45 protein-coding genes and 2 pseudogenes (2 of these 47 only partly in view) are annotated in these 57671 nt (G+C 60.8%); 24 read left to right on the forward strand and 23 right to left on the reverse strand.

Annotated elements, in window-relative coordinates; genetic code table 11:
- The 9 genes in view from KVG87_RS13400 to KVG87_RS13440 are tightly spaced (at most 9 nt apart) and all read right to left on the reverse strand, a layout consistent with a single transcriptional unit that may run on beyond the window.
- Positions 1-533: the start of an HAL/PAL/TAL family ammonia-lyase gene (locus tag KVG87_RS13400; protein WP_217851091.1), read on the reverse strand. Its footprint begins 1012 nt before the window's first position; 533 of the gene's 1545 nt are visible here — the first part of the coding sequence; its start codon is at positions 531-533; its stop codon lies off the left edge, out of view.
- Entirely contained in the window at positions 514-1461 is a 948-nt protein-coding gene (locus tag KVG87_RS13405; RefSeq protein ID WP_110644852.1) for a lysophospholipid acyltransferase family protein, read from the reverse strand. The genes KVG87_RS13400 and KVG87_RS13405 overlap by 20 nt, the downstream gene beginning before the upstream one ends.
- Complete coding sequence (locus tag KVG87_RS13410) at positions 1458-2192, reverse strand: glycosyltransferase family 2 protein (RefSeq protein WP_217851093.1); 735 nt, start codon at positions 2190-2192, stop codon at positions 1458-1460. The genes KVG87_RS13405 and KVG87_RS13410 overlap by 4 nt, the downstream gene beginning before the upstream one ends.
- Positions 2185-3864 (reverse strand): acyl-CoA synthetase family protein, encoded by a 1680-nt coding sequence (locus KVG87_RS13415; protein WP_217851095.1) that lies wholly within the window; start codon positions 3862-3864, stop codon positions 2185-2187. The genes KVG87_RS13410 and KVG87_RS13415 overlap by 8 nt, the downstream gene beginning before the upstream one ends.
- On the reverse strand, positions 3861-4406 hold the full coding sequence (locus tag KVG87_RS13420; RefSeq protein ID WP_041477595.1) for a COG4648 family protein: 546 nt from the start codon (positions 4404-4406) through the stop codon (positions 3861-3863). Before KVG87_RS13420 ends, KVG87_RS13415 begins: the two co-directional genes overlap by 4 nt.
- The gene (locus KVG87_RS13425) at positions 4403-4657 is read right to left on the reverse strand and encodes an acyl carrier protein (RefSeq protein ID WP_016772026.1); all 255 of its coding nucleotides are present in this window, start codon (positions 4655-4657) and stop codon (positions 4403-4405) included. Before KVG87_RS13425 ends, KVG87_RS13420 begins: the two co-directional genes overlap by 4 nt.
- Before the next feature lie 9 nt (positions 4658-4666).
- On the reverse strand, positions 4667-4942 hold the full coding sequence (locus tag KVG87_RS13430) for a phosphopantetheine-binding protein (protein WP_024011294.1): 276 nt from the start codon (positions 4940-4942) through the stop codon (positions 4667-4669).
- Positions 4920-5732 (reverse strand): lysophospholipid acyltransferase family protein, encoded by an 813-nt coding sequence (locus tag KVG87_RS13435; RefSeq protein ID WP_217851097.1) that lies wholly within the window; start codon positions 5730-5732, stop codon positions 4920-4922. Before KVG87_RS13435 ends, KVG87_RS13430 begins: the two co-directional genes overlap by 23 nt.
- Entirely contained in the window at positions 5708-6433 is a 726-nt protein-coding gene (locus KVG87_RS13440) for a beta-ketoacyl synthase chain length factor (RefSeq protein WP_217851099.1), read from the reverse strand. Before KVG87_RS13440 ends, KVG87_RS13435 begins: the two co-directional genes overlap by 25 nt.
- Before the next feature lie 356 nt (positions 6434-6789).
- On the opposite strand from KVG87_RS13440, the gene KVG87_RS13445 reads away from it, so the two are divergent.
- Positions 6790-7560 carry a ParA family protein gene (locus KVG87_RS13445; protein ID WP_024011296.1) on the forward strand — a complete coding sequence of 257 codons (771 nt, stop codon included), beginning with the start codon at positions 6790-6792 and terminating at the stop codon, positions 7558-7560.
- Positions 7561-7690: 130 nt separating this feature from the next.
- Here the strand turns inward: KVG87_RS13445 and trxC are convergent, their stop codons facing one another.
- Complete coding sequence (trxC, locus tag KVG87_RS13450) at positions 7691-8125, reverse strand: thioredoxin TrxC (RefSeq protein ID WP_217851100.1); 435 nt, start codon at positions 8123-8125, stop codon at positions 7691-7693.
- A 236-nt stretch (positions 8126-8361) separates the two neighbouring features.
- Between trxC and mazE the strand changes: the two genes are divergently transcribed.
- Positions 8362-8631, forward strand: coding sequence for a type II toxin-antitoxin system antitoxin MazE (mazE, locus tag KVG87_RS13455; protein ID WP_008077592.1), 270 nt, complete (start codon positions 8362-8364; stop codon positions 8629-8631).
- Entirely contained in the window at positions 8631-8993 is a 363-nt protein-coding gene (gene mazF / locus KVG87_RS13460; RefSeq protein WP_041477600.1) for a type II toxin-antitoxin system toxin MazF, read from the forward strand. Before mazE ends, mazF begins: the two co-directional genes overlap by 1 nt.
- A 5-nt stretch (positions 8994-8998) precedes the next feature.
- Here the strand turns inward: mazF and selO are convergent, their stop codons facing one another.
- The 5 genes and pseudogenes from selO to KVG87_RS26230 all read right to left on the reverse strand — a co-directional run.
- A complete protein-coding gene (gene selO / locus KVG87_RS13465) occupies positions 8999-10462 on the reverse strand; it encodes a protein adenylyltransferase SelO (RefSeq protein WP_217851101.1) in 1464 nt (487 codons plus the stop codon).
- Between the two features lie 48 nt (positions 10463-10510).
- Entirely contained in the window at positions 10511-13864 is a 3354-nt protein-coding gene (gene mscK / locus KVG87_RS13470; protein ID WP_217851102.1) for a mechanosensitive channel MscK, read from the reverse strand.
- A 34-nt stretch (positions 13865-13898) separates the two neighbouring features.
- Positions 13899-15641: a potassium/proton antiporter gene (locus KVG87_RS13475; protein WP_217851103.1), complete on the reverse strand. Its 1743-nt coding sequence runs from the start codon at positions 15639-15641 to the stop codon at positions 13899-13901.
- 314 nt (positions 15642-15955) lie between these two features.
- Positions 15956-16828 (reverse strand): methyl-accepting chemotaxis protein, encoded by an 873-nt coding sequence (locus tag KVG87_RS26225; RefSeq protein WP_370695130.1) that lies wholly within the window; start codon positions 16826-16828, stop codon positions 15956-15958.
- Between the two features lie 30 nt (positions 16829-16858).
- Positions 16859-17581: pseudogene (locus tag KVG87_RS26230) on the reverse strand (MCP four helix bundle domain-containing protein); the annotation flags it as partial.
- A 277-nt stretch (positions 17582-17858) separates the two neighbouring features.
- Here KVG87_RS26230 and KVG87_RS13485 point away from each other — a divergent pair.
- From KVG87_RS13485 to KVG87_RS26240, 4 genes and pseudogenes are all read left to right on the forward strand, one after another.
- Complete coding sequence (locus tag KVG87_RS13485; RefSeq protein WP_016772015.1) at positions 17859-18089, forward strand: hypothetical protein; 231 nt, start codon at positions 17859-17861, stop codon at positions 18087-18089.
- Positions 18086-18388 (forward strand): cell division protein ZapA, encoded by a 303-nt coding sequence (locus KVG87_RS13490; RefSeq protein ID WP_039756738.1) that lies wholly within the window; start codon positions 18086-18088, stop codon positions 18386-18388. The genes KVG87_RS13485 and KVG87_RS13490 overlap by 4 nt, the downstream gene beginning before the upstream one ends.
- 144 nt (positions 18389-18532) lie before the next feature.
- A pseudogene (locus KVG87_RS26235) lies at positions 18533-19558 on the forward strand (cache domain-containing protein); the annotation flags it as partial.
- A gap of 135 nt (positions 19559-19693) precedes the next feature.
- Positions 19694-20425, forward strand: coding sequence for a methyl-accepting chemotaxis protein (locus KVG87_RS26240; protein WP_375123750.1), 732 nt, complete (start codon positions 19694-19696; stop codon positions 20423-20425).
- A gap of 201 nt (positions 20426-20626) precedes the next feature.
- On the opposite strand, the gene KVG87_RS13500 is transcribed toward KVG87_RS26240, so the two are convergent.
- Positions 20627-22429 (reverse strand): acyl-CoA dehydrogenase, encoded by a 1803-nt coding sequence (locus KVG87_RS13500; protein WP_217851108.1) that lies wholly within the window; start codon positions 22427-22429, stop codon positions 20627-20629.
- 312 nt (positions 22430-22741) lie between these two features.
- On the reverse strand, positions 22742-26695 hold the full coding sequence (gene putA / locus KVG87_RS13505; RefSeq protein ID WP_217851110.1) for a trifunctional transcriptional regulator/proline dehydrogenase/L-glutamate gamma-semialdehyde dehydrogenase: 3954 nt from the start codon (positions 26693-26695) through the stop codon (positions 22742-22744).
- 458 nt (positions 26696-27153) lie between these two features.
- Between putA and putP the strand changes: the two genes are divergently transcribed.
- The 4 genes from putP to KVG87_RS13525 all read left to right on the forward strand — a co-directional run bounded on the left by putP (position 27154) and on the right by KVG87_RS13525 (position 32356).
- Positions 27154-28638: a sodium/proline symporter PutP gene (gene putP, locus KVG87_RS13510; protein ID WP_217851111.1), complete on the forward strand. Its 1485-nt coding sequence runs from the start codon at positions 27154-27156 to the stop codon at positions 28636-28638.
- 347 nt (positions 28639-28985) lie between these two features.
- Positions 28986-31001, forward strand: coding sequence for a type VI secretion system Vgr family protein (locus KVG87_RS13515; protein ID WP_217851112.1), 2016 nt, complete (start codon positions 28986-28988; stop codon positions 30999-31001).
- The gene (locus KVG87_RS13520) at positions 30982-31704 is read left to right on the forward strand and encodes a DUF4123 domain-containing protein (protein WP_225930886.1); all 723 of its coding nucleotides are present in this window, start codon (positions 30982-30984) and stop codon (positions 31702-31704) included. Before KVG87_RS13515 ends, KVG87_RS13520 begins: the two co-directional genes overlap by 20 nt.
- 331 nt (positions 31705-32035) lie before the next feature.
- On the forward strand, positions 32036-32356 hold the full coding sequence (locus tag KVG87_RS13525; RefSeq protein WP_217851114.1) for a hypothetical protein: 321 nt from the start codon (positions 32036-32038) through the stop codon (positions 32354-32356).
- Between the two features lie 17 nt (positions 32357-32373).
- Here KVG87_RS13525 and KVG87_RS13530 read toward each other — a convergent pair whose 3' ends face one another.
- Positions 32374-32805 (reverse strand): T6SS amidase immunity protein Tai4 family protein, encoded by a 432-nt coding sequence (locus KVG87_RS13530; protein WP_217851115.1) that lies wholly within the window; start codon positions 32803-32805, stop codon positions 32374-32376.
- A 331-nt stretch (positions 32806-33136) separates the two neighbouring features.
- Here KVG87_RS13530 and KVG87_RS13535 point away from each other — a divergent pair, with 331 nt between their 5' ends.
- Positions 33137-33976, forward strand: a complete 840-nt coding sequence (locus KVG87_RS13535) for a 23S rRNA (adenine(2030)-N(6))-methyltransferase RlmJ (RefSeq protein ID WP_217851116.1) — start codon at positions 33137-33139, stop codon at positions 33974-33976.
- 124 nt (positions 33977-34100) lie between these two features.
- Here the strand turns inward: KVG87_RS13535 and msrA are convergent, their stop codons facing one another.
- The 5 genes from msrA to aceE form a co-directional block, all read right to left on the reverse strand.
- Positions 34101-34766, reverse strand: coding sequence for a peptide-methionine (S)-S-oxide reductase MsrA (msrA, locus tag KVG87_RS13540; RefSeq protein WP_076565295.1), 666 nt, complete (start codon positions 34764-34766; stop codon positions 34101-34103).
- 195 nt (positions 34767-34961) lie between these two features.
- Positions 34962-37658 (reverse strand): putative bifunctional diguanylate cyclase/phosphodiesterase, encoded by a 2697-nt coding sequence (locus KVG87_RS13545; RefSeq protein WP_217851118.1) that lies wholly within the window; start codon positions 37656-37658, stop codon positions 34962-34964.
- A 254-nt stretch (positions 37659-37912) separates the two neighbouring features.
- Positions 37913-39310 carry an alkaline phosphatase D family protein gene (locus KVG87_RS13550; RefSeq protein WP_217851120.1) on the reverse strand — a complete coding sequence of 466 codons (1398 nt, stop codon included), beginning with the start codon at positions 39308-39310 and terminating at the stop codon, positions 37913-37915.
- A 276-nt stretch (positions 39311-39586) separates the two neighbouring features.
- Positions 39587-41545 (reverse strand): dihydrolipoyllysine-residue acetyltransferase, encoded by a 1959-nt coding sequence (aceF, locus tag KVG87_RS13555; protein ID WP_217851122.1) that lies wholly within the window; start codon positions 41543-41545, stop codon positions 39587-39589.
- An 11-nt stretch (positions 41546-41556) separates the two neighbouring features.
- Positions 41557-44202, reverse strand: a complete 2646-nt coding sequence (gene aceE / locus KVG87_RS13560; protein ID WP_041477616.1) for a pyruvate dehydrogenase (acetyl-transferring), homodimeric type — start codon at positions 44200-44202, stop codon at positions 41557-41559.
- A 262-nt stretch (positions 44203-44464) separates the two neighbouring features.
- Between aceE and KVG87_RS26040 the strand changes: the two genes are divergently transcribed.
- The 12 genes from KVG87_RS26040 to KVG87_RS13615 form a co-directional block, all read left to right on the forward strand.
- Positions 44465-44590 (forward strand): hypothetical protein, encoded by a 126-nt coding sequence (locus KVG87_RS26040; RefSeq protein ID WP_256205860.1) that lies wholly within the window; start codon positions 44465-44467, stop codon positions 44588-44590.
- Positions 44587-47526 carry a bifunctional [glutamate--ammonia ligase]-adenylyl-L-tyrosine phosphorylase/[glutamate--ammonia-ligase] adenylyltransferase gene (gene glnE, locus KVG87_RS13565; protein WP_217851124.1) on the forward strand — a complete coding sequence of 980 codons (2940 nt, stop codon included), beginning with the start codon at positions 44587-44589 and terminating at the stop codon, positions 47524-47526. The genes KVG87_RS26040 and glnE overlap by 4 nt, the downstream gene beginning before the upstream one ends.
- A gap of 232 nt (positions 47527-47758) precedes the next feature.
- Entirely contained in the window at positions 47759-48793 is a 1035-nt protein-coding gene (waaF, locus tag KVG87_RS13570; protein ID WP_122601451.1) for a lipopolysaccharide heptosyltransferase II, read from the forward strand.
- 1 nt (position 48794) lies between these two features.
- A complete protein-coding gene (rfaC, locus tag KVG87_RS13575) occupies positions 48795-49856 on the forward strand; it encodes a lipopolysaccharide heptosyltransferase RfaC (protein WP_217851126.1) in 1062 nt (353 codons plus the stop codon).
- Positions 49856-50977: a glycosyltransferase family 4 protein gene (locus tag KVG87_RS13580; RefSeq protein ID WP_217851127.1), complete on the forward strand. Its 1122-nt coding sequence runs from the start codon at positions 49856-49858 to the stop codon at positions 50975-50977. Before rfaC ends, KVG87_RS13580 begins: the two co-directional genes overlap by 1 nt.
- Positions 50977-51783, forward strand: coding sequence for a lipopolysaccharide core heptose(I) kinase RfaP (gene rfaP / locus KVG87_RS13585; RefSeq protein WP_217851128.1), 807 nt, complete (start codon positions 50977-50979; stop codon positions 51781-51783). The genes KVG87_RS13580 and rfaP overlap by 1 nt, the downstream gene beginning before the upstream one ends.
- Complete coding sequence (locus KVG87_RS13590; RefSeq protein ID WP_041477623.1) at positions 51783-52517, forward strand: lipopolysaccharide kinase InaA family protein; 735 nt, start codon at positions 51783-51785, stop codon at positions 52515-52517. Before rfaP ends, KVG87_RS13590 begins: the two co-directional genes overlap by 1 nt.
- Positions 52514-53266, forward strand: a complete 753-nt coding sequence (locus tag KVG87_RS13595; RefSeq protein WP_150741687.1) for a lipopolysaccharide kinase InaA family protein — start codon at positions 52514-52516, stop codon at positions 53264-53266. Before KVG87_RS13590 ends, KVG87_RS13595 begins: the two co-directional genes overlap by 4 nt.
- Positions 53266-54717, forward strand: a complete 1452-nt coding sequence (locus tag KVG87_RS13600; protein ID WP_217851129.1) for a lipopolysaccharide kinase InaA family protein — start codon at positions 53266-53268, stop codon at positions 54715-54717. The genes KVG87_RS13595 and KVG87_RS13600 overlap by 1 nt, the downstream gene beginning before the upstream one ends.
- 180 nt (positions 54718-54897) lie before the next feature.
- Positions 54898-55227, forward strand: coding sequence for a YceK/YidQ family lipoprotein (locus KVG87_RS13605; protein ID WP_435896495.1), 330 nt, complete (start codon positions 54898-54900; stop codon positions 55225-55227).
- 172 nt (positions 55228-55399) lie between these two features.
- The gene (locus KVG87_RS13610; protein WP_217851131.1) at positions 55400-57157 is read left to right on the forward strand and encodes a carbamoyltransferase family protein; all 1758 of its coding nucleotides are present in this window, start codon (positions 55400-55402) and stop codon (positions 57155-57157) included.
- A protein-coding gene (locus tag KVG87_RS13615; protein WP_217851133.1) for a glycosyltransferase crosses the window boundary here: on the forward strand, positions 57141-57671 show its 5' portion. 600 nt of this gene lie beyond the right edge of the window; only the first 531 of its 1131 coding nucleotides appear in the window; its start codon is at positions 57141-57143; its stop codon lies off the right edge, out of view. The genes KVG87_RS13610 and KVG87_RS13615 overlap by 17 nt, the downstream gene beginning before the upstream one ends.

A 57671-nucleotide genomic window follows, 5' to 3' on the forward strand; every position in this document is an offset into this window, starting at 1 on the left:
TGACGACGTTCGCCACGGAACAGCACTTCGCGCTCGCCGGACAGGGTTGCGGCGACATAGGACAGCGGCGTCAGATCGCCGCTGGCACCCACCGAACCTTCTTCGGGAATCAGTGGCAGGATGTCGTATTCGAGAAACGCATGCAGACGCTCCAGCAGTTCGACTCGGACCCCGGAAACGCCGTGACACAACGACTGCAAGCGCGCCGCCAGCACTGCGCGGGTCGCCTGCGCGTCGAGCAGTTTGCCCAGGCCGCAGCCGTGAAAAGTGTAGAGATGACGCGGCAGCGCCTCGACGTGATGCAGCGGCACCGCGACCACGCAGGAATCGCCGTAGCCGGTGGTGACGCCGTAGATCACGCCTTCCTTGTCCAGCAGCGAATCGAGAAACCGCGCGCCCTTGGCGATGCGCTCGCGATAGTCGGCGTCAGCCTGCAACTGCACGGGCGCCTGACGGTTGGCCAGGGCCAGCACGTCTTCGATGCGCAAAGGGCGTTCGCCGAAGGTTACCGGCTCATGGGTTGGCGTCGTCATCGGTCTTCCAGAAAGGGTAAAAGTTGAACCATTGCTGCGGGGCTTCGAGGCAATAGTGACTCAGGCGCTGCGCGTAGCGAGTGGCCCACTGATGAATGACCTGCTCGCGCTCGCGGCGTGTCCACACCACCGCGTCGGCGAACGGTTCGAGGGTCAGGCGATAGTGGCCGTCGGGTTGCTTGAGACACATCAGCAGGTTGACCGGGCACTTGAGCAGGCCGGCCAGCAACCACGGGCCTTGCGGAAATGGCGCCGGATGGCCGAGAAAATCCACCGTGACGCTGCGCCCGCCATGCAGCGGCACGCGGTCACCTGCAATCGCCAGCCACTCGCCGCGTTCCAGTCGTTCATGCAGTTGCAGCATGATCACCGGGTCGAGTTCGCTGACCTGAATCAGGCGCAGATTGGTCGCCCCGGCCTCGCCGAGCAGGCGGTTGAACTGTTCGGCGTGCTTGGTGTGCACCAGCACGTTCATGGTGACCTTTTCGCCGATCTCCGCCAGCGCGCGGCAGACTTCGAGATTGCCCAGATGCGCGCCGACCAGCAGTTGCCCGCGACTGCCGCGCAACTGCTTGCGCAGCAGCGCCGGGTCGATGATTTCGATCTGCTCGATGCTCAGCTTGCCGTTCCACACGTCGAGCTTGTCGAGCAGCGAATCGGCAAAGGTCATGAACTGGCTGAACACCCGCCAGTGACTCGGGCGCAGATCGTCGCGCCGGCTCCACTCGGCCAGCCGCTGCTGGTACTGCCAGGCACTGCGCCGGGCGATCCGGCCGAACAAAAAGAAATACAGGACGATGCCGTACAGCAACGGACTGAGCAGGCGCCGGCCGAGGACTTTGGCGGCGAATGCAGTGAATTTCATCAGCAGGAAACTGCCGCGCTCTTCGCGGTCGGCCCAGTGCTTCTTGTCGACTTCTTCGCTCATGGTTTCCACCGCCGCCAGAGGATCACCGGCCAACGCAGCAACATGCCGAAGAACAGCCGCGTGTGCATGCTGGAAATCAGCGCGTTGTCGTGGAACAGGCGAAAGTGCGACACGCCGTCCAGCGGGTAATGCACGCTGGTCTGCAGCCAGCGCATCGGCTGATTGCGCCAGGCCAGCCGCACGAGAATGTCCGAGTCGAAATCCATGCGTTTGCCGACTTTGGCCGAGTCGATCACGGCCAGAGTTGGCGCCAGCGGGTAGACGCGGAAGCCGCACATCGAATCGCGAATCTGCAACGACAGGGTGTTGATCCAGACCATCACGTGGGTCAGGTAGCGCGCGTACAAACGCCCTTTCGGCACGCTCTCGTCGAACAGCGGATAGCCGCAGATCATCGCCTCGGGATGGCCGCGGGATTCGCCGACGAAGCGCGCGACGTCGTGCAAATCGTGCTGGCCGTCGGCATCGACCTGCAAAGCATGGCTGTAGCCCAGACGCGAGGCCTCACGCAGACCGGTCATCACCGCGCCGCCCTTGCCCTGATTGGCCGTCAGGCGCACCAGGAAAACCCTGTCGCGCTCGGCCAGGGCGTCGAGCACCCGCGCGCAGGACGGCTCGCTGGCATCGTCCACCAGAATGCACGGCAGACCTTGTGCGAGCAGGGCATCGACCACGGTGGTGATCGCGGTTTCGTGGTTGTACACCGGGATTACGGCGCAGGGGTTATGCATGGGCAGGCCCCAGGAGAATGCGTCCGCTGGAACACGTCGCCGTGTCATTGCGATAAGCAAAATACAACTTGCCGCGCTCGGCATCGAAACGCAGATGCAGCTGGATTTCATCACCCGGGCGCACCAGTTGCTGGAATTTCAGCACTTCCATTCCGGCAACCGCGCCGTCCAGATTCAGCAACTGCCGACCCAGATTCAGCGCCCATTCCACCTGCACCACACCGGGCAACACCGGTGCCTTGGGAAAGTGTCCGCTGAAGTAGGCCAAATCCGGCGGCACGCTGAGTTGCAGGCTCCATTCGCCGGCGCTTGCGCTCTGCTCCAGCACTTCGGGGGCTTTCGGCCGTGCGGCCAGCAGCAGCGCTTCGACGTCGGCTTGCGCCAGTTTGCCCTGGCTGTTCAACGGCATTTGCCGCAGCAGGCGCCAGCGTCGGGGCAGGGCGAGGGCTTCGCAATGTTGGCTCAGATGTTTGCGCAGGGTCTCGGTCAGACCACGGCGGCCGTGCTCGCGCAGGGCGAACAGGCCCGATTCGCTGAGCACCAGCAGCGCACCGAGCGAAGCGCGGTTTTCCTGAACCACACCGAGGCGCGCCTCGGCGACCCAGTCATGGGCTGCCAAGGCCTGCTCAAGCATCGGCAGCGAGATGCGTTTTTCTTCCAGTTTGACGATGCGGTCCAGACGCCCCAGCAGCTCGAAGCGACCATCGGCGGCGATGCGCGCGGCGTCGGCGCTGTGTTCGACATGGCCGGCAGGCAGATAAGGCGAAGAAATAAGCAGGGCGCCGTCGCTGTCCTGGCTCAGTTCGACGCCAGCAAACGGTTGCCACAACGACTCGCCCTGACGCCAGGCAATGCCGCCGGTTTCCGAGCTGCCGAGGATTTCCGTCGGCCATTGCTGTAAGCGCTGGTGCAGGCTTTGCGCCGCTTCCGGCGGCAACGCGCCCCCGGAGGAAAACACCCGGCGCACCGCGCTCATGGCCGGCCAGTCGAGGTTGTCGCCCATGCGCTTGAGCAGCGCCGGGCTGGCGACCCAGGCGAAGGCCGGGTATTCGCGGCTGGCGCGCTGCAAGTCTTCGGAGAACGCCAGTTGCCGGCGCACGAACGGGCGCCCGGCGCACAATGGCCACAACACACGAAACAGCAGGCCATAGATGTGTTGCGTGGCGACACTGCCGATGATGCAGGCTTCGCCGAGGTCTGCGCCCCACAACAGCTCCAGCGCTTCGACCTCGTTGGCCAATTGGCGCAGGGTCTTGTCGATGCGCTTGGGTTCGCCGCTGGAACCGGAAGTGCACAGGCTCAGGCGGCATTGATCGAGATCCAGTTGTGCACCGGCCAGGCCGGGCTGAGTGAATTCGTCCAACTGTGCATCGCCCGGCTGATCGGTCAGCCATAGATCGACTTCCTGCGACCAGCGCTGACGCGTCTGCGCTTGCAGATCCGCCGGCAGCAACACGCTGACGCCGGCACGCCACGCGCCAAGCAGGGCGATGGCGAGGTCGGCGGCATCTTCCAGATGCACGGCCAGCCTTTTCACGCCTCGGCTTTGCAGACCCGCGGCGACGCTCAAGGCCTGCGCTCGCAGTTGCGTGTGATCGAGTGCCGGCGCCTGGCAGATCGCCCGTGCCGGCAGTGCCTTGAGCAAAAGCTGCTCAAGTTTTATCCAATTCATGTACGGCCTCTTACCCGTTGTCGTATCAGCCATTCAATGGCAAACATCAGGCCAATCAATCCATAGGAGATCAGGCCGGTGTACAACATCCACCAATCCAGCGGCGCCCACAGGGTGAGGAGGGCGGCGCACAAACCGTTGCAGAAGAAAAACACGCTCCAGGCCAGCGTGACCTTGCGCGTGTAGCGAATGGCAACCTGCGGCAGCTCCGGCTCGCGCAAGCGCGCCAGACGCTCGACCATCGGCGGGCCGAATTTCAGGCTGGCGCCGAACAGCACCAGCATGAATGCGCTGATCAGCACCGGGTACCAGCGCAGCAGCTGCGGGCTGTCGAACACCGCCAGCAGCAGGCAGAACACCATCGCCACGCACGCCATCCACAGGCTGCCGGGCTTGCGTTCGCCGGTCAGGGCGCGCGCCAGCCACAGGCTGCCCAGCAGCAGTGCAAATTGCCACGGGGCGAAATGCTCCATGCCGAAATACACCGCAAAGGGGTACAGCAGACCGGCCAGCAGCAGGCCCAGGCCGATCAGTCGGCTCATGCGGCCGGTTGAACCAGACGGAACACCGCCTCGACCACGTCACCGACGGTGCGCACCGATTTGAACTCTTCGGCGGCGATTTTCTTGCCGGTCTGGCGTTTGATGTGATCGATCAGGTCAACCGCATCGATGCTGTCGATTTCCAGATCCTGATACAGATTGGCGTCCATGCTTACGCGGGCCGGATCCAGCTCGAACAGCTCGACCAGGGCATCGCGCAGGGTGTTGAAGATATCGTCACGAGTTTGCATGGTCCGGTCTCAAGCTGCCTGTTTTGCCGTGACGAATGCCGCAAGGCTGGCCACGTTGGTGAAATGGTTGCGGGTGTCTTTGGCATCGGCGTCGATCTTGATGCCGTATTTTTTCTGGATCGCCAGGCCCAGTTCGAGCGCGTCCACGGAGTCCAGGCCGAGGCCTTCGCCGAACAATGTCTGCTCGTCGCCGATGTCCTCGGGGCTGATGTCTTCGAGGCCCAAGGCGTCGATGATCAGCAGTTTGATGTCACGCATCAGGCTAGCGGTGTTCTGATCGCTCATCTGCGGCGAGCTCCTTAATGAAATAGTCATGCAAATAATCGTTGAGCTTGCGCGAGGCCTGCGGTGCGGGGCCTTGCGCGGCGAAGGTCTGTGGGTCTATATCGGCCCCCACGCGAAAACTGAAGTGCACGCGGCGATGGGGGATGCGATACCACGGCTCGGCTTTGGTCAGGGTGGTCGGGCTGACCTTGATGATCACCGGGGTAACGATTTTCGCACCGCGCAGGGCAATTGCCGCCGCCCCCCGATGAAAGGCCGGCGCCTGCCCCGGCTGGGTGCGCGTACCTTCGGGGAAAATGATCAGGGTCTGGCCGTCCTGCAATGACTGCGCGGCGGCGTCGAGCATGTCCATGCTGCCGTCGTTGCTGATGTACTCGGTGCGGCGCAGCGGGCCACGGGTGAACGGGTTTTCCCAGAGGGTTTTTTTCACCACGCAATTGGCGTGGCGCACCAGACCGATGAGAAATACCACATCGATCAGCGACGGGTGGTTGGCAATGATCATCTGCCCCGGTCGACCGAGGCGCTCGGCACCCTCGATGTTGTAAGTGAGCACGCCGGTGCGGGCCATGAATCGCACGAAAAACCAGAACAAGCGACTGACCGTACGCCGCGCGCGCAGGCGATGGACCCGCGCGTCACCGGGCAGGCAGGCGAGCAGCGGAAATACCAGCAGGCGCAGACACAGCCCGCCGAGCCCGAACAAGGCGAAGCTCGCAGCAGTGGCCAGCAGGCGCCAGTAGTAGGCGTCGCGGTGTTTGGCGGTCACGGGTTGCGATGCCAGGTCCATACACGATTTTTCCACGCATGTTGGCAGTCAGGTTGCTGGCCGAGCAGGGTTCGCAGCAGGTTGAGCGCGTGCGGCCAGTGCGCCTTGGACCGGGTTTCGGTGCTGCTGTTCAGGGTCAGCCGCCAGTCGGTACCGGGCGTGAGCAATAAACCCAGCGCGTAAGGGAACGGCACGTCATCGACCCACTGCGAGTAGGCCTCGGGCGGTTGCTCTTCGGTGATCACCAGCAGCACGGCCGGGGCGCCTTCATCAAGCAATGCGGCCGCTTCGAGCATGCCATGTTCCAGGCCATCGCCAGCGGCGGCGAGGGCGGTCATTTCGCTGGTTTCACCGCGCATGATCGACCACAAACCGATGATCGCGTTGTGCACCGACAGGCTGAATTGGGTCGGCGACAGGAGCTGTTCGGTGGCCAGATCGCGGAGGATTTCAAATGTGCGTGGGGTTTCGCCGTGCCGCGAGACGAACACCAGCGGCAGGTTGTCCCGGCCGTCGGCCAGCGGCCAGCCAACGCTGAAGGCCATCCGCGCCAGGCGGCTGAGGCGGCGGCGTTGCATGGCCGGCAGAAACGACACATCGGGCGCGGCATCACTGCTCTGCAGCACGACCGGTTGTCGGCTCCAGGCCTGCCAGGCGTCCACGCTGTCGAGCCCCGGGGCCCACGCGCGCCATTGGGCGATGTTGAAGTTGATCACGGACATTCATCCCGCCCCTGCGGGCTTTCGTTGACGCGTTGAGTCGCCAGCGCCGCAGCAGGCTTGGCTTGGCGCAGGGCGCCGGGTGGCGCGCATTATCCCGGTGCGACGGGTGTGTAGCAAATGTTGGTTACATTTTGCCCAACAAAATGTACCGAGCGGTTCGCTGCATGGCTATCACTTGGCCATTATCCAGATTTGACGCGGCGTGTCTGTCAGGTGTCTCTGCGATGGCTGGCGGTTTTTTCCATGCCTGGGCGTCGGTTTTTACACCTGACTGCGTAGTCCATGTCCGTGAAGGTAGCGAAGCGCGGTCACCGCCAACTACACTCGGTCATTCTTTGATACACGGAGGTTTGGTCATGCGGCGCGTGGTGTTCAATCAGAAAGGTGGCGTGGGCAAATCCAGCATCGCCTGCAATCTGGCGGCGGTCAGCGCCAGCGAGGGTTATCGCACGTTGTTGGTCGACCTCGATGCCCAGGCCAATTCCACTCAGTATCTGACCGGGCTCACCGGCGATGACATTCCGATGGGCATCGCCGATTTCTTCAAACAGACCCTGTCCTCCGGGCCGTTCTCGAAAAAGAATCAGGCGGACATCTATGAAACGCCGTTCGACAACCTGCACATCATTACCGCCACCGCCGAGTTGGCCGACCTGCAGCCCAAGCTCGAGGCGAAACACAAGATCAACAAGCTGCGCAAGTTGCTGGACGAATTGTCCGAGGACTACGACCGGATCTATCTGGATACCCCGCCAGCACTGAATTTCTACGCGGTATCGGCGCTGATTGCCGCGGATCGCGTGTTGATCCCCTTTGACTGCGACAGCTTTTCACGTCAGGCCCTGTACGGCCTGATCGCCGAGATCGAAGAGTTGAAGGATGACCACAACGAAGGGTTGGAAGTCGAAGGCATCGTGGTCAATCAGTTTCAGGCGCGGGCCAGCCTGCCGCAGCAGATGCTCGATGAGTTGATCGCCGAAGGCTTGCCGGTACTGCCGGTGTACCTGAGCAGTTCGGTGCGCATGCGCGAGTCGCACCAGGCCAGCATGCCGCTGATCCACCTCGACCCACGGCACAAGCTGACGCAGCAGTTTGTGGAACTGCACAATCTGCTGGAAGACCACTGATTCCCCGACTCACACGCAAATCCTGTGGGAGCGAGCCTGCCCGCGAAGAGGCCGGCACATTCAACATCGGCGCTGAATGATCGACCGCCTTCGCGAGCAGGCTCGCTCCCACAGGGTGGTCTGTGTTGGGTCAGATGCCTTGGCTACGCAGCCACGCCATCAACTGCGGCAATGGCAACCCACCGCTCTGCCGCGCCACTTCCCTGCCGTTTTTAAACAGAATCAGACTCGGAATCGAGCGAATCCCCAACTGCGCCGACAACTGCTGGTTCGCTTCGCTGTCGAGCTTGGCCAGCCGGCACTTGCCTGCCAGCTGCGCCGCAGCCTGTTCGAACACCGGCGCAAACGACTTGCACGGCCCGCACCAGTCCGCCCAGACATCCACCAGTAACGGCAGATCGCCCTTGATCTGACTGGCGTAATCGCCTTGCTTGAGTTCGAAAGGCTTGCTCAGCAGTACCGCAGATTTGCAGCGTCCGCACTTGGGTTGATCGGCGAGACGCTCGGCTGGAATGCGGTTGACGCCGTTGCAGGAGGGGCAGGGGATGAGGATTGGGGTGGTCATGATTGGTTCTCTGATAGGCAGTCTATAGAACTGATTTGGAGTCGATCTGCCAACTTATCAATGTCGCAACTGCTCACATTTTTCTCAAAACAGTTACGGGATCGATGGCTAGTCTGAAGACCAATTCGGCGTTTTACGCTTGTCGTGAGGAGATCGCTTTGTCTTTATCTGCGTGCTACTTTTGTTGCACTAATCCAGGAATCGATGATTCCTATGCATCAAATCGGAGCGACATGATGTCCGTAACTTCCAAGATACGCCGCCAAGGCGGCGCTGCCGTCATTACGATTCCGCCCACGCTTTTAAAGTTGTTGCATCTGGAGGTTGGCGCACAGCTAGAGCTGAATGTGGTCGATGGCGAACTGATTGCTCGTCCAGCCGTAGCCGCTACGCGTAAGCGTTATAGTTTGTCAGAGCTACTCGAAGGCGCAGAAGAATTGCAGAAACTTAACGCCCAGACTAGCGAGACCCTTGAAGGTGATTCTGTCGGCCGGGAGCTGGGTTGATGGTGCGCCGACAGCCCCCTCAGCGGGGTGACGTTTACTGGATTGATCCAAACCCAGTGGCGGGGCGGGAGATGATGAACAGACATCGCTTTGTGGTGATCACGCCCAGAGAGATCAACGCATTGGGCGTGAGCATGACGGTGCCTGTTACTAGCGGTGGGAATTTCAGCCGGAATATGGGTTTGGCGGTCGCCATTACTGGCCACGAAACCAATGGTGTAGCGGTGTGTAATCAGGTTCGCAGTTTTGACATAGAACAACGGGTACGAGACGGCACGGCCAAATTCATCGAGCGACTGGATGACGTGACAATGTCTGACATCGTCGACCGTGTAATCAGTGCAATCGACCCGCTAAGCTGAAGCGCCTACGAAGAACAACTGATCTCCAAATGCTTGCCCCACTCCGGCGGTCGCTCGGCGTAACGTTCCATCCCCGGCTGCTCATCGAACGGTTTGCTCAACACCGCATGCAATCGGCGCACCTCGGAATAATCGCCTTGCTCGGCCGCATCGATGGCTTTTTGCGCAAGGTAATTGCGCAGGATGTACAGCGGATTGACCGCATGCATCCGTGCGCGGCGTTGTTCCTGATCGGCATTGCCGTCGCGGCCGACCCGGGCAACGTAGCGTTCGCCCCAGGCATCGAAACCTTTGATATCGACAAAATCGTCGCGCAGGCGGGCGATGGCCTGTTCGGCTGACTCTTCACCGAGGCGGCGGAAGAACAGCGTGTAGTCGACGCCGCTGTTCTGCATCAGTTGCAGCAGGTTTTCCAGCAGTTGCTGATCGTCGTCCTCGGCGGTGGTGAAGCCGAAGCGGCGGCGCATCATGTCGAGGTAGTGCGCCTGGAACAGCGGCAGGTACAAGCCGAGGGTTTCACGCAGGGCCTCGACGCTGATGAACGGCGTCAGTGCCTGGGCGAGGGCGCTGAGGTTCCACTGGCCCACCGGCACCTGATTGCTGAACGAGTAGCGACCCTGATCATCGGAGTGATTGCAGATGAAATGCGCGTCGAAGTCATCAAGGAAGGCGAACGGGCCGAAGTCGAAGGTGATGCCGAGGATCGACATGTTGTCGGTGTTCATCACGCCGTGGCAGAAGCCGTAAGCCTGCCACTTGGCGATCAGTTCGGCGTTGCGCTCGACGATCTCGCGAAACATCGCCAGATACGGTTCCGGTTGTTCGAGGCATTCGGGGAAGTGCATCGCCAGCACGTGCTCGCCGAGCTGTTTCTGCTGCTCGGGGCGCTTGGTGTAGTAGAAATATTCGAAGTGGCCGAAGCGGATGTGGCTCGGCGCCAGACGCAGCACCATCGCCGCGCGTTCCTGCTTTTCCCGCCAGACCGGCGTGTCGGAGCCGATCACGCAGGCGGCGCGCGAGGAGGGAATGTTCAGCGCTTGCAGCGCTTCGGAGGCGAGAAACTCGCGAATCGATGAGCGCAGCACCGCGCGGCCATCGCCCATGCGTGAAAACGGCGTCTGCCCGGCGCCTTTGAGGTGCAAGTCCCAATGCTCGCCAGCGTTGTTGTACACCTCGCCCAGCAGCAGCCCGCGCCCGTCACCCAGTTGCGGGGTATAACCGCCGAACTGATGGCCGGAATACACCATCGCCCGTGGCTCGGCATCGGCCCACAGCTTGTGGCCGCCAAACAGTTGCGCGAATTCTTCGGTTTCGGCGCTGGCCGGATCAAGATCCAGCAGAGCCAAGGCGGCCGGGCTGGCGACCACCAGACGCGGATTGTCGATCGGTTCGGGCAGCACGTGCGCGGAGAACGCGTCGCCCAGGCGGGCAAAGCGGTTGTCGAAAGTCAGTTCGTCGAGGGCTTTCACGGGCCGGCTCCAGCAGAATGTCCGAGCATTCTGCTGGGACCATGTCGGTTAGTCGAGTTTGCTCGGTGGCGGTTCCGGCAACGGTTTCTGCCCGTCGACGACCGGCACGATGGTTTTGTTCTCGGGTTCCACAGGCACCATCTTGTATTCCTGACCGTGGAGGTTCTTCAGATAAACCTCCATCTGCCGGAACGAGATGTTGATGTGCTGCTTCTTGAACTCGCGATTGATGAAGCGGTTGACCTCATCCAGCACCGGGTTGCGGTCACCGAGATCGCGCACATGCATGCGCAGTTCGTGGTCGAGGGTGCTTTCGCCGAAGTTGAGGAAGTACACGTGTGGCTCCGGTTCTTTGAGCACACGCGGGTTCTCCCGGGCCGCTTTGAGCAGCAGTTCCTTGACCAGATCCAGATCCGAGCCGTAGTCGACGCCCAGTTTCAGCGTGACGCGGGTGATGGTGTCGGTCAGCGACCAGTTGATCAGTTGCCCGGTGATGAACGTCTTGTTCGGGACAATGATGTCCTTGCGGTCAAAATCCGTGATGGTCGTGGCGCGGATGCGGATCTTGCTCACCGTACCCGAGAGGTTGCCGATGGTGATGGTGTCACCGATCCGCACCGGGCGTTCGAAGAGGATCATGATGCCGGAGATGAAGTTGGCGAAGATCTCCTGCATACCGAAACCGAGGCCCACCGACAGCGCCGCCACCAGCCACTGCAACTTGTCCCAACTGACGCCGAGGGTCGACAGGGTGGTGACAAAACCAACGCCGGCAATCACGTAGGACAGCAGCGTGGTTGTCGCATAAGCACTGCCCTGGGCCAGATTGAGTTTGGACAGCACGAACACTTCGAGCAGGCCGGGCAAGTTGCGCGCCAGCGCGAAGGTGATGCCGATGATGATCAGCGCGCCGAGCATGTCGCCGATGCTGATCGGCACCATGCTCATGTTGGCGCCGGTGCCGCTGGTGTATTCGTAAAGGGTGATGTTGTCCAGATACGAGAACACCGAAATCAGGTCCGACCAGACCCAGTACAGCGCCGCGATGAAACCGCCGAGCAGGGCCAGGCGGATCAGGCGCAGGGACTGTTCGTTGACCTTTTCGATGTCCAGGGTCGGCTCTTCGATCACCGCTTCGCCGTCGCCGGCCTCTTTTGCCGCCTGCCGTTTGGCCAGCGCGCGCTGGTAAGCCAGGCGCCGCGCGGCAACGCTCAGGCCCCGTACGAAAGTGGCCTCGATCACCAGCCAGAACATCAGCAGGTACAGGGTGTTGATCAAGCGGTCGCTGAGTTTCAGTGCGGTGTAGTAGTAGCCGAAGCACACCGCGACAAACAGGGCGATCGGCAGCAGGGTGAACATCACTCCGACGGCTTTGCGGAACAGCGAGGCATTCTGGTGCGTCGGGCTGCTGATCAGCAGGCGACTGAGCAGCCATGCCATCAAGGCGTAGCAGGTCAGCACCACCGGCATGCCGAGCACGTCATCGGCCAGCGCCGCTGGTTGCAACTCGGCGACGGCCACCACGGCCACCAGCGCCATAACCACAAGGCCCAATCGACGCACCCAGCCCTGAAGGAACTCGACCTGCGGTTTTTCCCAGCGGAAGTGCAATTCCGCCACGCCACCAGGCGCGAGGATCCGGTACGCGGTGTAGAACACCAGCCAGGCCTGGCCCATCTGCAACAGCGCCGCGCCCATGTTGGCGTTCTGCCCGCGCGCGTCGATCTGCAGGGCCAGGCCGCACAGCGCCAGACCCAGCGCCACTGGCATCGCCAACAGGATGTTGATCAGAATCGCCTGCGGCGTGTGCCACTGGCTGTCGCGCTTGAAGTGGCCGATGTCCTGGTGAACCTTGTTGAGTCGTCCGTACAGCGCCTTGCGTCGCCACAACAGGGCGCCGATCAGCAGCGCCAATGGCAGGAACAGCAATGGCCGCTGGGTCAGGCCGTCAGCCAGTTCGCTCAGGCTCGATGCCCATGGCAAGGTATTGACCTGCCGCTCCAGGCGCTCGGGCACACCGCGCATCCATTCCACGTCCAGCGGCTTGTTGCTGGGGATCCAGAACATCTGTTCGTCGAGGGTCGCGCGCAGGCTTTGCGCGGTGCTCAGCAATTGTTTCTGGTTGAGCTGCAGGGTGATCGATTCGTTGAGCATCGCGCTCAACTCGCGGTTCAGCCGCTCGAGCAGATCAGCGCGGGTGTTGGCCAGATCGAGCAGGCTCTTGCGCAACTGCGGCGTGACCTGCTCCGGCGGCTGGGTGGCCAGCAGATTGTCGACATAGGTCGCCGGGTTGCTCAGCAGCTCCCGCTGCTGGCTGACATCGAACTGATACAGGCGAATATCGGCAATCTGGTCGGCGAGGTCGCGGTCGACCTTCAAGTGCGGCAGCGCCTGCTTCTGTTTGTAGAGGATTTTCGACAGCAGCAGGCTGCCCTTGAGCACATTGATTTGCTCGTCCAGTGCCGAATCGCTCTGGGTCAGGGTGTCGAGTTGCTGTTTGGTCTGCAGGTTCTGCTGCGTGACTTCGTTGAGACGGTCGGTGCTCTTGAGCAAATAGTCGGAAAGCTTGAGGTTGGTCGCGCTCTCGCTCGCCAGCAGGCTGCTGCCGCCGGCCTTCTGCGCCTCGATCGATTGCTGGGTAACGGTTTCCTGCGACTGCGCCAGACGCTTCTGGTTGATCAGGGTTTGCAGTTCCTGGATCTCGCGGTCGAGGCGATCGGATTTCTCCGAAAGCAAGTCGTGCTGGGCATTGCCGAGATCCTGCAACTGGGTGTTGCCGGCCAGTTCCTGGCGGCGCAGCGGAATCAGTGCATTGAGTGCGGCGAGTTCGGCGTTCAACTGGTCGCGCTGTTCGGCGGTGACCGTTTTGCCCGTGTCCTTGCCGGATTTGAGGATGGTGTTGATCTGCTGGATGCGCGTCTGGCTGGCGGAAATCTCCGCCTGCGCACGCTCGGGGCGAGTCTGCGCGGTGATGATCAGGCTGTTGGCGTCGGCCAGGGCTTTTTGCAGATCGCTCTGCTGGGTCGAGCGATCGGTAAGGATCTGCTCCAGTTGCTGGATCGACTCTTTCGGAAAACGCTGCGCGACCGGCACTGGCGCGGTGGCCTTGAGGCGGCTGAGTTCGCGGGTGTTTTCAATCGTCTGCTTCGGCGCGTTGGCCAGCTGACGCTTGAGATCGATCAGTTTCTGCTCATAATCACGCTGGTTGTTCAGCTGGTTGAGGGTGTTCTGCAGGACGGTCTGCAGGGTCTTCTTGTCGGCGTCCGGCAGTTTGCTGTCGGCCAGCTTGTCGAGGCTGGCCTGCACGGCATCGCTGGACGGTGGTTCGGCAGCATGCAGCGGGCCGACGACAAGACTGAGGCCCAGCAGGGCCGCGGCGAAAAAGGAGCGCAGGGTAGGCATAGAGACCGGTCAAGCAAGTGAGAGTGGAAGCAGTTTAGAGGAAGAGTCCGGGGCCCGGGCGACTTCCTTCGGGGAATCTGACGCCCACTTTGCCGATCTTGTTCCCGTCCATGACCGCAACCGTCCAGTGGGTGTTGTTCCACTCCACCTGGTCACCGACGACGGGTGCACCACCGACTTTCTGGGCGATGAACGCGCCCAGGGTCATGTCCGGATCGATGCCTTCGGCCGGCAAGCCATACAGCGCTGCAACCGCTTTAAGCTGGGCATCTCCTTCGAGTACGAAGTCGCCGAAGAAGCGCAGATCGAGGCCACGTTGCGGCGCCTGGCTGAACAGTTTGCCGAGGGCCGACAAGTTGTGTTCATGGCCAATAACACACAGCAAATCATCGACTTCCAGCACCGTACTACCCGACGGATGGAGCAGTTGCTGGCCACGAAACAGCGCCGCGATGCGTGTGCCTTCGGGCATTTTCAGCTCGCGCAGCGGCGAGCCGATGCACCATTTCTCCGCGCCGAGCTTGTAAACGAACAGTTCCCACTCGCTGGTGACGTGCACTTCCAGTGCCGCCCGGGATATCGGCGCGGGTTCTGGCGGAACGGTCACCTTGAGCAATTTGGCCACCCACGGCAGGCTCGTGCCTTGCACTAGCAGCGACACCAGTACGATGAAGAAGGCCAGGTTGAAATACAGCTGCGCTTGCGGCAGCCCGGCCATCAGCGGGAACACCGCGAGAATGATCGGCACCGCGCCGCGCAGGCCGACCCAGGAAATAAAGGCTTTTTCACGACCATGGAAAGCCTTGAACGGCAGCAGGCCGACCATCACCGACAGCGGCCGCGCGAACAGGATCATCCACAGCGCCAGACCGAGGGCGGGCAGGGCGATCGGCAGCAGATCGTGGGGCGTGACCAGCAGGCCCAGCACGAGGAACATGCCGATCTGCGCCAGCCAGGCCATGCCGTCGAGCATGTGCAGAATGCCGTGGCGGCTACGCACCGGGCGGTTGCCGATCACCAGACCGCACAGGTACACGGCGAGGAAACCACTGCCATGCAAGGCGTTGGTCAGCGCGAACACCACCAGACCGCCAGCGATGATCAGAATCGGATAGAGCCCGGCGGCGAGATTGATGCGATTGACCAGTTGCAGCATCACCCAGCCACCGCCCAGACCGATCACACCACCGATGCCGAACTCGCGGATCAGGTGGGTCAGCAGGCTCCAGTGCAGGCCGGTTTCGCCGCTGGCGAGCATGTCGATCAGGGTGACGGTGAGAAACACCGCCATCGGGTCGTTGCTGCCGGATTCGATTTCCAGACTGGCGCTGACCCGTTCGTTGAGGCCTTTACCGCCGAGCAGCGAGAACACCGCAGCGGCGTCGGTCGAACCGACGATGGCGCCGATCAGCAGGCCCTGAATCAGATTGAGGTCGAACAGCCACGCAGCGGCCATGCCGGTCAGCCCGGTGGTGATCAACACCCCGACCGTGGCCAGCGACAGCGCCGGCCATAACGCCACGCGGAAACTCGACACCCGCGTACGCAAGCCGCCGTCGAGCAGGATCACTGCCAGGGCGAGGTTGCCGACCAGATAGGCCGTCGGGTAGTTATCGAAAATGATCCCGCCACCATCGACCCCGGCAGCCATGCCGACCGCGAGAATGATGACCAGAATCGGAATGCCGAGACGTGAAGAAAGAGAACTGACAAGAATGCTTGCGCCTACCAGCAACGCGCCGATCAAGAACAGGCTGTTGATGGTCGTCGCATTCAAAGGCAGTACTCCAGAAGCGTAAAGACGGGGGCACAAACTGACCATGCAGTCTGCGTGCCAGCGATTCTAACCTGTTGAAATGTGATGCTGTCAAAAAGGTTTTCAGGGTGCATCAGGTTTTGCGGCAGGCGGAGGATTGCGGCCCTCACCCTAGCCCTCTCCCGGAGGGAGAGGGGACTGACCGAGGTGTTTGTGCAGGTTACACCGACTTGCAATATCGAGCCGAACTCAAAATCTGAAAGGCCCTCAATCTGCTCCCTTTCCCCCTCGCCCCCTTTGGGGAGAGGGCTGGGGTGAGGGGGTAGCCTTTGATCTTAGAGGCTGAACCGCCCAACCATGTTGTTCAGATCCAGCGCCAGGCGCGACAGCTCATTGCTCGCCGCGCTGGTCTGATTGGCGCCGGTCGCCGATTGCACCGACAGATCGCGGATGTTGACCAGATTGCGATCGACTTCCCGCGCTACCTGCGCCTGCTCTTCGGCAGCGCTGGCGATGACCAGGTTGCGCTCGTTGATTTCGACGATGGCGCTGTTGATCGTGTCCAGCGACATCCCGGCGCCACGGGCAATATTCAAGGTCGATTCGGCGCGCTCGGTGCTGTTGCGCATCGAATCCACGGCGTGTTCGGTGCCGCTCTGGATGCTGCCGATCATCCGCTCGATTTCGCTGGTCGACTGCTGGGTGCGATGGGCCAGTGCGCGCACTTCGTCCGCCACCACGGCGAAACCACGACCGGCCTCACCGGCACGGGCCGCTTCGATCGCTGCGTTCAATGCCAGCAGGTTGGTCTGGTCGGCGAGGCCACGGATCACGTCGAGCACCTTGCCGATGTCGCGGGATTCATTGGCCAGGTCGCCGATCAGCGAAGCGGTGCTCTGCACATCGGCGCTCATGCGTTCGATGGCGCTGACGGTTTCCTGCACCAGATCACGACCGTCGCCCGCCGAAGTGGTGGCGTTTTTCGAGGCTTCCGAAGTGCTGACTGCGTTGCGCGCGACTTCTTCGACGGCGCTGGTCATCTCGTTCACGGCAGTGGCCGCCTGCTCGATTTCGTTGTTCTGCTGGGTCAGGCCGCGAGCACTTTCATCGGTGACGCTGTTCAGCTCTTCTGCGGCAGACGCAAGCTGTGTGGCCGAACCGGAGATGCGCTGCAGGGTATCGCGCAGCTTCGATTGCATCTTCGCCATCGCCGCCAGCAAGCGCCCGGCTTCATCTTCGCCATCGACATGGATCGGCTGGGTCAGGTTGCCTTCGGCGATGGTTTCCGCCGCCTCCAGTGCCTTGGAAATCGGCTTGGTAATGCTCACGGTCAGCAACCAGGCGAACAGCAGGGTCAGGCCGCTGGCGATCACCAGCAAGGTCACCACCAGATTGAACGACATCGAATACTGATCCTTCGCGCCCTGGTCGGTTTCGGCGATCTGCTGGGTGTTGATCTCCAGCAAGCGCGCCAGCGCGGTATTCACCGCTTCCGAATTGCTCAGCAAATCGCTGTTGAGCATCTGCCGCAACTCGTCGATCTGATTGTTGCGCGACAGGGTTTTCATCCGCTCTTCGAGCTGACGGTACTGCGCCAGCAATTGCACGTACTGATCGTACGCCGCACGTTCCTGCGGGCCTTCGATCAGTGGCTCGTATGCGCGTTGCGCATCGGCGATCTGGCGATTGCGCAGGTCGAACAGTTCGATGGTTTTCTGCTGCACGTCGGGTTCGCGGTTGATCAGCAAACGATAGGAGAGCACGCGCAGGCGCAGGGTCAGTTGGGTGAATTCGTCCAGAGCCTTGATCGACGGCACGCTGGCGGTGGCGATGTCTTCGCCGGCCGCGCGGATCTTGCTCATCTGGTTCAGCGCAAACACGCCGAGGATCAACATCAGGCCGCCGATCAGGGCGAAGCCGGTGAACGCCCGTGGGGCGATGTTCATATTGCGAAGGGACATGGGCGGATACCGAAAAGGGCCGCATCCATGCGGGCTGAGACTGCTGTATGGGTGACTTATCGGTCATACGACTAAAGTCTTGAGGTGGTGTGCGTATTTGTCGCAGACAGGCTTGAGCGACGAAGTGCAGGAACCAGATCGACCAATCACAGTCTTTTAAACTCGCGAGAAGCTTCGCCACCCAGGAAAATCAAGGCCTTGCGCCGGTTTAACCCTGGCATCCGTGGTGACTTTTCTTTATCGTACGCGCCCTTTGAAAAACGCTTGGAAGATCAAAATGTTGGAAGCATCCCTCAGCCAATTGGAACAGCTCGTCAGCGACCTGGTGCAACAGAACCAGACCCTGCTGCAGACCAACCAGACCCTGTCCACGGAACTGGCCCAGGCCAAGGATGAAAACGAAAACCTGCAACTGAACCTGATGGAGCAGGAAGAAAAACACGGCGCCACCGCCGCGCGCATCCAGGCGCTGGTTGATCGCGTCAATGCCGGTCCTGTCAGCGCATGAACCACGGCACAGCAGGGGTAAAAGTCATCTCCATTCTCGGCGAGGACTATTCGATCAAGGCACCGGCCGGGGAAGAACAGACCCTGCTGGACGCGGCGATGATGCTCAAGGCAGCGCTGGAAGACACCAAGCGCAAATACCCGACGCTGATCGGCGACCGTTTGCTGGTGCTGGCGGCGATGAATCTGTGCTCGCAGCAGATCGAAATGAAGAAGCAGCACAAAGAAGAACTCGAGCGTTATCAAGAGCAAGTCAGCGCCACGGTCGAGACGATTGCCAAGACCATCAGTCAGGGCTGATGGGGTTGCGCACAACCAGGGAATAGATTGTCGGTTGGTTTGTATACAATCGGCACGGCCGTTGCAGTGTTTCGGCCACTTATTCCTTGGGGGTGCTCCATGCAGTGGTGGCGACGCAGTATTCAGTGGCAGTTGATTCTCGGCATGGGCACGGCCCTGCTGATCAGCATCGTGATCGTGGTTGGCATTTATACCCTGGTGGTCAACCGCCTCGCCCAGAGCTATCTGGTCGAACAGGCGCTGCCGTCGAGCATTGAAGCGACGCGCAACGATATCGAACGCATCCTCGTACAACCGCTCACCGCCGCCAAGGACATCGCCAGCAACAGCATGGTGCGTGACTGGCTGGCGACAGGCGAGGACAGCAGCAAAACTGCTCTCTTCGCGCAGTATCTGGAAGGCATCCGCGCTGAACACAAAGCTTTCACCGCGCTGATCATCGGCACCGAATCCAACCACTACATCACCGAAAAAGGCCTCGATCGCACCCTCAGTCGCGCGAAACCGGCCGACGCCTGGTTCTATTCCTTTCTCGACAGCAATCAGCCGCGCACCCTCAATATCGACAACGACGGCGCCACTGGCGAGCTGGCCCTGTTCATCGATCTGAAGGTCAAGCAGGCCGGCAAAGTTGTCGGTGTCGCCGGGCTCGGGCTGAGCATGAAAGAGCTGTCGGAGCTGATTCACAACTTCAGTTTCGGCGAGCGCGGCAAGGTCTATCTCGTGCGCTCCGACGGTTTGATTCAGGTCCATCCTGAGGCGCAGTTCAGCGGCAAGCGCACCTTGACCGAGCAGATCGGTGCCAACGCGGCGCAAGCGCTGATGGGGCACAAATCCGCAGTGAACAGCAGCTTCCAGCGCGAGGGTGAAGACTTCCTCGCTTTCAGCCTGCCCCTGCGCGATCTCGGCTGGACGCTGGTGGCCGAAGTGCCGCAGTCGCAGATCTACGCCGAAGCACGGAAAGCGATGTGGATGAGCGGCGGCATCGGTCTGGTGGTGGCGCTGGTCTGCCTGGCGTTGGTGGTGTGGCTGGCGCAGGGGCTGGTGCGACCGATTCGACAAGTAACACGGGCGCTGGTGGCCATCGGTAGCGGTGGTGGAGATTTGACCCACCGGTTAGATTCCAGCCGTGCCGATGAGTTGGGTGACCTCGCGCGCGGCTTCAACCGTTTCCTCGACAGCCAGCGCGCAATGATCGGTGAAGTGCTGACCACCAGCGAGCGCCTGCGCACAGCCGTAGGGCAAGTGGCTACGGTGGTGGACAACACCGCCGAGCGTTCCGGCCGGCAGCAGGAAATGACCGACATGGTAGCCACCGCCGTCCACGAAATGGGCCTGACCGTGCAGGAAATCGCGCAGAACGCTGGCAACGCCGCGCTTGCCTCGCAAACCGCGCGCGATGAGGCGTTGCAGGCACGGGAAGTGGTCGGTGGCTCGATCCGTCATATCGAAAGCATGTCCGATGAGATCGGCTTAGCGGCGGGCGCAGTGGGTGAGCTGGCGCAGCAAGTGGCGTCGATCGATTCGGTGCTGGCGGTGATTCGTGGCGTTTCCGAACAGACCAATCTGCTCGCACTCAACGCCGCCATCGAAGCTGCCCGCGCCGGCGATATGGGCCGTGGCTTCGCGGTGGTCGCCGATGAAGTGCGCACCCTCGCGCGCAGGACCCAGGCCTCGACCGACGAAATTCAATTGATGATCGGCAGCCTCAAGCAAGGCGCGGAAAACGCCGTGTCATCGATGCGCACCGGCCAGGCCGCTACCGGCACCGGGGTTGAATCGAGCCAGCGCACCGGCGCGTCGCTGACGGCGATCACCGGCCAGGTCGAGCGCATCAGCGATATGAACCATCAGGTGGCGACGGCAACCGAAGAGCAGTCCGCGGTGACTGAAGAGATCAACCGCAACGTGCAGGGGATTTCCGATCTGGCACGGGCGACGGCGGGGGAGGTTCGTGCGTGTCGTGAGGATTGTCAGATGTTGCAGCGGCTGGCGGATGATCTGGCGCGGCAGATGGGTGGGTTCAAACTGAGTTGAGTATCAGACCTGAAAAGCCCCTCACCCTAGCCCTCTCCCGGAGGGAGAGGGGACTGACCGAGGCGTCTATCGCTATACGTCGACCTGAAAACACCAGTCGATTATGGATCCGGCAAGGCCCTTTCAGGTCGGCGTACTTCTTGAATATTCCCCATTCGGCCCCCTCTCCCTCCGGGAGAGGGCTGGGGTGAGGGTAGCGTTTCAGAACCACGCATCCCGCATCCCCAGACACGTATCATCCCGCGCCTCCAGCAAGTCCAGCTCATGCTGGCAACCCGGCACTTCCCATGTCAGGAAATACCGCGCCGCCTGCAACTTGCCCTTATAGAAGTCGACATCCGCCGCATTTCCTTTGGCCAGGCCTTCCTCGGCGCGGATCGCCTGCTCCAGCCAGCGCCAGCCGATCACTGCGTGGCCGAACACTTTCAGGTACAGCGCCGAGTTCGCCAGGCTGCTGTTGACCTTGCCTTGGGCCAGATCGGTGAGCAGGCCGATGGTCACGGTTTGCAGGCGGGCAACGAGTTTTTCCAGCGGTTCGCGCAGGGTGGTCAACGAATCGTATTCAGTGGCACGTTCGGCCGTGTTGGCGATCAATCGAATCAGCTGCTTGAGACCGGCGCCACCGTTCTGCGCCAGTTTGCGCCCGAGCAAATCCAGCGACTGGATGCCGTGGGTGCCTTCGTGGATCGGATTCAAGCGGTTGTCGCGATAGTACTGCTCCACCGGGTACTCACGGGTGTAGCCGTGGCCGCCAAGAATCTGGATCGCCAGTTCGTTGGCCTTCAGGCAAAACTCCGAAGGCCAGGATTTGACGATCGGTGTCAGCAAGTCCAACAGTTCATGAGCCTGTTTGCGTTCGGCTTCGGTTTCCAGCGTGGTGGTGTCATCGAACAACCGCGCGGCATACAGGCCGAGGTCAAATGCCCCTTCGACGTAGGATTTCTGCGTCAGCAGCATGCGTCTGACGTCCGCGTGCTGAATGATCGCCACCGGCGCCGTGGTCGGATCCTTGCTGTCCGGCACCCGACCCTGCGGCCGCTCACGCGCATATTCCAGTGAATACAGGTAACCGGCATAACCGAGCATGACCGCGCCCATGCCGACGCCGATCCGCGCTTCGTTCATCATCTGGAACATGTAGCTCAAACCATGGTGCGGTTTGCCCACCAGATAGCCGACACACTCGCCGTTATCGCCGAAGTTCAGCGCCGTCGATGTGGTGCCGCGCCAGCCCATCTTGTGGAACAGGCCGGCGAGCAGCACGTCGTTGCGCTGGCCGAGGCTGCCGTCGTCGTTGACCAGAAACTTCGGCACGATAAACAGCGAAATACCTTTCACCCCCGGCGGTGCGTCCGGCAGTTTGGCCAGGACCATGTGCACGATGTTTTCCGACAGCGGATGATCGCCGCCGGAAATGAAGATCTTGTTACCCTTCAGGCGATAGGTGCCGTCGGACGCAGGCTCGGCGCGGGTACGAATGTCCGACAGCGATGAACCGGCATGGGGCTCGGTCAGGGCCATGGTGCCGAAGAAACGTCCGTCGATCATCGGTTGCAGGAAGCGCTGTTTCTGCTCTTCGCTGCCAAAGCTCTCGATCAGGTTGGCCGCGCCCATGGTCAGGAACGGGTAGGACGTCGAAGCTGCATTGGCGGACTGGAAATGCGCGAAGCAGGCTTGCGACAGCAGGGTCGGCAATTGCATACCGCCGGCCTCGAAACTGCGCGCTGCGTTAAGGAATCCGGCCTCAAGGAAGGCATCCACCGCCGGTTTCACTTCAGGAATCAGGATCGCCTTACCATCCTCGTAGCGCGGCTCGTTCTCGTCGCCCTTGCGGTTGTGCGGGGCGAAATACTTCTCGGCGATATTGCGCGCGGTGCCGATGGCGGCGTCGAAGGTCTCGCGATTGTGCTCGGCAAAGCGCTCACGCCGGGTCAGGCCCTCGGCATCGAGGACTTCGTACAGCTCGAAAGCCAGATTGCGGGAACTGAGCAGCGTCTCGGACATGGCGGCCTACCTGGAAATTGGGGTTGGGCCGAGTCTAAGGCGGTGGAATAGAGGCTGGATAGGATGATTGATGAGAGTGATGCAGAAGCAAAAGATCGCAGCCTTCGGCAGCTCCTACATTTGGAATGCGTTTCCCTGTAGGAGCTGCCGAAGGCTGCGATCTTTTGATCTTCTGTGGAAGCGAGCCTGCTCGCGAAAGCGGTGGTTCAGGCAACATTGATGTCGACTGAAACGCCGTCTTCGCGAGCAGGCTCGCTGCCGGAGGGTATTGCTTACCAGGCAACCATTGCAGTCGCCTGGACTTACAGCGGTTTAACCGATCGTCATCAGACTGGCATTGCCTCCAGCAGCAGCCGTGTTAACGCTCAATGCCCGCTCGATCACCAGGCGCTCCAGGGCAATGTTGGTCTCGCCCTGGGACAGTCCCTGAACGCCAACGATCGCGCCGCCACGCTGGGCGATCTGCTGGCAGACGCCGCGCAACTGGTCGGAGTGGCCGTGATGCAGCACGGCATCGAAGACCACTTCGTCCTTGTTCCAGTCGGCAACGCGTTTGATCCGCGCCTGGACTTCCTTCGGCAGACGGGCGAGCAACGCCTTGGTCAGCTCGGTTTCCGGCCACACCGCCGAACCGCCCACTGCCAGCACCGCCGCCAGTTGCGTCAGCAGATCACCTTCAACTTCCGCCAGGCACAGCACGTGCTCGCGCGGCAGGATGGCGTAGCTGTTTTTCTCGCCGGTCGGGCCAGCCAGCACGCGGGTGATGCCGCTCTGCGATTGTGCTGCGTATTGCACGCACAGGGTGCTCAGATCGGCGAACTTGTTGTTGTCGGCCCAGGCTTTCAGAGCGTTCAACGATTGGCTCATGGCATCGCGCAAGCGCACGTCCGGGGCGACGATGGCGTCACCGCGAGCGAAGGATTGCTCGATGGCGTCGCTAGGACGCGTCGACAGCAAACGGTACAGATACAGCGGGCCGCCGGCTTTCGGGCCAGTACCCGACAAGCCTTCGCCGCCGAATGGCTGCACGCCGACCACGGCACCGACGATGTTGCGGTTGACGTAGACGTTACCGGCGTTGACGTTGTCGATCACCTTGGCGATGGTCTCGTCGATGCGCGTGTGCACGCCCAGCGTCAGGCCGTAACCGGAGGCGTTGATCTGACCGATCAGTTGATCCAGCTCTTTGCGCTTGTAGCGCACCACGTGCAGTACCGGGCCGAAGATCTCGCGTTGCAGTTCGTCGAAGCTTTCCAGCTCGATCAGGGTCGGCATGACGAAGGTGCCGCGCTTGATCTCTTCGCTGTCGGCAATCGCAACCTGGTAAACATTGCGACCTTTGTCGCGCATGCCCTGGATGTGCTTGTCGATGCCGGCCTTGGCTTCGGCGTCGATCACCGGACCGATGTCCACGGACAGACGCTCGGGGTTGCCGAGACGGCTTTCGGCCATGGCACCCTTGAGCATTTCGATGACGCGATCGGCGGAATCTTCCTGCAGGCACAGCACGCGCAACGCCGAGCAGCGCTGACCGGCGCTGTCGAAGGCCGACGACACTACGTCGATCACGACTTGTTCAGTCAAAGCCGAGGAATCGACGATCATCGCGTTCTGGCCACCGGTTTCGGCGATCAGCGGAATCGGACGGCCCTGGCTGTCGAGACGGCCAGCGATGTTGCGTTGCAGCAAGCGCGCGACTTCGGTGGAACCGGTGAACATCACGCCTTTGACGCGCTCGTCACCGACCAGACCGGCGCCGACGGTTTCACCGCGCCCCGGCAGCAGTTGCAGCACGCCTTCCGGGATGCCGGCTTCGAGCATCAGGCGCACAGCCTGAGCCGCTACCAGCGGAGTCTGCTCGGCCGGTTTGGCCAGTACCGGATTACCGGCAGCCAATGCCGCAGCGACCTGGCCGCTGAAGATTGCCAGCGGGAAGTTCCACGGGCTGATGCACACCACCGGGCCCAGTGGGCGGTGGGCGTCGTTGCTGAAATCGTTGCGCGCCTGCACCGCGTAATAACGCAGGAAGTCGACGGCTTCGCGGACTTCGGCGATGGCGTTGGCGTAGGTCTTGCCGGCTTCGCGAGCCAGCAGGCCCATCAGCGGCTGGATCTCGCCTTCCATCAGGTCAGCGGCACGTTCCAGGATCGCCGCACGTTCGGCCGGCGGGGTGGCCTGCCAGATCGGCGCGGCGTTCAGCGCGCATTGAATGGCGCTGTCGACATCTTCAACGGTAGCTTCTTGAACATGACCGACCACATCGCGGTGATCGGACGGGTTCAGCACGGCGACCGGCGTTTCGTTGCTGGACGCGCAACCGAGCATCGGCGCGGCTTTCCAGTCGTTGTGCGCGGTGGCGAGCAGGGCGCAGGACAGCGAGGCCAGACGATGTTCGTTGGCCATGTCGATGCCGCTCGAGTTGGCGCGCTCGGCACCGTACAGGTCACGCGGCAGCGGAATGCGCGGGTGCGGCAGGCCGAAACCACCTTCCACGGTGGCCATCTGCTCGATCTGCGCCACCGGATCGGCCACCAGTTCCTGAATCGAAATCGACTGGTCGGCGATACGGTTGACGAACGAAGTGTTGGCGCCGTTTTCCAGCAGACGACGCACCAGGTACGCCAGCAGGGTTTCGTGGGTGCCGACCGGTGCGTACACGCGGCACGGACGGTTCAGCTTGCCCTCGGAAACCTTGCCTACAACCTGTTCGTAGAGCGGTTCGCCCATGCCGTGCAGGCACTGGAACTCGTACTGGCCCGGGTAATAGTTCTGACCGGCGATGTGGTAGATCGCCGACAGGGTGTGGGCGTTGTGGGTGGCGAATTGCGGGTAGATGACTTCCGGCACCGACAGCAGTTTGCGTGCGCAAGCAATGTAGGAAACGTCGGTGTACACCTTGCGGGTGTAGACCGGATAGCCTTCCAGGCCTTCAACCTGGGCGCGCTTGATTTCGCTGTCCCAGTACGCGCCTTTTACCAGGCGGATCATCAGGCGATGGCGGCTGCGGCGGGCCAGATCGATCACGTAGTCGATCACGTACGGGCAACGCTTCTGGTAAGCCTGGATGACGAAACCGATGCCGTTCCAGCCAGTCAGCTGCGGCTCGAAGCACAGGCGCTCAAGCAGATCCAACGACAGCTCGAGGCGGTCGGCTTCTTCGGCGTCGATGTTCAGGCCGATGTCGTATTGCTTGGCCAGCAGGGTCAGCGACAGCAGGCGCGGATACAGCTCGTCCATCACGCGCTCGTACTGCGCACGGCTGTAGCGCGGGTGCAGCGCCGAGAGCTTGATGGAGATGCCCGGGCCTTCATAAATTCCACGACCGTGGGACGCTTTGCCGATCGAGTGGATCGCTTGTTCGTACGAGGCCAGGTATTTTTGCGCGTCGACTTCAGTGAGTGCCGCTTCACCGAGCATGTCGTAGGAGTAACGGAAGCCTTTGGCTTCGAACTTGCTCGCATTGGCCAGTGCTTCGGCGATGGTTTCGCCGGTAACGAACTGCTCGCCCATCAGGCGCATGGCCATGTCGACGCCCTTGCGGATCATCGGCTCGCCGCTCTTGCCGATGATGCGGCTCAGCGACGAAGTCAGGCCGGCTTCGTTGTGGGTGGAGACCAGTTTGCCAGTCAGCAGCAGACCCCAGGTCGCAGCGTTGACGAACAGCGAAGGGCTGTTGCCCAGGTGCGGATGCCAGTTGCCGGTGCTGATCTTGTCGCGGATCAGCGCATCGCGGGTGCCTTTGTCCGGGATGCGCAGCAGCGCTTCGGCCAGGCACATCAGCGCCACGCCTTCCTGGGACGACAGGGAGAATTCCTGCAGCAGGCCCTGAACAATACCGGCACGACCACCGGCACTCTTCTGGTTGCGCAGTTTTTCTGCGATGGTCGCCGCGAGCTTGTTGGTGGCTTCGGCCATCGGGGCCGGCAGGCGCGCCTGCTCGATCAGCATTGGCACCACTTCCGGCTCAGGACGGCGGTAAGCAGCGGTGATCGAAGCGCGCAGTACCGATTGCGGGAGGATGCTTTCAGCGAATTCGAGGAAGCATTGGTGAGCGTGATCGGTCTGCACTTCGCCCGCGTCATCGGCGTCTTTGGCGGTCAAACCGTTCAACTCGGTCAGGGTTGCACCACCCTCGAGTTTTTCCAGGTAATTGAAAATTGCCTGCTTGATCAGCCAGTGCGGCGTGCGATCAATCGAGGTTGCGGCAGCCTTCAGGCGCTCGCGGGTCGGGTCATCGAGTTTGACCCCAAGGGTGGTGGTAGCCATATTTTTATCCTCATGGTTGCCACAGTTGCGTGGCATCAGCTGGCCGCAAGATTAGCCGTGCGCTGAATGAGGTGCAACCGGGTGCAACCCTTTTTTTGCCGGAATAATACGCAGCTCGTCAGGAAATAATTTCTGGTACGAAAGTGCTGCTCCTGCTTGGTGCTTTTGCTTCTAGCAAAGAGGCGTGACTGCCACAAAAGGGAGCAAAAACGGGGTGATCGTCGATTAATCCGACTGGGTGCAACTAATTCTCGCGAAACTGGTTGCACCTTATTTGCTTTGTTGCATAGCATTCGCCGCCAAGGTGCAACCGGGAATAACCCGGTGTACCGGCTGATGGCTTTCCTGGGGAAACATCAGTCTTAAATGCGCGGGATCCCGGATCGTCTGCCAAACGTCGTCGTTTGCGAGCGGTTCACTACCGCCGCTACATAAAAACAAAGCCAGGGCGTAACTCAATGAGCGTAAGCAATCCAACCCTGATCACATTCGTGATCTACATCGCAGCAATGGTGCTGATCGGCTTGATGGCCTATCGCTCCACCAACAACCTTTCTGACTATATTCTCGGTGGTCGCAGCCTCGGCAGCGTCGTCACCGCGCTGTCTGCCGGTGCCTCCGACATGAGCGGCTGGTTGCTGATGGGCCTGCCGGGCGCCATCTACATGTCCGGTCTGTCCGAAAGCTGGATCGCCATCGGCCTGATCGTCGGTGCCTACCTGAACTGGCTGTTCGTCGCCGGCCGTCTGCGGGTGCAGACCGAGCACAACGGCGATGCACTGACTCTGCCGGACTACTTCTCCAGCCGTTTCGAAGATAAAAGCGGCTTGCTGCGGATTATCTCGGCGGTGGTGATTCTGGTGTTCTTCACCATCTACTGCGCCTCCGGCATCGTCGCCGGTGCGCGTCTGTTCGAAAGCACCTTTGGCATGTCCTACGAGACGGCGCTGTGGGCCGGTGCTGCGGCGACCATTGCTTACACCTTCGTCGGCGGTTTTCTCGCGGTGAGCTGGACCGACACCGTACAAGCGACCCTGATGATCTTCGCGCTGATCCTTACGCCGATCATCGTCCTGCTGGCCACCGGCGGCGTCGATACCACGTTCCTGGCCATCGAAGCGCAGGATCCGAGCAACTTCGACATGCTCAAAGGCACCACCTTCATCGGCATCATCTCGCTGATGGGTTGGGGTCTGGGCTACTTCGGCCAGCCGCACATCCTCGCGCGTTTCATGGCGGCGGATTCGGTGAAGTCGATCGCCAAGGCGCGTCGCATTTCCATGGCCTGGATGATCCTGTGCCTGGGCGGCACCGTGGCGGTGGGCTTCTTCGGTATCGCTTACTTCTCGGCGCACCCGGAAGTGGCCGGTCCGGTCACCGAGAACCCGGAGCGCGTGTTCATCGAACTGGCGAAAATCCTCTTCAACCCATGGGTTGCCGGTGTGCTGCTGTCGGCCATTCTGGCTGCGGTAATGAGCACCCTGAGCTGCCAGTTGCTGGTGTGCTCAAGCGCCCTGACCGAAGACTTCTACAAGACCTTTCTGCGCAAGTCCGCTTCGCAACTGGAACTGGTCTGGGTCGGTCGTGCCATGGTGCTGCTGGTAGCCCTGATCGCTATCGCGCTGGCTGCCAACCCGGAAAACCGCGTACTGGGCCTGGTGTCCTACGCCTGGGCCGGTTTCGGTGCTGCGTTCGGACCGGTGGTGCTGATCTCGGTCGTCTGGAAAGACATGACCCGCAACGGCGCACTGGCCGGCATTCTGGTCGGCGCGATCACCGTGGTGGTCTGGAAGCATTTCGAACTGCTGGGTCTGTACGAAATCATTCCTGGCTTCATCTTCGCCAGCCTGGCCATCTACTTTGTCAGCAAGGCGGGTGAACCGACTCGCGGCATGGTTGAGCGTTTCGAGGCAGCGGAAAAAGATTTCCATCTGAACAAGTGATGGACTGAGCTTCGGCTCAAATGAAAACGGCTCGTTTCCTACCGGAGGCGGGCCGTTTTTTGTTGCCTGTGATTCTTCAACAACACTGGAGAACCCTGTGGGAGCTGGCTTGCCAGCGATGACGGTGTGTCAGTCAGCGATAAGTTGAATGTGCCGACCTCATCGCTGGCAAGCCAGCTCCCACAGGGACACTGACCGGCTTGAAGGAATGTCTGTAGTCAAAGTGCTAATTTCTAAAGGTCCTTTCAGCAAACCACGTAGGGCAAATCTGAATTTCCCGTCACCTGCTCATCACCCCTTGCCCCTCATGCAGAATCGCCCGCCCTCACACTGCAGAGAGACATCGGATGTTCGCGCCTGCCAATCAACCGCGTTTCACGTTGACCCTCGAAGGCGCCCAGCATGACCTCAAGGTCCTTGAGTTCACGGGCAGGGAAGCCATCAGCCAACCCTTTCGCTTCGAGCTGGAACTGGTCAGCGAGCGGCCGGACCTGGATCTGGAAAGCCTGCTGCATGGTCAGGCGTTTCTGAGTTTCGATGCTCAGGGTTGCGGTATTCATGGTCAGATTTATCAGGTCGGGCAGGGCGATTCCGGGAAACGTCTGACACGCTATCACCTCAGCCTTGTCCCGCGTCTGACGTATCTGGGGCATCGCATCAACCAGCGGATTTTTCAGCATCAGAACGTGCCGCAAATTGTCACGCAGATCCTCAAGGACCATTCGATCCTGCGCGATGCCTTTGAATTTCGCCTGGGCAGCGAATACCCGGAGCGCGAATACTGCGTGCAATACGCCGAAAGCGATCTGGCCTTCATCCAGCGTCTGTGTGCCGAAGTCGGCATTCATTACCACTTTCAACACAGCCCCGAAGGCCATTTGCTGGTATTCGGCGACGACCAGACCGTGTTCCCCAAGCTGCCCGCGCCAACGTTGTATCTGCCGGGCAGCGGCATGTCGGCGGGCGCGCCGGCGATTCAACGGTTCAACGTGCGCGTGGAAACCCGCACCAGCGTCGTCACCCGGCGCGACTACAACTTCGAAAAACCACGCCTGTCGCTGGAAAGTCGCAGTGACGGCGAGCAGCGTCCGGTGCTGGAGGACTACCTCTTTCCGGGCCAATTCAACGATCGCGAAACCGGCAGACACCTGACGCGCCGTGCGCTTGAACGGCACGTTGCCGATTACCGTCAGGCCGAGGGCAGCAGCGACGAATCCTCACTGGTCTGCGGGCATTTTCTGCAACTCACCGAGCATCCGCGCAGCGACTGGAATGATCTGTGGTTGCTCACCTGTGTCGAGCATCGCGGCCGCCAGCCGCAGGTGCTTGAGGAATCGGTGACCAGCGATGGCGAATCCTTCCAGGGCTACCGCAATACTTTCGTCGCCACGCCGTGGGACGTGGTCTTTCGTCCGGCGCTGTGCCCGGAAAAACCGCGCATGTCGGGCTACCAACCTGCCGTGGTCACCGGCCCGAAAGATCTGGAAATCCATTGCGACGAATACGGCCGGGTCAAAGTGCAACTGGCCTGGGACCGCGAAGGCGAATTGAACGAGCACTCCAGTTGCTGGCTGCGCGTTGCGACCGGTTGGGCTCATGATCACTACGGTAGCGTATTGATTCCGCGAGTCGGCATGGAAGTGCTCGTCGGCTTCATGGATGGCGATGCCGACAAGCCGCTGGTCATGGGTTGTCTGCCCAATGCGGCGACCCCGGTGCCGCTGGATCTGCCGGCAGACAAGACCCGCAGTATCTTCCGCAGCCAGAGCAGCCCAGGCGGTGGCGGTTATAACGAACTGCGCATCGAGGACAAAAAAGGCGCCGAGGAAATCTACCTGCGTGCCCAGCGTAACTGGACCCAGCATGTGCTCAACGACCAGCAGCTGCAGGTCGATAATCAGCGCAGTGTGGTGGTCACCGGCACCGCCCGCCATGAACTCAAGGCCGACGAGCAACGCATCACCCACGGCCAGCGCCAGACCGAAGTCAGGCAGGATGATCATTTGTCCGTGCTCGGCGATCAGCAGGTTCGGGTGAACAGCCAGGCCACCAGCGCCTCGGCGCAGATCCATATCAGCGCAGGCCAGCAAGTGGTCATTGATGGCGGCGCGAGCGCGACGATTCAGGCCGGGGGACAGTGGATCAACATTGGTCCCGGCGGAATTTTCAGCAGCGTGCCAATTGTTGTGGGCGGCGCGCCGATGGCGGCAACGAGTGCGGCACCGGTGGTGCCGGGCTTGCCAGAGAAACTGGTCGCTGCGCCGGCGGCGATTCTCACCGCTGCACAGATCATGAGTCTCAAAGGTGATGCGCCTTTCTGCGAAGAGTGTGAGCGTTGTAAGGATGGTGTTTGTGCAGCGTGAGGAATTGACACCCGAACAATGGCTGGCACGGCAGCCGCTGCATGCGTCGGAGCAACTGTTCGCCATTTTCAGCCGCGCCAGCGACGCCAATGCATTCAAAGCTTGGCAGGGCACAGCGAATCCAGTCTGGGCCGAGACCATTTATGCCGAGTGGGACGCGGTGATGCCCTATGTGGGAATTGTCGCTGCAGACAGTGAGTTTTTACGTTGGGTGGCGGAAACAGAATCCCGGGATTGGGGATGGTTGGCGGTGTCTTCGGCAGATCTGGAAGTGCTGGTCGAACATTTCCGCAGCCTGACTCAAGTGCTGATGCCGGACGGTAAAGCGGTGTTTTTCCGCTTTTGGGATGGTCGGTTTTTGCTGCCTCTTTTGCAGTCTGACGAGGTCATTCCCGCGCAATGGCTGCCAGTCGTTTCACGAGCCTTGATCAATGGCCAAACCATTGAAATCGGGGGGCGTGCGCTGGTTTCGGGGCGAGTCTTTCCGTGGTGGAGCGTGCCGCAATCGCTGTTGGCGCAGACTGATGCAAGCGTACGCATCGCCAATGCTTTGCAATGGCTGAGCGAGGAGCAACCGGCGGTGTTCGAGGCGTTTCCCGAGGCGGTCCTGCGCTGCAAGGTCGGGCAGTTTTTCAAATTATCGATGTCGGAAGATTCGTCACGATCGGCGCTTCTGGAGTTTTTGCTGGCAGAGGCAGAGTGAAATTTCGGGGCAAACGCTTCGGACGTTTCCTTCGAATCACGGCGGTTTTCATGAACTGGTGCGTGGTGAGTTGCAGGGATAGTCTTTTCGTTGTCGCCGCGAGAGCGGTGGCAGGGTGAAGGATCCCCGCATTCATGACGTTACAGTTCGTTGGCTTTTTGCGGCACTTGGTTCAAGTCCGTAAGATCGTTCGCGGCGGCTGTGCGTGGGGCACGCTTCGGCGTGGCCGAGGTCCATGATTGCTCGGTTCCTACTCCTGCGCACAGCTGCCACCCTAACCCGTAGGAAGGTGTGATGGCGGCTCACGTTTATCAATCATGGGACCCGGAAAATGACCAATATGCATACTGATCCACCCTACGAAAAAATCACGCCTCACCCCGACAACCGCTTCATGGCCCTCACCGGCAATTGCAGCGACATGCCCAGCCTGTTCGTCGACACCCACGTGCCCCTCGACATCCTCATGGATGCCGCCAACTATCGCATCCGCGCCGTGGTCCAGGTCCTGGAAAACATGTGCATGCGCGGCTCGATCGAATGCGACTCCGTGATCCTCAGCGACTTCGCCCTGCTGTGCGCCATCCCATTGCGCGATGGCTGTGATGTGCTCGATGTCATCGGCAGACGCTTGCGCAGCATGCCCGCCTGAAAAAGATCAAAAGATCGTTAATAGATATCAACGCGTCGGTCGGAAATGTACGCATCCTGAGTTTTGATAAAAATGTTGAACGCCTCGGAGTTGTAGACATGCAGGCACCCAAGAAACACTACTTTTTCATTCGAGTATTTGCTGTTTGAAGGTGTCTGCTCGTAAGCCGCCAACACGTAGTTTCGGGTTTCTTTATAGGGATCGTGCAGCACCTGCAGCGTGTCTTCATTTTGCAGGATGGTATGCATGCTTTTGCCCATGAACGAATAGGCATTGGCGGACAGTGCAATGTCTTTTTCCAGCGCTGAGCGTTCGTTGAATGGCTTCAGGATGCAGTGGCTCAGCCCGTAGTTCTTTAGTGTCTGGCGTGCCTGTTCAATGTGGGTTTCGTCGGCAAGGGCGAGGTATGGACTAAGAAGGCCGAGTAAACAGATGATCAGATATCGCATGAATTTTTGACTTCCTGTCGTTGATGGTTAGCCAGTTTAACGCCATAAAAGCAAAGCCCCTCACCCTAGCCCTCTCCCAGAGGGAGAGGGGACTGACCGAGTTGTCTTGGTGTTGTACGCCGACCTGCGACTTCAGCGGTGAACTTCGTTTGGCCAAGCCTGAGATCACGTCGATCATTCAGGTCGATGTAACTCGCAAGATCGCCACCGTAAGTCCCCTCTCCCTTCGGGAGAGGGTTAGGGTGAGGGACAGGCGTTTGTCCACTCGGCTGCGAACCCCTGACTTGCCGCCCGGTAAAAGGTAAACTTTGCGCCCTTCGCAGGAGCAGCCATGAATTATCGTCACGCCTTCCATGCCGGCAATCACGCCGATGTGTTCAAACACCTGACCTTGACCCGCCTCATCGCTCTGATGTCGCGCAAGGAGCAGCCGTTTGCCTATCTCGACACGCACGCCGGCATCGGTCTGTATGACTTGCAGGGCGATCAGGCCAATCGTACCGGCGAGTATCTGGAAGGCATTGCGCGGTTGTGGGATCAGCCGGACCTGCCGGCGCTGACCGCTGATTACATGAAGGTGCTGCACGAGATGAACCCGGATGGCCAGTTGCGCTATTACCCGGGTTCGCCCGAGCTGGCGCGGCGCCTGACGCGGCCGCAGGATCGGGTGATGCTCAATGAGAAGCACCCGGAAGATGGCGTGCTGCTCAAGGACAATATGGCTGGCGATCGTCGGGTGAAGGTCCATTTGGGCGAGGGCTGGCACGTGGCGCGGGCGATGTTGCCGGTGCAGGAGAAGCGCGCGGTGATGCTGATCGATCCGCCGTTCGAGCAATTGGACGAGATGCAGCGCTGCGCGGCGTCGATGAAAGAAGCCATCGGCCGCATGCGCCAGACCGTGGCTGCGATCTGGTATCCGGTGAAGGATCAGCGTGCACTGCGGCGTTTCTATCAGGACCTGGCAGGCACGGGTGCACCGAAGTTGCTGCGTGTGGAGCTGCTGGTGCATCCGCTGGATACGCCGAACTGCCTGAACGGTTCCGGGCTGGCGATCGCCAATCCGCCGTGGGGGCTGGAGGAAGAACTGCGTGAGCTGCTGCCGTGGTTGTCGAAGAAGCTTGGGCAGACCCAGGGTGGCTGGCAGATGGATTGGTTGATTGCCGAGAGCTGATCGCCGAGCGATCGTTCCCACGCTCCGCGTGGGAATGCCTCAATGGACGCTCTGCGTCCGCTGTCAGGACGCGGAGCGTCCCAGGCTGCATTCCCACGCAGAGCGTGGGAACGATCAGGCGGGGTTAGTTGCCCGCCAGGCTCGCAGGCATGCACACACCGGTGCCGCCAATCCCGCAGTAACCTTCAGGATTCTTCGCCAGATACTGCTGGTGATAGGCCTCGGCAAAGTACACGGTCGGGGCCTGGTCGATCTCGGTGCTGATTTCACCCAGACCGGCCTTGGCCAGTTCCGCCTGATACACGTCTTTGCTTTTCAGTGCCGCATCCAGTTGCTCCGGGGTGGTGGCGTAGATCACTGAGCGGTACTGAGTGCCGATGTCGTTGCCCTGACGCATGCCCTGAGTCGGGTTGTGCAGTTCCCAGAACATCGCCAGCAGTTCTTCGTAACTGACTTGGGCCTTGTCATACACCACCAATACCACTTCGGCGTGGCCGGTCAGGCCCGAGCAGACTTCTTCGTACGTCGGGTTCGGCGTGAAGCCGCCGGCGTAACCAACCACGGTGCTGACCACGCCTTCGCGCTGCCAGAAGCGCCGCTCCGCGCCCCAGAAGCAACCGAGACCGAAAATCGCGAAGTCGACGTCCTGAAAGAATGGACCGAGCAGCGGGGTGTCTTCGAAGACGAAGTGTTTTTCCGGCAGGGTCATCGCGGTTTCGCGGCCGGGCAGGGCTTGTTCTTTGGTTGGAAGCACGTTTTTGTTCACCAGAATTTCCGAGCGCAGAACCATGAGCGTTCCTCTCAGTCAGGTTGGAGGTAAAAAGTCAGACCGCCAGTGTGCCGAATGATGCCGGAATTCGCACTATCAAAACTGTGGGAGCGAGCCTGCTCGCGAAAGCGGGGTGTCAGGCGACGAAGATGTCGACGGTTTTATCGCCTTCGCGAGCAGGCTCGCTCCCACAAGGGATCTTCATAGAAGCCGAGGTTAGAGGCAGAGCGGGCCGCGCGGATAGCGCTTGAGCGCTTTGATCAGCTCATCACCCGGAATCGGTCGGTCGAACAGGTAACCCTGGCCGACGTCGCAACGATGCCGGCGCAGGAAGGCCAGTTGCTCGGCAGTTTCGATGCCTTCAGCCACAACCTTGAGTTTCAGGTTGTGAGCCATGGCGATCACCGCCGAGGTGATTTCCATGTCGTCCTGGTTGTCGGGGATTTCGTGGATGAAGCTGCGATCGATCTTGATGATGTCGATCGGGAATTTCTTCAGATAGCTCAGCGACGAGTACCCGGTGCCGAAGTCATCCATGGCCAGGGTCAGGCCCAAGCGTTTGAGCTGGTCGAGCTGCAAATGCGTGTCTTCGGTGGCTTCCAGCAACAAGCCTTCGGTCAGCTCCAGTTCGAGCAGACTGGCCGGCAGCGCTTCTTCCCTGAGGATGTTGGCGATCGAGGCGACCAGATCCGGATCGGAGAACTGTTTCGGTGACAGATTGATTGCCACTTGCAGGTTGCCCAGGCCGGCAGCGGTCAGGGATTTGCTCATGCGGCAGGCCTGACGAGCAATCCACTTGCCGATCGGAATGATCAGGCCGGTTTCCTCGGCGACGCTGATGAACTGGTCCGGGCGGATCATGCCGCGCTCCGGGTGGTTCCAGCGCAACAGCGCTTCCATGCCCAGCAGGCGACCGCTGCGCAGGCACAGCTTGGGCTGGTAGAACACGTCCAGCTCGTTCTGCGTGAGGGCGCGGCGCAGGTTGTTCTCGACGAACAGTTTGTAACTGGCTTCGGCGTTCAGCGCCTCAGTGAACACCTGCAACTGGTGTTTGCCGTTGGCCTTGGCCTTGTGCAGCGCCAGGCCGGCGTTGCGCATCAGGGTCTGCGGGTCGCGGCCGTGCAGCGGCGCACAGGCCAGGCCTACGGAGCCGGTGACGCTGATCAACTGATTGTCGACGAACATCGGCTTGTCGAGGGTCATCAGCAATTGACTGGCGATCTGCTGCCCGGCTTCAAGATCGGTGTCGTCGAGCAACACGGCGAACTCGTTACTGGCAAAACGCGCCAGGCTGCCACTCGGGCTGAGGCTGTTGCGCAGGCGCCGGGCGAGGCTGATCAACAGTTTGTCGCCGGTCTGGTGACCGAGGCTGTCGTTGATCCGCTTGAAGTTGTCGATGTCCACCAGCAACAGGCTGATCGGCGTATCGCTGTCGCGGGCGAAACGCTCATCGAGATTGCGGATGAAGGCCGGACGGTTGCCGAGGTTGGTCAGGTTGTCGGTATAGGCCAGGCGCTCGATACGTTGCTGCGCGAGTTTGGTCTGGGTGATGTCTTCGTAGATGCCGATGTAATGCGTCAGCTCACGGTTATCGCCATAGACCTTGGAAATCGACAGCTGGCCCCAGTACGGTTCGAGGTTCTTGCGGCGGCTCTTGAACTCGCCCTGCCAGCTGTTGCTCTGGGCCAGCGCCGAAGGTGCGTCGAACAGCAGTTCGCTGAGATTTTCCAGCGCCGGCAATTCCGACAGGCGCTGACCGTGGACTTCCTCGGTGGTGTACTGGGTGATCGCGGTGAAGCTCGGGTTGACGTACTCGACCACGCCGTCGCAGTTGACCAGCAAGAAGGCGTTGGCGCTTTGCTCGACCGCGCGTTGAAACAGGTGCAGGGCGCTGGTGGCAGTGCGTCGGTTGTGGTTGTTGATCACCTGCGCGAACTGGTCGGCCAGTTCGCCGGCAAAGGCGATTTCGTCGGACTGCCAGGCGCGGGTCACGCCGGTCTGTTCCAGGCACAACACGCCGACTACCTGGCCGTCGACGCGGATGCTGGCGTCGAGCATGGCGTTGACGTCACGCGGACGCATCGCCTCGGCCATCTCGCGGGTGCGCGGGTCGTGCATGGCGTTATGGGCATCGATGGCGCGGCTGCTGTGCAGGGCTTCCATGTAGTCGGGGAAGCCGCTGATATCGATCGGCTCCGGCAGGATGTATTCCTGGGTCGCGCGATGGTAAGCGGAGATCGGCAGCAAGCGTTGGCCTTCGAGGTTCCACAGGCTGGCGCAGTCGATCTCGTAGATATCGCAGGCGCAGCGGGTGATCAGTTCGGCGGCTTCCTGCAGCGAGTTGTGCGTGCTGTAGCGCTGGCGTGCGAGCAGCAGAATCAGATCCTGCTGGGCACGCACGCGCTCCAGATGCTGCAGTTGTTCCTGCTGGGCACGCTGGTTCAGCTCAAGGGCGATTTGCAGGCGCGAGTTCTGGGTTTCCAGATCCACCGAAGGCAGCGCCTGGGCTTCGTCGAACACCTCGTCGACCGCCAGCAGGTAGCCGCGCAGCAAATGCCGGTTGTGCTGTTTGTAGGCTTCGCCCAGCTCGAGGATGTTCAACGCGCCGGCGGCGGTGTGCAGGGTGTAGCGCACCACGTAATGTGCGCTTTTGCTCAACTGCTGCTGAATCGCATCGTGCAGTTGATAGCGCGCCTCGGGCTCCATCAGGCTGGCGTAGGGCGAGCCGACCAGCGCGCAGAGCTCGACGGCCGGCTGGCCGAACTGGCGTTCGCAGTTGGGATCGAGGAACAGCATTGCCCAACTGGCTTCATTCAGGCGCTCGAAACGCAGCATGCCGAGCCGCGAGGGCACAGGCAACTGCGTCACTACCTCGGCCGCCATACGGCTGGCGGCATCGGGCTGGCTCTTCATGAAGGAAACTCGCTTGGAAATATGCTGAATGCGCCGGGCTCTCGCCCTCTTGTCTGTTGGCTGCGGCAAGGTTGCATCATTGCGGCACCGACTGACAAGAGAGATGAAGGCCAAGTGCTATAAGAATATGTCGGCTGCAGTGAACATTTCTCCAGTGCACAACTGAAATGAGCAGAAGATCGCAGCCTTGAACAACTCTTGCAGGCGCCGCGTAGCCATACAGGAGGTGCCGAAGGCTGCGATCTTTTGGTGTTTCAACGCAATTTCATACTGATCGACTGCAACTTCTTGCCATCGCGGTCATGGTAATTGACCAATATCTGATCAGCCTCAACGGCCACATGCGCAAAATTGTCCTGACTCACCACCGCACTGGTGAGCTCGTGCCGATAATCCCCGGCTGCCGTGCGCACCAGCGGTTGATCGAGGATGAACGTCGAGGCCTTGGCATACGGCAGCAATTTGCTGTTGTGCAGTGGCGAGGACACGATGGTGTGCACTTCGAAATCGGTGTCCTCGCTGTGACTCAAGCGACTGGTCAGCGAGCCATGGACGTCGCCGGAGACGAACACCACGTTCTTGATCCGGTGAGTGCGGATGGTTTCCAGCAGGCGCAGACGCTGCTCGGGAAAAGCTTTCCAGGCATCGTCACCGTTGAACTTGCGATCGGGATAGAACATCACGCTGGTCACCACGAATTTCACCCGTGCCGGGCTATGAATCAGCCATTGCAGCAGGGCCTGTTCCTGCTCGATGTCGAGAATGCGCCGGTCATCCTCAGACAAGTTGCGTCGGGTGCGGCTGTCGGTGACGAACCAGGCGATATCGCTGTCGCCAAACTGATACCAGTAATGCTTCAACGTATCCCGGTCTATCTGACCCTTCTCATTACATGCATAAACCGGGCTGTGGCTGGCTTGATAAAGTTCATAAGCGGCCATGGCGTTGCGATATAAGTCCTCGTCCGCTGCGGTGGCATTGGCAGGCCAGTTATCTTCTATTTCATGATCGTCGAGCATCATGTAAGTCGATGTATTGGACATCAGTCGCTGAATATTCGGTTGCGAAAATGCCGTTCGATATTTCTTCAGGATGTCTTTGGCTTCGCGATCCGGAGCAATGACATTCAAATCATCTACATACACTTGATCTCCGGTCATGATCACCGCGCTGACGGGTAGATGACTGTTCTCGACCAGTCGATTGATCGAGCCAAAGATTCGGTCGCCCAGTTGCGGCAAGGAAGCGACGCCAGCGGTAATCCGCAGATAACGGCACGAACCGACGACAAAGCCCCGAGGCTGGCTGGCTTTCGCGGTGCGGGTGCGAAAGCGGTAGAGCTGTCGCGGCCATTGCAATGGAAACTCAATGACCGTGTCGATGGTATGCACCGGATTCATCGGACTTAACCAGCCGGCTTGATATTCGTATTCACAATCAGCTTCGAGATCCTGCAATACCAGTACACCCGACATGTCATTGGCCGGGTTCAAAAGTGCAAATACGCTGTTGGACCATTTTTCCGTGCCGGCCTGGCGAGCGCGAACTCCGGCAAATACACGTTTTTTGTCCTGTTGTTCGCCGCGCATGAAAATGCGCACTTCGTTAGTTGTGGTGTGGCCCACGATGGGGCCGATAGTCGGTTTGAACATGATCGATTCCGTTCGAGATTTTAATAAACAAGAATTAAATAAGCGGAGCGCGTTGAAGCAACTTTCCTGAGCAGAGGTTAGTTGGCCAGCGGCGGAAAATATTGGCGTTAAGTGGACCAGACCTGTGGCCGATGTCAGCGCAGGTTGTAGGAAAGAGGCGCGATCCGGTTTATTTCAGGCAAAAAAAGCCCCGTCAATTGACGGGGTTGAGGTACGAGCGTGTGGCGCTCGAAAGGGTGCAGCAAGCGGCCCTCCGTCGCCGGAGGGCCGTTTGAGTTACAGCAGGATGGTGCGGATGTCGCCCAACAGACTGCCCAGACGCTGAGTGAAGCGTGCCGCTGCGGCGCCGTTGATCACGCGGTGATCGTAGGACAGCGACAGTGGCAGCATCAGCTTCGGCTGGAAGGCTTTGCCGTCCCAGACTGGCTGGATGGTTGCCTTGGAAACACCGAGGATCGCCACTTCCGGCGCGTTGACGATCGGCGTGAAGCCGGTGCCGCCAATATGGCCGAGGCTGGAAATGGTGAAGCAGGCGCCTTGCATCTCGTCCGACGACAGCTTCTTGGTGCGGGCTTTTTCAGCCAGCGAAGCCGCTTCAGCAGCCAGTTGCAGCAGGCTCTTCTGGTCGACGTTCTTGATCACCGGCACCAGCAGGCCATCCGGAGTGTCGACGGCGAAGCCGATGTTCACGTATTTCTTGCGGATGATCGCCTTGCCGCTTGGCGCCAGCGAACTGTTGAAGTCCGGCAGCTCCTTGAGCAAGTGCGCGCAGGTCTTGAGTAGCAGCGGCAGGATGGTCAGCTTGACGCCAGCCTTCTCGGCCACGGCTTTTTGCGCAACACGGAAGGCTTCCAGCTCGGTGATGTCCGCCGAGTCGAATTGCGTGACGTGTGGCACGTTGAGCCAGCTGCGGTGCAGGTTGGCAGCGCCGACCTGCATCAGGCGGGTCATCGGCACTTCTTCGATTTCGCCGAAACGGCTGAAATCGACCACCGGGATCGGCGGAATGCCCGCGCCACCGGTAGCGCCGCCAGCAGCGGCCGGGGCTTCCTTGGCCTTCTGCATCATCGCCTTGACGTAAACCTGCACGTCTTCCTTGAGGATGCGACCGTGCGGACCGCTGGCGCCAACGGCGCTCAGCTCGACGCCGAACTCACGAGCCAGTTGACGCACGGCAGGGCCGGCGTGAACTTTCGCGCCCGGCTTGGCCGGTGCGGCGGCAGGAGCGCCAGCAGCAGGTGCAGCGGCAGCCGGAGCAGCAGCGGCAGGTGCCGGAGCGCTAGGAGCTGCGGCAGCTGGAGCCGGGGTAGCAGCAGGAGCCGCGCCTTTGACTTTCAGCTTGAGGATCAGGTCGCCGGTACCGACTTCGTCATCCAGCTTGATCGAAACGCTTTCGACCACGCCAGCGGCAGGCGATGGGATTTCCATGCTCGCCTTGTCGGATTCCAGGGTGATCAGCGACTGGTCGGCTTCAACGGTATCGCCCGCCTTGACCAACACTTCGATGATCTTGGCTTTGCCAGCCGAGCCGATGTCCGGAACGTGGATGTCCTGAACGCTGTCGGCAACCGGTGCTGCTGGCGCGGCTGCCGGAGCAGGCGCAGCGGCAGCGGCCGGTGCATCAGCCTGGGCCGGAGCGGCAGCCGCTGGGGCCGCAGCACCCGCCACTTCCAGATCCAGAATCAGATCGCCAGTGCCGACTTCGTCGTTGAGCTTGACGCTGATGGCCTTGACCACGCCAGCGGCAGGCGACGGGATTTCCATGCTCGCTTTGTCGGATTCCAGGGTGATCAGCGATTGATCAGCTTCGACGCTGTCGCCGACCTTGACCTGGATCTCGATGATCTGTGCCTTGCCCGACGAACCGATGTCCGGCACGTGCACTTGCTGTACCGAAGCGGCAGCAGGAGCAGCGGCAGGCGCGGCAGCAGCAGGTGCCGCAGCCGGTTTCTCTTCGGCTTTGGCAGGAGCAGCGGCAGGAGCAGGGGCCGCTTCAGCAGCGCCCTCGACTTCCAGCTCAAGCAGTTCGTCGCCTTCTTTCAGACGATCGCCCAGCTTCACTTTCAGGCTCTTGATGACGCCGGCTTTCGGGGCCGGCACTTCCATGCTGGCCTTGTCCGATTCCAGGGTCAGGATGCTCTGGTCGGCTTCGATGCGGTCGCCGACCTTCACAAACAGTTCAATTACTTCACCTTCACCGCTGCCGATGTCAGGTACGCGAATGAGTTCGCTCACAAAATGTCTCCTCAGCAGTCCAGTGGGTTGCGTTTTTCCGGGTCGATGCCGAACTTGACGATGGCCTCGGCCACGACTTTAGGTTCGATATCACCACGGTCAGCCAGTGCTTCCAGGGCTGCCAACACCACGAAATGACGGTCGACTTCGAAGAAATGACGCAGTTTCTTGCGGCTGTCGCTGCGGCCGAAACCGTCGGTGCCCAGGACTTTGAATTCCTTGGACGGTACCCACTGACGGATCTGCTCGGCGAACAGCTTCATGTAGTCGGTAGAGGCAATGACCGGACCTTTACGGCCGTTCAGGCACTCTTCGACGTAGCTCAGCTTAGGCTTCTGGCCAGGCTTGAGACGGTTGCTGCGCTCTACGGCGAGGCCGTCGCGACGCAGTTCGTTGAAGCTGGTAACGCTCCACACGTCAGCGCCGATGTTGAACTCTTCACGCAGGATCTTCGCCGCTTCACGCACTTCACGCAGGATGGTGCCGGAGCCCATCAGCTGAACGTGGTGCGCCGCATCGCGGGTGTCTTCCTCGAGCAGGTACATGCCTTTCTTGATGCCTTCTTCGGCACCGGCCGGCATGGCTGGCTGCTGGTACGACTCGTTCATCACGGTGATGTAGTAGAAGATGTCCTGTTGCTCTTCGGTCATCTTCTTCATGCCGTCCTGAATGATCACCGCCAGCTCGTAGCCGTAGGTCGGATCGTAGGTGCGGCAGTTCGGGATGGTCGCGGCCAGCAGGTGGCTGTGACCATCTTCGTGCTGCAGACCTTCACCGTTCAGGGTGGTACGCCCGGCGGTGCCGCCGATCAGGAAGCCACGGGTACGGCTGTCACCAGCGGCCCAGGCCAGGTCGCCGATACGCTGGAAGCCGAACATCGAGTAGAAGATGTAGAACGGCAGCATTGGCTGGTTGTGGCTGGAGTACGAAGTACCGGCAGCGATGAACGAGCTCATGGCGCCCGCTTCGTTGATGCCTTCTTCAAGGATCTGACCTTTCTGGTCTTCCTTGTAGAACATCACCTGGTCTTTATCGACTGGCTCGTAGAGCTGGCCGACGGAGGAGTAGATGCCCAACTGACGGAACATGCCTTCCATACCGAAGGTACGGGCTTCGTCCGGGATGATCGGGACGATGCGCGGGCCGATTTCCTTGTCCTTGACCAGTTGCGCGAGGATCCGCACGAAAGCCATGGTGGTGGAAATTTCACGGTCGCCCGAGCCATCGAGGATGGCTTTCAGAGTGTCCAGATCCGGAGTCGGTACGCTGAAGCTCTGCGCGCGGCGCTGTGGCACGAAACCGCCCAGTGCGGCACGGCGCTCGGCCAGATAACGCGCTTCGGCGCTGTTTGGCTCCGGCTTGAAGAACGGCAGGTTCTCCAGCTCCTCGTCCTTGACCGGGATGTCGAAGCGGTCGCGGAACAGCTTCAGGCTGTCGACGTCGACTTTCTTGGTGTTGTGCGCAGTGTTTTTCGCTTCGCCGGCACCGGTGCCATAACCCTTGATGGTCTTGGCGAGGATGACGGTCGGTTGTTCCTTGTGGTTGACCGCTTCGTGGTACGCCGCGTAGACCTTGTACGGGTCGTGGCCGCCACGGTTGAGTTTCCAGATCTCGTCGTCGGACAGATCGGCAACCATCGCCTTGAGTTCAGGCGTGTTGAAGAAGTGCTCGCGAACGAACGCGCCGTCTTTGGCTTTGTAGTTCTGGTACTCGCCGTCGATGACTTCGTCCATGCGGCGTTGCAGGATACCGTCGACGTCTTTGGCCAGCAGCGGGTCCCAGAAACGGCCCCAGATGACTTTGGTCACGTTCCACTGTGCACCACGGAACACGCCTTCGAGTTCCTGGATGATCTTGCCGTTGCCGCGAACCGGGCCGTCGAGGCGCTGCAGGTTGCAGTTGATGACGAAGATCAGGTTGTCCAGCTTCTCGCGGCCGGCCAGGGAGATCGCGCCCAGGGATTCCGGCTCGTCGCACTCGCCGTCGCCCAGGAAGCACCAGACTTTCTGTTTGCCCGGCTGGATGAAACCGCGGTGCTCCAGGTACTTCATGAAGCGCGCCTGGTAGATCGCCTGGATTGGACCCAGACCCATCGATACGGTCGGGAACTGCCAGAAGTCAGGCATCAGCCAAGGGTGCGGGTAGGACGACAGGCCTTGACCATCGACTTCCTGACGGAAGTTGTTCATCTGGTCTTCGGTGATGCGGCCTTCCATGAATGCGCGGGCGTAAACGCCTGGCGAGGTGTGGCCCTGGAAGTAGATCAGGTCGCCGCCGTGTTCGTCGGTCGGGGCCTGGAAGAAATAGTTGAAGCCGATGTCATACAGGGTCGCACTGGAAGCGAAGCTGGAGATGTGACCACCCAGGTCCGAATCTCGCAGGTTCGTGCGCATTACCATGGCCATCGCGTTCCAGCGTACCAGCGAGCGAATGCGGCGTTCCATGAACAGGTCGCCAGGCATGCGTGCTTCGTGGGTAACGGGGATCGTGTTGCGGTAAGGCGTGGTGATCGCGTAAGGGAGCTGCGAGCCGCTGCGGGTCGCGAGTTCGCCCATACGGGTCATCAGATAGTGAGCACGGTCTTCGCCTTCTTTGTCGAGAACCGATTCCAGGGCGTCCAGCCATTCCTGGGTTTCGACGGGATCGAGGTCTTGCATGGCTTGCTCCAGGGCGGAAAGGCTTCCAGAATCGGTTGCCTGAGTTTGCGACTGGCCTTGTGGGCAGACGATTTAAAATTCTTGGATTGCCGACAGGTTGTTCCGGCGGCGTGTAGTTTTACTACAAATCTTCCGGCATTTCAGCCTTTCGAATGTATAGACGAGTAGTAAAACTACAGATGAAAGGCTTGTGGCCTCCGACTGCGTTGTGAGAATAATCGTTAAGGCGGGTCGATTTCCATCCGAATAAGGTGAAAGTTTGATGCTGGATGCCAAAGAAGAAGAAATTTCAGCTATTTCTAACTTTTGTTCGACAGTCCTTCACGTAGCGGGTTTTCATCATTCACTACAAGCGGCCCTCAATACGCCGATCAAGGATAGACCATGACCCTGCCCGTGCTTGCCGAACTGCCCGCCATTCTCCTGCCGTTGGTCAGCCGATCCGAGCAGTCGTTCCGTACGTCCGTCGCCGCCCTTGAAGACGATCACGGCCTGTCGAACTGGACGCCGGAGCGCTGGGCGCAATTCGCCCGCGTCAGCGCCGCCAGCGAATTTGTCATTGAACAGAGCATTCGTGACCCTTTGATGTTGCTGTCGCTGGTGGCGTCCGGCGAACTTGATCGAGCATTTGCGCCCGGCGAGCTGTGCGCACAGATTGCCGCCGCTGCGAACAGCGCGCAGAGCGAAGACGAACTCGGCCGCGCCTTGCGCCGCCAGCGCGCACGCCATCAGGTGCGGATCATCTGGCGCGACCTGACCCGCCAGGCCGATCTGGTGCAGACCTGCCGCGACCTCTCGGACATGGCCGACGCCACCATCGATCAGGCTTATCAATGGCTGTACAGCCGCCACTGCGAGCAGTTCGGCACGCCGACCGGCCGGCGCAGTGGTGAGCCGCAGCAGATGGTCATCCTCGGCATGGGCAAACTCGGCGCGGTCGAGCTGAATCTGTCTTCCGACATCGACCTGATCTTCGCCTACCCCGAAGGCGGCGAAACCGTCGGCGTGAAACGCTCGCTGGACAATCAGGAATTCTTCATCCGCCTCGGCCAGCGTCTGATCAAGGCGCTCGATCCGATGACCGTCGACGGCTTCGTCTTCCGCGTCGACATGCGCCTGCGTCCATACGGATCGTCTGGTGCGCTGGTGCTCAGCTTCAACGCGCTGGAGCAGTATTACCAGGATCAGGGCCGCGACTGGGAACGCTACGCGATGATCAAGGCGCGGGTGGTGGCTGGCGATCAGGTTGCCGGCGCGCAGTTGCTCGACATGCTGCGGCCGTTCGTTTATCGGCGCTATCTGGACTTCTCGGCGATCGAAGCGCTGCGCACCATGAAGCAGTTGATCCAGCAGGAAGTGCGGCGCAAGGGCATGGCCGACAACATCAAGCTCGGCTCCGGCGGCATTCGTGAAGTCGAGTTCATCGCTCAGGCCTTTCAACTGATCCACGGTGGCCGCGACCTGAGCCTGCAACGGCGTCCTCTATTAAAGGTGCTGAGCACGCTGGAAGGGCAGGGCTATCTGCCGCCGGCGGTGGTCAGCGAATTGCGCGAGGGTTACGAGTTTCTGCGTTACACCGAACATGCCATTCAAGCGATTGCCGACCGTCAGACGCAAATGCTGCCGGACAGCGCTCAGGATCAGGCGCGGATCGCCTTCATGCTGGGTTTCGCCGATTGGTCGGCGTTCCACGAACAGCTGATGTACTGGCGCGGGCGCGTGGCCTGGCATTTCGCTCAGGTGATCGCCGATCCCGATGAGGAAGAGGGCAGCGAAAGCGAAGTGGTGGTCGGTGGCGAATGGCTGCCGCTGTGGGAGGAAGAACAGGACGAGGAGGCCGCGTGCCGGCAGTTGCAGGAAGGCGGTTTCGCCGATGCCGGCAAAGCCCTGAAGGCGCTGGCCGGTTTGCGCGGCAGTCCGCAACTGCGCGCGATGCAGCGGTTGGGACGTGAACGTCTGGATGCCTTTATTCCGCGACTGCTCGCGCAAGCGGTGGAGCATGACAATCCCGATCTGGTACTCGAGCGCGTGCTGCCGCTGGTGGAAGCGGTGGCGCGGCGTTCGGCGTATCTGGTGTTGCTCACGGAAAACCCCGGTGCGCTGCGCCGCCTGCTGACCTTGTGTGCGGCGAGCCCGTGGATTGCCGAGCAGATCACGCGCTTCCCGCTGCTGCTCGACGAATTGCTCAACGAAGGTCGGCTGTTCAAGCCGCCGCTGGCGCCGGAACTGGCGGCCGAGTTGCGCGAACGCCTGACGCGAATTCCCGAGGACGACCTCGAGCAGCAAATGGAAGCCCTGCGCCATTTCAAACTGGCGCACCGCTTGCGCGTCGCCGCCTCGGAAATCGCCGGCAGCCTGCCGTTGATGAAAGTCAGCGATTACCTGACCTGGCTGGCAGAAGCGATTCTCGAACAGGTGCTGGCCCTGGCCTGGCGGCAGACTGTGGCCAAGTACGGCACGCCGCTGCGCACCGACGGCACGCTGTGTGATCCCGGCTTCATCATTGTCGGTTATGGCAAAGTCGGCGGTATCGAATTGGGGCATGGTTCCGATCTGGATCTGGTGTTCATCCATGACGGCGATCCGCAGGCGGAAACCGACGGGCCGAAATCCATCGACGGCGCGCAGTTCTTCACGCGCCTGGGGCAGCGGATCATCCACCTGCTCACAGCGCAGACCAACTCCGGCCAGCTGTATGAAGTGGACATGCGCCTGCGGCCGTCCGGCGCTTCCGGGCTGCTGGTGAGTTCCCTCGGCGCGTTCGCGCGCTATCAGCAAAACGAAGCATGGACCTGGGAGCATCAAGCCTTGGTGCGCGCGCGGGTGCTGGTGGGCAGTCAGGATGTTGGCCACGCTTTTGAAAAAGTCCGCGCGCAGGTGTTGGGCAAACCACGGGATCTGGCCAAACTGCAACAGGAAGTCAGCGAGATGCGCGCCAAGATGCGCGACAACCTTGGTACCCGCAGCACCGCAGCCGGCACGGCGGCGAACGCTTTCGATGCGGGCGTGCCGTTTGACCTCAAGCAGGACGCCGGAGGTATCGTCGATATTGAATTTATGGTGCAATACGCGGCCCTGGCGTGGTCGCACAGCCATCCGCCGCTGCTGCGCTGGACCGATAACATCCGCATTCTGGAAGAGCTGGAACACGAACGGCTGATGCCCGCCGAAGATGCCAGTCTGTTGCGCGAGGCTTACAAGGCCTACCGCTCCGCCGCCCACCGGCAGGCCTTGCAGAAGGACGCCGGGGTGATACCGGGCGACCAGTTTGCCGACGAACGCCGGCAGGTTTTGCGGATTTGGAAAGAGATGGGGCTAAGCTGAAAGCGGTTTATGCAGCACCCACAGTAATCTGCGCTGAAATGCAGATGTTGAAACAGATGCAAAACCCTGTGGGAGCTGGCTTGCCAGCGATAGCGGAGTATCAGACGACAATAATGTTGAATGTGAAGACCCCATCGCGGGCAAGCCCGCTCCCACAGTAGATCTACAGTGTTTGTAGAATTATCGAGGCGGGGAGGCGTAAATGCCTCCCCGGTTCGTTTTTGGAAACCACATGAATATTCTGATCGTTGGGCCCAGTTGGGTCGGTGACATGGTGATGGCGCAGACACTGTTTCAGTGTCTCAAACAGCGCCACCCGCAATGCGCAATCGACGTGCTGGCGCCCGAATGGAGCCGGCCGATCCTTGAGCGCATGCCCGAAGTGCGCAAGGCCTTGAGCTTCCCGCTCGGCCACGGCGCGCTGGAACTGGCGACGCGCCGGCGCATCGGCAAATCCCTGCGCGGTCAGTACGATCAGGCGATCCTGCTGCCCAACTCGCTGAAATCGGCACTGGTGCCGTTTTTTGCCGGCATCCCGAAACGCACTGGCTGGCGCGGCGAGTTCCGCTATGGCCTGCTCAACGACGTGCGCACTCTCGACAAGCAACGCTACCCGCTGATGATCGAGCGTTTCATGGCGCTGGCCTATGAAGCGAACGCCGAGCTGCCGAAGCCGTACCCGCGCCCGAGTCTGCAAATCGACCCGGTGACCCGCGAAGCGGCACTGGCCAAATTCGGCCTGAGCCTTGATCGCCCGGTCCTGGCCCTGTGCCCCGGGGCCGAGTTCGGCGAATCCAAGCGCTGGCCGTCCGAGCATTACGCCAAGGTCGCCGAAGCGCGCATCCGCGAAGGCTGGCAGGTGTGGCTGTTCGGCTCGAAAAACGATCACGCGGTCGGCGAAGACATTCGCGCCCGGCTGATCCCGGGCCTGCGTGAAGAATCGGTCAACCTCAGCGGCGGCACCTCGCTGGCCGAGGCCATTGACCTGCTCTCATGCGCCGATTCCGTTGTGTCCAATGACTCCGGCCTGATGCACGTCGCTGCGGCATTGAATCGTCCGCTGGTCGCGGTGTACGGCTCGACCTCGCCGGGCTTCACCCCGCCGCTGGCCGAGCAGGTCGAGATCGTGCGCCTGGGCATCGAATGCAGCCCGTGCTTCGATCGAACTTGCCGGTTCGGCCATTACAACTGCCTGCGCCAGCTGATGCCGGACGCGGTCAACGATGCCTTGCAGAAGTTGCAGGGCTCCGTGGTCGAGGTTCATTAACTTGCGGGTATTGCTGATCAAGACTTCATCGCTGGGCGACGTGATTCACGCGTTGCCAGCGCTGACCGACGCCGCCCGGGCCATTCCCGGAATCAAGTTCGACTGGGTGGTGGAAGAGGGCTTCGCCGAGATTCCGAGCTGGCACCCGGCGGTCGATAAAGTGATTCCGGTGGCGATCCGCCGCTGGCGCAAGAATTTGTGGAAAACCATCACCAGCGGCGAGTGGAAACGCTTCAAGCAAAGCGTGCGCGCCAATAAATACGATCTGGTGATCGACGCTCAAGGCCTGCTGAAAAGTGCCTGGCTGACCCGCTACGTCAAAGCCCCGGTCGCCGGCCTCGATAAAACCTCCGCGCGCGAGCCGGTGGCTGCGCGCTTCTACAATCGCAAACTCGCTGTCGCGCGAGGCCAGCACGCCGTCGAGCGCGTACGCCAGTTATTCGCCATCGCTCTGGGTTACGACTTGCCCAAAGGCCTCGGCGATTACGGCCTCAACGTCGAGCGACTGGTCGAGTTGCCACGCAAGAACGCTTACGTGGTGTTCCTCCACGGCACCACTTGGGACACCAAGCACTGGCCGGAACTCTACTGGCGCGAGCTGACCGAGCGGGTCGGCTACCTCGGCGTTGGCGTGAAGCTGCCGTGGGGCAACCCACAGGAAAAGGCCCGCGCCGAACGCATCGCCGCCGGCTTCAAGCACGCTGAGGTGCTGCCGAAACTCAATCTGGCTGGCGTTGGCAAAGTGCTCGCCGGCGCGCAGGCTTGCGTGGCGGTGGACACCGGGCTCGGCCATCTGGCCGCTGCGCTGGATGTGCCGACCATCTCGTTGTTCGGCCCGACCAACCCGGGCCTGACCGGCGCTTACGGCAAGCTGCAGATTCATCTGGCCAGCGACTTCCCGTGCGCGCCCTGCATGCAGAAAAAATGTACCTATCAACCGACCGCGCAGGATGCCCGTCAGTTTGACCTGAAACGCGAGCAGCCTTTGTGCTTCACGCGTGTGAACCCCGAGCGTGTCGCCAGCCGACTGAGCACGTTGTTAATGGCTGAGGAGCTGCGCTGATGCAATTGGCATTTGTCCTGTACAAATATTTCCCCTTCGGTGGCTTGCAGCGCGACTTCATGCGCATCGCCCTCGAATGCCAGAAACGCGGCCATCAGATTCGCGTCTACACGCTGATCTGGGAAGGCGACGTGCCCCCGGGTTTCGAGGTGCTGGTGGCGCCGGTCAAAGCGTTCTTCAACCACCGTCGCAACGAAAAGCTCAGCGCGTGGATGGCAGCGGATCTGGCCAAGCGTCCGGTCGATCGCTTGATCGGCTTCAACAAGATGCCGGGCCTGGACGTCTACTACGCCGCCGACGGCTGCTTCGAAGACAAGGCGCAGAACCTGCGCAACTCGCTGTACCGCCGTTGGGGCCGCTATCGCCACTTCGCCGATTATGAGCGCGCCGTGTTCGCCAAGGACGCGAAGACCGAAGTGCTGATGATTTCCGAAGTGCAGCAGCCGCTGTTCATCAAGTATTACGACACGCCGCTCGAGCGCTTCCACCTGCTGCCGCCGGGCATTGCCCAGGATCGTCGGCGGCCGGCGAATGCCGATGAGATTCGCGCCGGTTTCCGCGCTGAATTCAATCTCAAGGACGACGAGTTGCTGCTGGTGCAGATCGGCTCCGGCTTCAAGACCAAGGGTGTCGATCGCAGCCTCAAGGCGCTGGCCGCCCTGCCGCCCGAGTTGAGAAAACGCACCCGGCTGTTTGTAATCGGCCAGGATGACCCCAAATTGTTCCAGATGCAGAGTGCGACGCTGGGCCTGGGCGACAATGTGACCTTCCTTAAAGGGCGCAGCGATATCCCGCGCTTCCTGCTCGGCGCTGATCTGTTGATCCACCCGGCCTACAACGAAAACACCGGCACCGTGCTGCTTGAAGCGCTGGTGGCCGGGTTGCCGGTGCTGGTCAGTGCGGTCTGCGGTTACGCCCATTACATCGCCGAAGCCGATGCCGGGCGAGTGCTGGACGAGCCGTTCGAGCAGGCGCAACTGACCCGATACCTGACCGAGATGTTGAGCGACGACGCTGCACGGGCGGCCTGGAGCCGTAACGGTCTGGCCTTCGCCGAGACGGCCGACCTCTACAGCATGCCGCAGCACGCGGCGGATGTGATTCTGGCGGAGCACGCTTAATGAAGTTGATGCTGGCTGAACCGTTCAAAAGCCTCTGGGCCGGACGCGACCCGTTCGCTGAAGTCGAGGGCTTGCAGGGCGAGGTGTACCGCGAGCTGGAAGCGCGCCGGACATTGCGCACGGAAGTCGACGGCAACGGGTTTTTTGTGAAAATTCACCGTGGCATCGGCTGGGGCGAGATCTTCAAGAACCTGCTCACCGCCAAGCTGCCGGTGCTCGGCGCGGGTCAGGAGTGGAAAGCCATTCAGCGTCTGCAGGAAGCCGGCGTGCCGACCATGACCGCCGTCGCCTACGGCGAGAAGGGCAGCAATCCGGCGGATCAGCATTCGTTCATCGTCACCGAAGAGCTGGCGCCGACCATCAGCCTCGAAGACTTCAGCATTGACTGGGTCAAGCAGCCGCCGGAGCCAACACTCAAGCGCGCATTGATTGCCGAAGTCGCGCGGATGACCGGGATGATGCACCGCGCCGGGGTCAATCACCGCGACTGCTATATCTGCCATTTTCTGCTGCACACCGACAAACCGGTCACACCGCAGGATTTCAAACTGTCGGTGATTGATCTGCACCGAGCCCAGACCCGCCCGGCGATCACCCAGCGCTGGCGCAACAAGGATCTGGCGGCGCTGTACTTCTCGGCGCTGGACATCGGCCTGACGCGCCGCGACAAACTGCGTTTTCTCAAAGGCTATTTCCAGCAACCGCTGCGTCAGATTCTGGCGGAAGAAGCGCCATTGCTGAGCTGGCTGCAAGGCAAGGCCGACAAGCTCTACGCGCGCAAACAGCGTTACGGGGATGCGCTCTGATGGCGGGCTGGACACTTGAGCCGCAGTACGGCGAACTCGCCGAAGATTTCGGCAGCCTCGAAGCCGTATTTGCCTTGCAGGGCGAACGCCTGACCCGCGATCCGCTGTCGGAAGTGGTCCGGGTACAGCGCGACGGCGTCAATTATTACGTCAAACGCTACGTCGGCGCCGGTAAGGGCCTGCGCCGTTACCTCGGCAAGCCGCGCGTAAAAATGGAATGGCAGAACCTCAAGCGCTTCGCCAAGTGGGGCATCCCCACGGCCGAGGTGGTGGCCTGGGGGCTGGAGCGGCGGGGCGCGGCCTACGATCGGGGCGCGATGATCACCCGTGAACTGCCCAATACCGAAGACCTTTCGGCACTGGCCGAGCGCAAGGATCCCAGGCTCAAGGATCGCGCCTGGGTCGACGGTGTCAGCCAGCAATTGGCCGGTTACACCCGGACCATGCACGACCATCGGTTTACGCATAACGATTTGAAATGGCGCAACCTGCTGATCGACGATCAGGCGCGCATCTTCCTCATCGACTGCCCCAACGGCGAATTCTGGCGCGGCTTCTGGCTCAAGTACCGGATCACCAAGGACCTCGCCTGTCTCGACAAACTGGCCAAATATCACCTGTCCAACACCCAGCGCCTGCGCTTCTACAAGCAGTATCGCCAGTGTGATCGGCTCGATGTCGCCGACAAGAAACGGATTCGCCACGTGGTGAGATTTTTTGAGGGGCGCGAATGACTGATTTTCTTGCCGAACAGGACCGCGCACTGCTGGAGCGCCACGGTCTCGGCAATTTCGACGCACTGTGGGCCAAACAGCTTGAAGCTGTGGACGAGCCCAACACTGCCGGTGGCGGCTGGAGCAGCGTGTTCCGTCTCGATCTTGAAGGTCAGGGCTATTACCTCAAGCGCCAGAGCAATTATCTGACCCGCACCTTGCAGGCGCCGTTTGGCGAGCCAAGCTTTGCCCGCGAATTTCGCAACATCAGCCGTTACCGCAAGTTGGGCATTCCGGCGTTGCAGGCGGCGTTTTTCGGTGAGCGCAAGGTCGCTGGGGAAGTACGCGCCATTCTGCTTACGCGCGCCCTGGATGGCTGGAGCGACCTGGATTCGTTGCTGACGCGCTGGGCGCAGCTCAGTGCCGCGCAGCATTCGGCCATTCTCAAGGCTTGCGGGCTGTTGGCGCGGCGGCTGCACGGCGCGCGTCAGGTGCATGGCTGTTTCTATCCCAAACATATTTTCCTGCGCGCAACCGGCGACGGCTATGAGGCGCAGCTGATCGATCTGGAGAAAACCCGGCCTCTACTGTTCGGCATGCGTGATCGGGTCAAGGATCTGGAACCGTTGCAACGCCGAGCGCCGCAATGGAGCGAGGCAGACTTGCGCCAGTTGCTCGCGGCTTATCTCGATCAGCCGACTGACAGCTCGCTGCTCGACAGCTGGCTGAGCCGACTGACAGCGCGGCGCAGCCACAAGGAGACCCGCTGATGCAATTGTCCGAGCTGGCCCGCTCCGGGCGTACCCCCTCACTGCCGCTGACCGTTACCCTGGCGGACGCCGCCGGTGTTGCGGATTTGCAGTTGCTGAGCCTGCTGCGGGTATTGCCCGGGCAGCGCTATGTTGGCGCCGGCGTCTGGCGCGGTCGGCCGGTATTGGCCAAATTGCTGGTAGGCAGCAAGGCCGCCCGGCATTTTCAGCGTGAGCTGGACGGTGTGCGCCTGCTCGCGGCACAAGGCCTGACCACGCCGCTGCTGTTGGCCGATGGACTGAAAGACGGTGAGGGTGGCTGGCTGCTCTTCGAATTCCTCGAAGGCGCCGAGAGCCTCGGTGATGCCTGGGCCAAGGTCGAGTCTCTGCCGGCGCTGGCCGACGAGCAAACCGCCGTTCTGGCCGAAGCGCTGGATGCGATCGGTCGGATGCATGGCAAAGGACTCTGGCAGGAAGATCTGCACCTGGACAATCTGCTGCGTCACGGCGGTCAGTTGTATCTTATCGATGGCGCCGGAGTTCGTGCGGAAGCGCCGGGGCAGCCATTGTCCCGACAAAAAGTGCTGGAAAACCTCGGGGTGTTTTTCGCCCAGCTACCGAAGTCGCTTGAGCCGTTCACCGAAGAACTGCTGGTGTATTACCTGCTGAGCAACAGCGAGCATGCGTTGCCGCTGGAGGCGTTGCAAAAACAGATCGACAAGGTGCGCAACTGGCGACTCAGGGATTACCTGATCAAGGTTGGCCGCGACTGCACGTTGTTCGCCGTGGAGCGCGGCGCATTTGCCCTGCGCGCCGTTCGCCGTGAAGAAGCAGCGGCCATGCTGCCGGTGCTTGATCAGGCCGACGCCTTGCTTGATCAGGGGCATCTGTACAAAACCGGCGGCGCGGCCAGCGTCGGCAGAGTCGAGGTGGCCGGGCGAGCTCTGGTTATCAAGCGCTACAACATCAAGAATTTCGCCCATTGGCTCAAGCGCTTCTGGCGCCCGAGCCGGGCCTGGCATTCGTGGCGTGAAGGCAATCGCCTGGCGTTCCTTGGCATTGCCACGCCGAAACCGCTGGCGGTACTGGAAAAGCGTTTTTTGTGGCTGCGCCGCAGTGCCTATCTGGTCACCGAATACCTGCCCGGGCCGGACATCATCGAGCGCTTTGCGCCGTACGTGGAAAATGGCCAGGCGCCGGAAGCCGAGTTGCTGGCGCTTGATCAACTGTTTGCCCGATTGATCGCCGAGCGCATCAGTCATGGCGACTTCAAGGGCCACAACTTGTTCTGGCAGACGGATCGCTGGGCGCTGATCGACCTCGACTCGATGCGTCAGCACGCATCGGTCGCCAGCTTCGCCCCGGCCTACGCCCGCGATCGCGCGCGGTTCATGCGCAACTGGCCTGAAAGCAGCGCGTTGTACCGAGTCATTGATCAGCGGTTGCCGAAAGAAGTCTCCACCGCAGGGTGAGTTCTTCTCACGAGCAAGCTCGTTCTTGCAATGGACCGGGTCCACTGCGAAATGGAGTCTGTGGGCAGTAACGGACAAAATACAGCGATCTGTCCTACAACTTCTCCAGAAGCCATGAACTGTGCCCTGCGCGGGCTCGATGCTAATTTGCCTGACGATCTCGGAGGGCGAATCTTGAGCATGAAAAAAATTCTGATGCTGGGCGTAATTTCTGTGGTGCTCTCAGGCTGTGGCAGTGTCTCGACCGTTTTACAGGGCGACGCCGATGCTGCCCGTGACCTGCGCAAAAAGAAGACCTACTGCCAATCGATTCCGCGCATCTACAGTGGTCTGGCCTTCGATTTTTGCACGCTGAATGCGCCCCCTGATCCTACGGGCATGCTGGCGCCCTTTGTGTTGCTTGATCTGCCGCTGTCCGCCGTGTTCGATACGCTTTCGTTGCCTTACACGGTCTATCGGCAGATTACCGATTCAAATCTGAGTATTTACTGGCGCAGAGACGGCTATTGAGTCGTTGGACTCGTTGAATCGGACCAATCGCGCAGGTGGCAATTCGTACGAGGTAATTCCCGTCATGTTTACGCTATAATCCCGCCCTTTAGCTGCCGCTCGCCCTGTGCGAGGGCACATCAATTTTCAAGGCGCATCGCGCCTGCATGCAGACTAAAGAGGCTAGACCCCTGTGGCATTGACGATTCTTGGCCTGTCCGGCGCCCTTAGCCATGATCCTTCCGCAGCCTTGTACATCGACGGCAAGCTGGTCGCGGCGGCTGAGGAAGAGCGCTTCGTACGCGATAAACATGCAAAGAACCGCATGCCCTACGAATCGGCGAAATTCTGCCTCGAGCAAGCCGGCATCAAGCCCTCCGACGTAGACGTGGTGGCGATTCCATTCGCTCCGATCAGCCTGTTCGGCAAGGCCCGCTGGCACTACGCCAAGCGCTACTGGTACGCCCCGGATCGTGCTCTTGATGCGATCCTGATGGGTAACCGTCGCTACAAGCGCTACCGCAACAAGATCGTCTGGTGCCTCGAGCAACTGGGCTTTGATCCGAAGAAAATCAAGATCGAGCCGGTCGAGCATCACCTGGCACACGCCTCCAGCGCCTATCACTGCTCGGGTTTCAAAGAGAAAACCGCGATCCTCGGCATCGACGGTAAAGGTGAATACGCCACGACCTTTTTCGGTTATGGCGAAAACGGCAAGATCCACAAGATCAAGGAATTCTTCGACCCGGATTCCCTCGGTGGTTTGTACGGTGCGATCACTGAATTCCTCGGTTTCGAGATGCTCGACGGCGAATTCAAGGTCATGGGCATGGCGCCATACGGCGATGCCAGCAAGTACGATTTCTCGCGTCTGGCCTCGTTCGAAAATGGCGAGCTGGTGATCAATACCGACTACGCCAACGTGATCGGCCTGCGTCGCTATAAAGAGAAGGGCAAGGGTTTCTACTTCTCGCCGAAGCTGATCGAGTGGCTGGGTCCGAAGCGCGAAGGCGACATCGCCGACGAGCCGTACATCCACTACGCCGCGAGCATGCAAGCGCTGTTCGAGAAGCTCGCGTTGCAGATGATCGACTACTACCTGGGCGACGTGCTCAAGGAAACCGGCAAACTGGCTTTCGCCGGCGGCTGTGCGTTGAACGTCAAGCTGAACCAGAAAATCATCGCTCGCGACGACATCAAAGAGCTGTTCGTACAGCCTGCGTCCGGCGATGCCGGCACCGCAGTCGGCGCTGCCGCTTACGTGTCGCACGCCCGTGGCGTACCGGTCGAGAAGATGGAACACGTCTACCTCGGCCCGTCGTACAGCAACGAGGACGTGATTGCCGCCTGCGCCCGTCACGAGAGCAAGCCGACCTGGCGCAAGCTCGACAACATGCCGGAGCAGATCGCCCAAATCATGGTCGACGGCAACCCGGTCGCCTGGTTCCAGGGCCGTATGGAGTTCGGCCCGCGCGCGTTGGGTGGCCGTTCGATCATCGGTTGCCCGAGCGTGGCCGGTGTCGCCGACCGCATCAACCATCAGATCAAGTTCCGCGAGCGCTGGAGGCCTTTCTGCCCGTCGATGCTCGACACCGTCGCTCCACAGATGATCAAGATCGATCACCCGGCGCCGTTCATGACCTTCACCTTCGAAGTCGCCGAAGAATGGAAAACCCGCGTGCCGGAAGTCGTCCATGAGGACGGTACTTCCCGTGCCCAGGTGCTCAAGCGCGAATACAACCCGCGCTACTACGACATGATGAAGGCACTGGAAAACCTCACCGGTAACGGCGTGTCGCTGAACACTTCGCTCAACCGTCGCGGCGAACCGATGATCTGCTCGCCGACCGACGCGCTGAACATGTTTTTCGGCTCGGATCTGCAGTACCTGATCATGGAAGACATTCTGGTGGTCAAAGAGGGCGCCAACGCTTATGACTCGCTCGGCTGAACGCCATGTGCTGCAGTTCTGTCACGGCTATGACGGGCCGTTCCTGGACTGCGCGCGGCAGTACGCCAGCCTGTTTGCCGGCACCGGCTATCGGGTGACCACGGTGTTTCTCACCGGGGCCGCCGATAGCGAGGTGGCCGCAGCGTGTGCTTCCGATGAAGTGTTGTTCATGGAGTACAGCTCCAAGGCCATTCGGGGCCTGAAACTGGGGGCTATCGGCGATCTGCGCAAGATCGTCGCCTCACGCAATTTCAGTCTTTGCATCGCCCATCGCTTCAAGCCGATCTATATCGCCTTGCTCGGCACATCGCTGCCGGTCATTGGTGTGCACCACGCGTTCGGCGATTACCAGCGTGGGACGCGCAAGTTGTTCGCGCATATTTTCCGCCAGCGCCTGAGCCTTCTCGGCGTGTCGGATGCAGTGCGTGACGACATGCGACGCTGCCTGCCGAAATGGCCGGCAAGCCGAATCCAGACGTTGTACAACCGCATCGATGTGCCTGCACTGCAAGCC

Origin of the sequence: Pseudomonas siliginis (assembly GCF_019145195.1) — a bacterium.
Classification (GTDB): domain Bacteria; phylum Pseudomonadota; class Gammaproteobacteria; order Pseudomonadales; family Pseudomonadaceae; genus Aquipseudomonas; species Aquipseudomonas siliginis.

Coding starts and splice junctions, on each gene's coding strand:
- mazE (WP_008077592.1), top strand. CDS start 8,362: ATGTCCGTAACTTCCAAGATACGCCGCCAAGGCGGCGCTGCCGTCATT.
- KVG87_RS13490 (WP_039756738.1), top strand. CDS start 18,086: ATGAACCACGGCACAGCAGGGGTAAAAGTCATCTCCATTCTCGGCGAG.
- KVG87_RS13525 (WP_217851114.1), top strand. CDS start 32,036: ATGACCAATATGCATACTGATCCACCCTACGAAAAAATCACGCCTCAC.
- KVG87_RS13445 (WP_024011296.1), top strand. CDS start 6,790: ATGCGGCGCGTGGTGTTCAATCAGAAAGGTGGCGTGGGCAAATCCAGC.
- KVG87_RS13545 (WP_217851118.1), bottom strand. CDS start 37,658: ATGAAGAGCCAGCCCGATGCCGCCAGCCGTATGGCGGCCGAGGTAGTG.
- KVG87_RS13600 (WP_217851129.1), top strand. CDS start 53,266: ATGCAATTGTCCGAGCTGGCCCGCTCCGGGCGTACCCCCTCACTGCCG.
- msrA (WP_076565295.1), bottom strand. CDS start 34,766: ATGGTTCTGCGCTCGGAAATTCTGGTGAACAAAAACGTGCTTCCAACC.
- mscK (WP_217851102.1), bottom strand. CDS start 13,864: ATGCCTACCCTGCGCTCCTTTTTCGCCGCGGCCCTGCTGGGCCTCAGT.
- KVG87_RS26240 (WP_375123750.1), top strand. CDS start 19,694: ATGGTAGCCACCGCCGTCCACGAAATGGGCCTGACCGTGCAGGAAATC.
- KVG87_RS13530 (WP_217851115.1), bottom strand. CDS start 32,805: ATGCGATATCTGATCATCTGTTTACTCGGCCTTCTTAGTCCATACCTC.
- KVG87_RS13595 (WP_150741687.1), top strand. CDS start 52,514: ATGACTGATTTTCTTGCCGAACAGGACCGCGCACTGCTGGAGCGCCAC.
- KVG87_RS13580 (WP_217851127.1), top strand. CDS start 49,856: ATGCAATTGGCATTTGTCCTGTACAAATATTTCCCCTTCGGTGGCTTG.
- KVG87_RS13420 (WP_041477595.1), bottom strand. CDS start 4,406: ATGAGCCGACTGATCGGCCTGGGCCTGCTGCTGGCCGGTCTGCTGTAC.
- KVG87_RS13535 (WP_217851116.1), top strand. CDS start 33,137: ATGAATTATCGTCACGCCTTCCATGCCGGCAATCACGCCGATGTGTTC.
- KVG87_RS26225 (WP_370695130.1), bottom strand. CDS start 16,828: ATGGCGAAGATGCAATCGAAGCTGCGCGATACCCTGCAGCGCATCTCC.
- KVG87_RS13440 (WP_217851099.1), bottom strand. CDS start 6,433: ATGTCCGTGATCAACTTCAACATCGCCCAATGGCGCGCGTGGGCCCCG.
- trxC (WP_217851100.1), bottom strand. CDS start 8,125: ATGACCACCCCAATCCTCATCCCCTGCCCCTCCTGCAACGGCGTCAAC.
- putA (WP_217851110.1), bottom strand. CDS start 26,695: ATGGCTACCACCACCCTTGGGGTCAAACTCGATGACCCGACCCGCGAG.
- KVG87_RS13415 (WP_217851095.1), bottom strand. CDS start 3,864: ATGAATTGGATAAAACTTGAGCAGCTTTTGCTCAAGGCACTGCCGGCA.
- KVG87_RS13425 (WP_016772026.1), bottom strand. CDS start 4,657: ATGCAAACTCGTGACGATATCTTCAACACCCTGCGCGATGCCCTGGTC.
- mazF (WP_041477600.1), top strand. CDS start 8,631: ATGGTGCGCCGACAGCCCCCTCAGCGGGGTGACGTTTACTGGATTGAT.
- putP (WP_217851111.1), top strand. CDS start 27,154: ATGAGCGTAAGCAATCCAACCCTGATCACATTCGTGATCTACATCGCA.
- KVG87_RS26040 (WP_256205860.1), top strand. CDS start 44,465: ATGCTGGATGCCAAAGAAGAAGAAATTTCAGCTATTTCTAACTTTTGT.
- KVG87_RS13520 (WP_225930886.1), top strand. CDS start 30,982: ATGGTGTTTGTGCAGCGTGAGGAATTGACACCCGAACAATGGCTGGCA.
- KVG87_RS13515 (WP_217851112.1), top strand. CDS start 28,986: ATGTTCGCGCCTGCCAATCAACCGCGTTTCACGTTGACCCTCGAAGGC.
- KVG87_RS13435 (WP_217851097.1), bottom strand. CDS start 5,732: ATGGACCTGGCATCGCAACCCGTGACCGCCAAACACCGCGACGCCTAC.
- KVG87_RS13430 (WP_024011294.1), bottom strand. CDS start 4,942: ATGAGCGATCAGAACACCGCTAGCCTGATGCGTGACATCAAACTGCTG.
- KVG87_RS13405 (WP_110644852.1), bottom strand. CDS start 1,461: ATGAGCGAAGAAGTCGACAAGAAGCACTGGGCCGACCGCGAAGAGCGC.
- KVG87_RS13485 (WP_016772015.1), top strand. CDS start 17,859: ATGTTGGAAGCATCCCTCAGCCAATTGGAACAGCTCGTCAGCGACCTG.
- KVG87_RS13500 (WP_217851108.1), bottom strand. CDS start 22,429: ATGTCCGAGACGCTGCTCAGTTCCCGCAATCTGGCTTTCGAGCTGTAC.
- KVG87_RS13605 (WP_435896495.1), top strand. CDS start 54,898: ATGAAAAAAATTCTGATGCTGGGCGTAATTTCTGTGGTGCTCTCAGGC.
- waaF (WP_122601451.1), top strand. CDS start 47,759: ATGAATATTCTGATCGTTGGGCCCAGTTGGGTCGGTGACATGGTGATG.
- KVG87_RS13590 (WP_041477623.1), top strand. CDS start 51,783: ATGGCGGGCTGGACACTTGAGCCGCAGTACGGCGAACTCGCCGAAGAT.
- aceE (WP_041477616.1), bottom strand. CDS start 44,202: ATGCAAGACCTCGATCCCGTCGAAACCCAGGAATGGCTGGACGCCCTG.
- KVG87_RS13410 (WP_217851093.1), bottom strand. CDS start 2,192: ATGCATAACCCCTGCGCCGTAATCCCGGTGTACAACCACGAAACCGCG.
- glnE (WP_217851124.1), top strand. CDS start 44,587: ATGACCCTGCCCGTGCTTGCCGAACTGCCCGCCATTCTCCTGCCGTTG.
- KVG87_RS13550 (WP_217851120.1), bottom strand. CDS start 39,310: ATGTTCAAACCGACTATCGGCCCCATCGTGGGCCACACCACAACTAAC.
- rfaP (WP_217851128.1), top strand. CDS start 50,977: ATGAAGTTGATGCTGGCTGAACCGTTCAAAAGCCTCTGGGCCGGACGC.